We start from the raw sequence: 50360 nt of genomic DNA, 5'->3' as shown, positions 1-50360 counted from the left end.
TCCCATAACGTCCCTAGCACCCTTGATATTGGATTCTCTCGTCAGCAAGCCATACCAGGGTTCATCTATCTGTTTTACCCCTTCAGAGCCTGAAATAACTGTTAGATTTGGTTTCTTTCCTGGAAAGGGAAGGTCAGATTGCTTCATGGACCAGTCTAGCCATTCCTGGAACGAGTAGGTGTAGTCTGCATGGAAAAATTCGACGTTGTCCGTCCGTGGTATACGTGCAATACCAAAGTGGTTGCAGGTCATATCAACTGGCAAGGTTTGGTTAAAGTAGTTACGCAAATTTTGAGAGATAGCTTTTGCAACCTTGACCACTCTAAACTGGGAGTGTGCTGTAACGTAAGCTGGCTCTTCCAGGACAAAATAAGCTTGGAACCCTTTATCTGATTTTAAAATCAGAGTTGGCATGAAGCCTAAATCGATGGTAGTCGTTAAAATATCTCCAGCTGTCATTTCTTCAGCTGAAGAGGTAATATCGAAGTCAATATAGAAGGTGTTAATCTGCCTTAGATTGTCTTCAGAGTGCCCACGTGTAACCCGACGGTTAGCATCACTGTAAGCCCCAAAACGGTAGGCGTTCGGTGTCCAGTGAGTAAAGCTATCCTGGTTTTCTAAAATAGCCTCCATCGATGTTAAGACGACCCCACGTGCCTTGACCATATTCTCTTTAGAACGGTAGGCAAAGATAGCCCCACGTTTCCCTTCTTCAGCTGAAGGAACTGGCCACAAGTGACTGTTTCTATATTTGGTCTGTCTTAGTCCATCTCTTAGAATCAAACTGTAAATGTTCGTTAAGTTCATCTGTTTCCTTACTATCAACGATTTTATACGCCAACGTTAGCTTTGAGCAACTCATCTGGCATCAATATTGTTTCTTTTGCATGCTCAAGCCCCTCAGAATAGCCTTCAAAGTCAATCTCTTCTATAGGAACTTTAATAGCTCTTTCTCTGATTTCTCCTAGTTGTCTAGCTTGTTCCTCTAACACCTCTTGAGGCACTTGAACGACTAAGGCAAACTCATCTGAAGTTAAACATTGATCCTTGAAGCGTTGATCTAAACCATCCAAGAACCCAAGTAAGTACGATTTCTTGTACTCCCTATAGTTTGCGGTTACTGCGGTCTTATAAAGTCTGTCCAGACGATAGTCTAAATAAAGCAGCGCCGCCTCATAGACCTTTGTGCAAAACTCAGCATCCGAATCGTAACCAAAGAAAATGATTTGAGTAATTCCTTTGTCGACTCTTCTCCTTCTGACAACCTGGCATCTAAAATTTGCCCCGAGTATCGCAGCTAATCGCTCTTTCCACCAGACCAAGCGATATTGAGTAGTCGCCACTTTTTCTCCAATAATTTCTTTCAACTGGGAAACTGAGACATCAGCCATGGAAATGTTGTGTTTTACCATGAGTTTTTGAGCCATCAGAAGAGCTGTTTGCCCCTCCTCATCGTCTGGTGTATCATAAGCTAGCTCCAAAAGATTTTGTATCTTCCCGATAATTTTATTTTCCATGTCAATCCTCCAAGCGATATTTTCGGGGTAAGTGCCAAGCATAGTGCTTTGGTTCATTGACCGCTGCATTATAGAAAATCATATTATTGGCAATAATTTCTTGCCATTTTGGAATTTCCTCACGGTAAATATGACCAAGCCCGTAGAATTGCTTTGCGATAAACTGAACAGCCCCAATATGATCGCCCATCATAACGATACATAGTACATCATGCTCCATATCATAGACCCAGTGTCTTTTAGGATTGGCCAATATCTCCTGCGCAAACCCCTCATCTCTTTCTAGCCAATCATGCCCTGGTCTATAGTAAACTTTCATCTGAGAAGATTCTTCGTTCAGCCCATAAAAACAGTGGCTACATAATGTTTGACCCTTATCAATCCACCAGCACGGACCATATTTTTCATGAATGCAGGGTGTAACCCAGTTACAAGCGCAACGTCTGCATATCCCTGGATCTACATTTATTTCTTCATGCTTCATAGCAGCACCTCTAGTTAATCTTCATGCTTTTTGGAATACTGGAGCTACACGAACAAATGCCGTCCTGTAAGTCTCTCTTCAGATAAACTTCAGGAGTTGCAGTTGTGACATAATCGCTCCTCTTCCAATTTCTACGTAAGCGAGTGTTGAATAATGACACTCTTGCTTCAATTTCTTTAAACCTAAATCCCAACTTCAAATACGTTGTGACGATTTCATGAACATGTTCTTTGGATTCTTTATTTCTAACCCTATTATGAACTGCCTGCTCCTCGTCTTCGAGTTTCAAGCTTCTCTGGTATTGAATATATAGAACCCTCATCTCTTCAATCTTATTTTGCCAGTGGGCATTGTAAGGTTTCCCAGAGTACTTGTTTACCAAGCTTCTAACAGGTTGCTTGAACTTCATCTGAATAGAATCAAATTCCCCTAGATCAGTAAAAGGATCAATGAACCCTATTGGCTCACTATTGATTAGCTGCTCGTATAATTCGTTTCTAATCATTCTGGCCTCCTAACTCTGTCAAGCCCTCTATGCTCTGTTTACCGCAATCAACTGCTCCAAATCTAAACACATGGTAAAGCCCCTTTCCGTATAAGATTTTAAACGAACAAAAAGGAGAACAGACTTCTCCGTTCCCCTCATAAATACAGGTATATATTCAATTCTAAAAACTCTTACCACTTACCACTAGGATACACAGTATTCTTAGATAAAAACACAATAAAACAAACAAATCTGGAAAAATTTCTACACGAGGCTGGGCAAAAAGCCCAGCACCGCTTCTCAAAGTTAGTGTCAACATCTCAGCGCAGTGGTTGATTGGAAGATTTGTTCGTGTTTTACACTCCAAATCTAACCTAATCAACTGTGCGGGGGGTGGGAAAACGAACTCTTCTATGAATGGCTGAGTTCTTTCCCACTCCCAAAAAGAACATGATTAAGACACCAATTACTAAAATAAATACCAGGATACCATCCTCTATCTCTAGTAAAAATATACCATTTAAAATTTTAAAAAAATATGCACTATTGCCCCAAAAATGTGAACGATTTGGCATTTTTTTCTTTGTACAAGTAGTATAATATGATTGTGCAAATAAATATGCAAAAAGGAGAGGAAAATGTATACCAAGAAAATCGCTCTTAAACAACTAACCATATCTAGTACTTCAGTAGCCATAGTGAGTAGCCTATGGGGAAGCCAGCCTCCTATAGTTTACGCAAACGATGCATCGACGGTATCTGTTCAATATCAATATATTGCACAAGATGAACTAACAAGTTCAGAGAAGGATTCTGTCTTATCTAAGCTGAAAACTGTCTTACCTTCCAAAGAAATAGCTACGGAGAATCAAACAATCTATCTCATCTACAAGACCGAACCTAAAAAAATATTTGGGATTCTTCCAGCTACAGGGGAGACCGGGATCAATCTATTAACGATTGGAGGGGGACTTCTTCTAGTTCTAGGAATAAGTTTGGTCGGAAAAGGCAAAAAGAAAAGGATTATTTCATCCATCCTTCTTCTGACCGCCACTGGTTCTATTCTACCTATCCAGAGCATCCAGGCTCTAGAAAGCAATTTACTTGCAAGCTACAATCAGGTTCATCAGCTAAAAGTCGGAGACCAACTTCCTAATCCAAGTAACATAAAGCAATATCAGTATGTAGGCTATGTCACTGACAAGGATATAGGTCCGCAATCTACCGAAAATAAAGAGAGCTCTTCCACAACTGCATCATCTCAGCAGCAAGATAGTACCGATAGTGCTATAAATAATGAAACCTTGCTCTTCAATCTAAAAAAATTAGATCCAACAAGCGACAACCAGCAACTAAAAAAGGCTGAGGCTGGGCAGAAAGCCCAAAGCCACTTCTCAGAGTTCGTGTCAACATCTCAGCGCAGTGGTTGATTGGCAGATTTGTTCGTGTTTCACACTCCAAATCTGACCATTACGACTGATGCGAACAGAGTTCGCTTCATCTCCAACCTCCAACAGTCACTACTCTGACTGTTGAAGCTATGCGGGGGGGTGGGAGTGAAACAGTCTGGGAATAGACTGTTTCAGCTCAACAACTTAAAACGAAAAATTGTTGACGAACTCTTCTATGAATGGTCGAGTTCTTTCCCAACCCCGCAGACCACAAATTGGCTAGTAGTAAAATGATCAGCCTTGTCCCCATGACCGACAATACCATTATTTCTGACATACAGGGAAGAGAAGAAAACATCAATACACTCCTAGCTCACTTTGAAGATGGCAGCACCTTATTTTTCCCACTCCAATATACAGAAAACAAAGATAAACGTGCTTACTACCAAGTAGCGGATTGGGGAGTTACTTATTCACCTCTCCAAACATTACAGGACTACTCTGACATTCTAGACAAGGTAGTTCCAAGCCTACAAGCGGTTGAATTTCGTTCTGAAAATATGTATACTGCTCTCTCCATTACAGAAAATCAAGAGCCTGATTATAGAACTAGTATTTTTACAGAATAAGAAAAAAGTTAGGGATTATTTCTAGTCCCTAACTTTTTATGTTACTTTTCTGACACCTGTTTTGCCAAAGCAAAGTTCCCAAGAGTTGCAGAACCATTTTCAGCAACAGCTGGCGTTACGATATATTCTTTGACATCTGGTGTTGGGAGATAATCGTTCATCAAACCGACAAACTTCTCACGTACACGATTAAGCATGTGCTCTTGAGCCATAACTCCTCCACCAAATACAATTACTTGTGGACGATAAAGTAAGGTTGCCTGTACGGCTGCTTGAGCAATGTAGTAAGCCTGCACATCCCAAACGTCTGAATTTAACTCGATCAATTCACCACGAATACCTGTACGGCCTTCAAGAGAAGGACCTGCAGCTAAGCCTTCCAAACACCCATTGTGGAATGGACACATCCCTTTAAATTCATGTTTTACATCGTAAGGGTGTAGGGCAACGTAAGTATGACCCGCTTCGGTATGACCCAAGCCACCGATAAACTCACCATTTTGAATAGCACCTGCACCAATACCTGTACCAATTGTATAGTAAACTAAGCTCTTTACCCCTTTACGAACCAATGTTTCACCAAAAGCTGATGAATTCACATCTGTCGTGAAGTAGAATGGAATGTTAAATTCCTTAGCAATCAGACCAAGTAAATCAATATTTGACCAGTGTGGTTTTGGTGTCGAAGTGATATAACCATAAGTCTGTGAGTTTTGATCAACATCAATTGGACCGAAAGAACCAATCGCAATACCTGCCAAACGATCTTCATAGCGCTTGAAGAATTCAACCGTTCTCTCAATCGTTTCATAAGGAGTTGTCGTTGGAAATTGCGCTTTTTCAACAACTTGAAAGTTCTCATCGCCTACTGCACAAACAAACTTTGTACCACCAGCTTCTAAGCTACCATATAATTTTGTCATTTGATTGTCTCCAAAATTTTTATCACTTTTATTATAACATATAAGCAAACAGAAGAAAAAGGCTTTCAGCCTTTTTCCTGTTAATTATGTAGTAGAGGCAGACTCTACAAATCGATTTTATATAAGATTACTTAGCTACTTTCAAGAATTCTACACCGTGAGCGATTGTTCCCTCTGCAAGTGGAGTTACTTCTGTAAAGTCTGCAGTGTTTGTCACGATAATCATGGTTGTATCATCAAGACCAGCTTCAGCAATCTTAGCTGCATCGAATTTTGCAATTGCATCGCCAGCTTTAACCTTGTCGCCAGCTGCAACCAATTTCTCAAAACCGTTACCGTTCATTGATACTGTATCAATACCGATATGGATCAAGATTTCAGCACCTGAAGCTGTTTTCAAGCCATAAGCGTGACCTGTTTCAAAAGCAATAGTTACTTCTGCATCTGCTGGTGCGTAAACAACACCTTCAGTTGGCTTAACTGCCAAACCTTTACCCATAGCTCCTGATGAGAAGACCGGGTCATTTACATTTTCAAGAGCAACAACATCACCTGATAGTGGAGATACAAGAGTTTCTTCAGCTACAAGTCCTGTTTCTGCTTCTTCAAGCGTTTTTGCTGTTTCTTGTGCAGAAGCACTAGACTTTTTTACGTCTTTCTCCTCATCTTCATAACCGAAGAGGTAAGTCAAAGCGAAACCAAGAGCAAATGATACAGCAACCATAAGGATGTATGGAAGAATTTGACCATTACCTGCGTAAAGTGTCAAACCTGGGATGATAGTAACACCCATACCTGTACCGGCAAGACCAAGAAGAGATGCTACAGCACCACCGATGGCACCAGCAACCAATGAAAGAAGGAATGGTTTGCGGAAACGCAAGTTAACACCGAAGATAGCTGGCTCAGTAATACCGAGGAAGGCAGAAAGAGCTGCTGGGAAAGCAAGAGCTTTCAATTTAGGATTTTTAGTTTTCACACCAACCGCTACTGTAGCAGCACCTTGTGCTGTCATAGCTGCAGTGATGATAGCGTTGAATGGGTTAGCACCAGTGTTTGCTACCAATTGAGCTTCCAAGAAGTTGAAGATATGGTGAACACCTGATACAACGATGACTTGGTGAACACCACCGATAAGGAGACCACCAAGACCCATTGGCAAGTTCAAGATAGCTTGTGTACCAGCCAAGATGTAGTTTTCAACCACGTGGAAGACTGGACCAATGACAAACAAGCCAAGAATAGACATTACAAACAAGGTCACGAATGGCGTTACCAAGAGGTCAAGAACTTCTGGAACAACCTTGCGGACAGCCTTTTCAAATTTAGCACCAATCAAACCGATGATGAAGGCTGGCAATACTGAACCTTGCAAACCAACAACTGGGATGAAACCGAAGAAGATAGTTGGTTTCACATCGCCACCTGATGCTACAACCCAAGCGTTTGGCAACTGACCCGCAATGAGCATCATACCAAGAACGATACCAATTGTTTGGTTACCACCGAATACACGGAAGGTTGACCATACTACCAAGGCTGGCAATACGATGAATGCTGTATCTGTCAAGATTTGTGAGTAAACGTTCAAATCTTCTGGAAGAGTATAACCAAGAGCTCCAAGAAGACCACGAAGACCCATGAAAAGACCAGTTGCTACGATAGCAGGAATGATTGGAACGAATACGTCACCGAAAGTACGGATCGCACGTTGGAAAGCATTACCTTGTTTAGCAGCTTCAGCTTTTTGTTCACCAGTAGTCGCTGTTGGCAAACCAAGGGCAACCACTTCATCGTAGATTTTGTTTACTGTACCAGTACCAAAGATGATTTGGTATTGACCAGAGTTGAAGAAAGCACCTTGTACTTTTTCGATGTCTTCGACTGTATCCTTGTCGATTTTTCCTTCATCAACAACCATGACACGAAGGCGAGTCGCACAGTGGGCAACACTGCGTACGTTCTCACGTCCACCAAGGGCGTCAATGACTTTTTTTGCAATTTCTGTATTATTCATCTTGCAAAAATCTCCTTATTAAATATTTTTTGCTTTTTTGAAAGTGTTTTCAAACTTTCGATGGTTTTATTATATCACTTTTATAAAATATGTCAAACGTTTATCACATTTTTTTTTGAATTTCTTAAAAACATTGTTAAAACTTGATTTTTTTCAAGAAAACGTTTACTATATTAATGAAAAACTAGAAAATTTGGAGAAAATTATGGCATTTACAACAGAGGAGCGTTACAGAGCTTATGCTGACTGGACACCCGAATATATTGAAAAAATAAAGAAGAATACAGAGAGTTCTCCTTGGAGGACAAATTTCCATATTGAAACACCACATGGACTATTAAATGATCCAAATGGATTTTCTTATTTTAATGGAAAATGGACTCTTTTTTACCAATACTTCCCATTCGGTGCTGCGCACGGATTAAAATCTTGGGTCCATACAGAATCAACGGATTTGGTCCATTTTGAAGAAACTGGTACGGTTATGTACCCAGATACACCACTTGATAGCCACGGTGCCTACTCTGGTTCAGCTATGGAATTTGGCGACAAGCTCTTCCTCTTCTATACTGGAAATGTCCGCGATGAAAATTGGGTTCGCCATCCATACCAAATCGGTGCCTTGATGGATAAAGATGGTAAGATTGAAAAGATTGATAAAGTCTTGATTGAGCAACCAGGAGATACCACCGACCATTTCCGTGATCCACAAATTTTCAACTATAAAGGGCAATATTACGCTATCGTCGGTGGACAAAATCTGGATAAAAAGGGAATTGTCAAACTTTATAAAGCTGAAAATAACGACTACCTCAACTGGTCCTATATTGGTGACCTAGATTTTGCCAATGATATGACCGCTTATATGATGGAATGCCCGAATATTGCGTTCGTTGGCGAACAACCAATTCTCCTCTACTGTCCACAAGGCTTAGACAAAGAGGTATTGGACTATGACAATATCTATCCAAACATGTACAAGATTGGTCAGAGTTTCAATCCTGAAACAGCAAGCATTGTCGAACCGAGCGAATTGATCAATCTGGACTATGGTTTTGAGTGCTATGCAACCCAGGCCTTTAATGCACCAGACGGTCGAACTCTATCTGTTAGCTGGTTGGCTCTTCCAGATGTGGAATACCCAACCGATGCTTATGACTACCAAGGCTGTCTGTCATTGGTTAAAGAATTAACCATCAAGGACGGTAAACTCTACCAATATCCAGTCGATGCGATTACCAGTCTTCGTAAAGAAGCTCAGCCATTTTCAGCCCAAAAAGAAACCAATAATGTTTACGAATTGGAACTTGATTTTTCAGCGGGCACGAAGCATGAAATCGTATTGTTCGCAAATGAAGCGGAAAAAGGCTTGGTCTTGTCTGTAGACACTGAACAAGGCCAGATTACATTGGACCGCGGCAACTGTGGTCAGCCATTCGCACTCGATTTCGGCACAAGTCGCTCTTGCGAGATTTCTCCAGGAGCTCTCACAGCCAATATCTTCATCGACAAATCTGTCTTTGAAATCTTTATCAATAAAGGAGAGAAAGTATTTTCTGGTCGTGTCTTCCCTGATGCGGATCAGTCTGGTATCGTCATTACGACTGGTAATCCGACCGGAACCTACTACCATTTAGATTATGGTCGCAAAACTAACTGATGTCGCACAGTTAGCTGGGGTCAGCCCAACAACTGTCTCGCGCGTTATCAATAAAAAAGGATACCTATCTGAAAAAACCATTCGCAATGTCGAAGAGGCTATGCGTGAACTAGGCTACAAACCTAATAATGTAGCTCGTAGTTTACAAGGTAAATCTGCAAAATTAGTTGGTCTCATCTTCCCAACAATAAACAATATTTTTTATTCTGAATTGATTAGCCATTTAGAAAAAGAGCTTTTTGATCGAGGCTATAAAACCATTATTTGCAATAGCCAGCACGAGTCCGATAAGGAACGTGAGTATCTAGAAATGTTAGCAGCTAACCAAGTAGATGGGATTATCTCGGGCAGTCACAATCTCGGTATCCAAGACTACGACCGTGTCGTAGCTCCAATTATCGCTTTTGACCGCAACCTCTCTCCTTCCATTCCCATTGTCTCTTCCGATAATTTTGCTGGCGGGGTATTAGCTGCCCAAACCTTACAAAAAGCGGGATGTCACAATCCATTAATGATTACTGGAAACGATGATTCCAATTCACCTACCGGCCTTCGCCAAGTAGGTTTCACATCTATTTTGAACAAAGCCGAAGTTTTTCATATCTCCAGTGATTTCTCACCTGTGCGCAAGGAGATGGAAATCCGAGCCATTCTTGAAAAACAAAAACCAGATGGTATCTTTGTATCTGGCGATGCAACGGCTATGCTGGTATGGAACGTCATTCGTTCATTGAATCTGTCTATTCCAGAAGATATTAAATTGATTGGTTATGATGGAACAAGTTTCATCGAAAACTACTATCCTCAACTGACAACCATCAAGCAACCATTAACCGAAATAGCTCGCCTGCTGGTTGAACTATTAGTTGATAAAATCGAAGGAAAAAAACTGACAAAAACAGACTATATCCTACCGATTAGCCTACTAGCAGGAGCTAGTATATAAAAAAAGCTGTACCTAATAAAAAAATTAGGTACAGCTTTTTTGTGATACATTCTCTTGTTTCTCAAGTAAAAAAGAAGCTCATCAGGCTTCTTCTTTAATAAACTGGCTCAAAACTCCATTGACAAACTTAGCTGAAGATTCATCAGAAAATTCTTTAGCCAATTCAATAGCCTCGTTAACAGCAACACGGTCTGGCGTTTCTTCGAAATGTAAGATTTCAAATAGGCCTAGTCGCATGATATTCTTGTCAATCAAGGTTAAACGGTCTAAGGTCCATCCTGCTTTTAATCGGCTAGATAACTCCTTATCCAAGTCATCACGATAGTCTGCGACACCATTGACAAGGTTAAGGAGAAAGAGCGGAATTTCAACTCCTTCTTGCTCTTCCTCTCTATCATAAAGATAAGAAAACTGAGCTGCCTGAACAGGTTCTTGACCAAATTCAAGTGATACGATTGCCTGCAAAGCACACTTACGCAGGGCATGTCTGTTATTCTTCATCAAGGAAATCCTCTCCGAATAAATCTTTCAATGCTGGTTTTGGTGTTTTATCAGGAACAATACCGCTGACATGGATATTAACCGCAGCCACTTGAACTTCTGCATAGTTGTAAACTGCTGTCTTGACTGCACGCTGAATGTCCATTGATACGGCAGGAACATTTACACCATATTCTAGATAGACGTAAATATCCGCAGTCACTCGACCTTCCTCGTCAGTTTCAAGATAAACACCTTTATTTAACGATGTTTTTGACCAACTGTCTGCTACACGCTTATTTTGAAGGGAATGTACTCCATCAACTTTCGCTGCAGCAATGCCTGTAATTACTTCAAGGACGCGAGGTGCGATAACAATCTCGCCTTGATATTCTGTTGTCATAGGCTCTCCTTTCTTAAGAGGAAACGATTAAGCACGTGATACGTAAGTTCCTTCTGCTGTGTTGATAACGAGTTTTTGACCTGCTTCGATAAAGTCTGGTACGTTGACGACAAGACCTGTTTCCATCGTAGCTGGTTTACCTGAACCTGTAACAGTCGCACCTTTGATAGATGGTTGTGTTTCTGCAACGACCAATTCAACAGTTGTTGGTACAGTAACACCGATCACTTCTGTTCCGTAGAACTGGATCTTCACATCGGAATTCTCCAAGATATAGAGCAATTCTTCTTTGATGGTCGCTACTGGAATTTCATACTGATCGTAAGTCTCAGTATTCATGAAATAAGCTGTGTCATCCATTTGGTAAAGGTACTGTGCTGGAACTGTTTCGATAATAGCTTGTTCAAATTTTTCATCTGGACGGTAAGTTGTATCGAAGGTTGAACCTGTACGTACATCACGCAATTTCATACGCATGATGGTGTTTCCTTTACCTGGTTTGTGGTGGCTTGCATCCAAAACTTTAATCAATTTACCTTCAGCTTCGAAGGTCATACCTGCTCTAAGTTTACTTGCTTCAATCATTGTATTGAATACCTCTTCAAATTTTATTTATTCGTTTTATTTTACCACAAACTGTCAAATTTCTCAAATGACAATCAATTCCTTGGGTGCTAATGTCAAGACTTCACAACCGTTTTCCGTAATCAATAGGTCATCTTCGATACGGACACCATATTTGTCATCCAAATAGATACCAGGCTCATCCGTCAAGACCATACCTGCCTTGATAGTCTCGTCAGATTTTCCAAAATACGGATATTCATGAATATCCAAGCCGATTCCGTGGCCAATACCGTGTGTAAAGTTGGCTCCGTAACCCGCCGCATTGATAATCTCACGCGGAATTGCATCAAACTCGCGGTAGGTCACTCCCTCTTTGGCCTGCTCAATCAGGGCCTTATTGGCACGCAAGACCACATCGTAAATCTCCCGCTCTTGGTCTGTCACATGACCGATATGGATAGTCCGCGTCATATCGCTGACATAATGCTGATAGTAACAACCAAAGTCCAAGGTCAAGCTTTCACCAGTTTGGATAAGCTTTTCTGAGGCTCTTCCATGAGGCATGGCAGAGCGGTAACCAGACGCTACGATAAACTCAAACGATGCCCCTTCTGCACCGAGTTGACGCATGCGGTGATCCAGAAAATGATTGACGTCCATCTCAGTCGTCTGACCTGGTTTGATAAAGTCAAGAACATCAATAAAAGCCTGATCCGAAATTTGACAAGCACGACGAATGGTCGCAATTTCTTTCTCGTCCTTAATCATACGCAAGTCTTCAATAAAGTTTGACATAGCGACCAACTGATACCCCTCAAAAATGCTGGTCAGACTTTGATAGAAACCATAGGTCACCTCGCTATCAAAACCAATTTTTTCAAGTCCATCTTCCTTAATCACCTTGGCAATCTCTTCAAGGGCAAAACGGCTGTCGATAATATCAAAGCCTTGCACTGTCGCCTTGGCAATCAAGGTATAGCGTGCATCCGTTACAAACAAACGGCGTTTGCCACTGATGAATACAGTTGCCTCTGTTCCCCAAAAACCTGTCAGGTAGTAAATATTGTTCTGTCCTGTTACCAAAATCCCATCCACATCTGATTGGGCTAATTTTACTTCAAATTTTTCAAGTCTTTTTTGCATCCTATTCCTCCAATGATTTTTTAACTATTATAGCAGAAATACAGACAAATACCAATTCTTTCTAGCAGATAGAGAAAAAAGCCGCAGAGGCGACTTTTCAAAACAGCATTAAGAGTTTCTTCTCATTTCCCTTTAAATTCACGAATCCGTTGAGGAATACCCTCTAAAAATTGATTCATTTTTTGTTGCCATTCATTTTCAAGAGCTTTCCTTTCTTGAGAATCTAGGTCGTCAACAGCCTTACTATTTAGGCCGATTTCGCTTAAAACTGGACTGACATTAGAGATTGTCTTTTTGCCAAAATGAATTTTACTTTCTTCCATCCATAAATTAAGTGACGAGCTTAACTCAACTTGTTCCCAAGGGATTCTGACAAGTGCTGGTTTGCCGAATAATTTCTTCTTAAAGGTGTAGACAGCTTCCTCTGTAAAGATAAGATTTAAACTTAGAGTTCCTTCAAACATGGCAAAAATATGTTCTTCATGCAACTCCTTGTAGCTTGGATAATGATACCAAAATACTCTAGCCGAATAAAGACTTGCATACTCCTTTGGTAAAAGAATTGTATCTTGTTCTTGCAAGTTTTTTTCTGCAATCATCCATTCAAGATTATTCTCAATAAGGGGAGTCCAAAAAACGTAATCTGCAAGTTCGCTCAGGTACTGATAGCGTTCATAATCGATAAAAGTTGGGTCTATAGAGGTTCCTTCTAGGGAAGCAAGCAAATCATTTGAAGGCGCAGTAAGTCCTGGAATCTCACCCTTATAATCCTCACGATTTTGCCTTGGTTTTAACTCTTTAACAATTTCTTCAGGTAAGAAGTTTTCTAACAAAGCTGTCAAATTGGCTAACTCATGATTTGCCCAAAAAGTACCATAAGAAAAGACATTCGTCGGTGCAATACAAAAAGAATAAACATCTACCACATATTCCTCAACGCTTGTAATCGTTTCTGAGCTAGGAACAAATTGAAGTAATTTTCCCAGTACACAAGAGGCTAAATAGTGTTCCCAATTCTGATAACTATTTTTGATACGCTCTGTTTGCTTGGTAAACAGTTCCTCAAATTCTTCTTTAGTAATCAAGCGAGCAGCATACGATTTCGTCAAGACATCAATTATACGGCAGTCGTCAAAACCTTGAATGGTTCGAGAACCTGTTAATGAATTTAAAGAAAGGTAAAAGTCTTTTACATCAGGATTGGCTATTCCATCAATAAATGACGAAACATCTTCTAAAGCATGATAACGACCATCTTCCAGTTTATCAATTTCTTCTTTTAAACTTGAATAATCTGTAATTCCATAGTTTGTTTCTAACATGGTTCGCAACAGGCCTCTGGTCATCATATTAGCACCTGGCATGACGACACTCATTAGTTCTTTTTCGATAAATTGTCTATTGACTGAATTGGCAAAAACTGAACTGTATCTGTATGGACTACACAATAAAACGTATTCCGATTGCATGGTGGTCTCCTTGTTAAGAAACTTATTTTTTATATTCTATCAGATTTGTACTAGCTTATCAAGCGTAGAAAAAATCGGTGTAAGCTCCAAAAAAAGAGCCGATGGCTCTTTTTTACTTGCTTACTTCAACTTGGTTTTCAAATACTGGCCTGTAAAGCTGGCTGGGTTAGCTGCTACTTCTTCTGGCGTTCCTGTCGCAACAACGGTACCACCGCCGACACCGCCTTCTGGCCCCATATCGATAATGTGGTCGGCTGTCTTGATGACATCCAGATTGTGCTCGATGACAAGGACAGTATTGCCATCATCAACAAAGCGAGCCAAGACCTTGAGCAACTGGGCAATGTCCTCCGTATGCAGACCTGTCGTCGGCTCATCCAAGATATACAAGGATTTACCAGTTGACCGCTTGTGGAGTTCAGAAGCCAACTTCATCCGCTGGGCTTCCCCACCTGATAGAGTGGTTGCTGGCTGACCTAGAGTAACGTAGCCCAAGCCCACATCTTGAATGGTGCGAAGTTTCCGCTCAATCTTCGGAATGTGTTTGAAGAATTCGACCGCATCATTGACTGTCATATCAAGGACCTGAGCGATATTTTTCTCCTTGTAGTGTACTTCCAAGGTTTCAGAATTGTAACGGTGTCCATGACAGACTTCACAAGGTACAAAGACATCTGGCAAGAAATGCATTTCAATCTTGATGATACCATCACCAGAACAAGCTTCACACCGTCCACCTTTGACGTTAAAGGAGAAACGTCCCTTCTTGTAGCCACGGATTTTGGCTTCATTGGTCTGGGCAAAGAGGTCCCGAATATCGTCAAAGACACCTGTGTAGGTAGCTGGGTTAGAACGCGGCGTCCGTCCAATCGGACTTTGGTCAATGTCAACCAGGCGGTCCAAGTGTTCAATTCCTGAAATGGACTTGAACTTGCCCGGCTTGTCCGAATTGCGATTGAGTTTCTGAGCAATAGCTTTTTTCAGAATGGAATTGACCAGAGTTGACTTACCAGAGCCAGACACCCCTGTCACCGCCACAAATTTTCCGAGTGGGAAACGAACAGTCACATCTTGCAGGTTGTTTTCCTTGGCACCTGTTACCTCCAGGAATCGACCATTGCCAACACGACGTTCCAAAGGAACTGGAATTTCACGTTTGCCAGACAGGTACTGGCCTGTAATGGATTTTTTATTTTTAGCTACTTGGGCAGGCGTTCCAGAAGCCACGATTTCTCCACCGAAGACACCTGCACCTGGACCGATATCAATCAACCAGTCCGCCTCACGCATGGTGTCCTCATCATGCTCCACCACAATCAAGGTATTGCCTAAATCACGCATCTTTTTCAAGCTGGCAATGAGACGATCATTGTCCCGCTGGTGCAGACCAATCGACGGCTCGTCCAGAATATAGAGGACACCAGACAGGTTAGAGCCAATCTGAGTCGCCAAACGAATCCGCTGGCTCTCCCCACCAGACAGGGTTCCTGCTGCTCGAGACAAGGTTAGGTAATTTAGACCAACGTTATTAAGGAAGGACAGGCGATCCTTGATTTCCTTGACAATCGGTGTCGCAATCGTCGCTTCATTTTCAGACAAGGTCAGATGTTCAATGACTTCCAGATGATCCGCTACGGACAAGTCAGACAACTGCCCGATATGAAGTCCCTGCTCGCCACCAACTTTGACAGACAGGGCTTGGTCATTGAGGCGATAGCCGTGGCAGCTTCCACAGGTCAGCTCATTCATATAAGCCTTCATGACCGTCCGCGTATAGTCACTATTGGTTTCACGATAGCGGCGATTAATGTTGGTAATCAAGCCCTCGAATGGAATGTCAATGTCACGCACTCCACCGAACTCATTTTCATAATGGAAATGGAATTCTTTCCCATCAGAACCGTTGAAAATCAGGTTCTTCTCCTCTTCCGTCAATTCCTCAAAAGGCTTATCCATGTCCACACCAAAGTGGTTCATGGCCTGCTCCAACATCTGAGGATAGTAGTTGGATGAGATTGGATTCCAAGGAGCCAAGGCACCCTCACGCAAGGTCTTGCTGGCATCTGGGACAATCAAATCCGTATCCACTTCCAGCTTCATCCCCAAACCGTCACAATCGCTACAAGACCCAAAAGGCGCATTGAAAGAGAAAAGACGAGGCTCCAACTCTGGTACCGTAAAACCACAAACTGGGCAGGCATAGTACTCAGAGAAAAGCATTCCCTTCTCGTCCATGGTGTCGATGATGACATAGCCGTCCGCAATCCGCAGGGCCGCCTCAATGGAGTCAAAAAGCCGCGAACGAATGCCCTCTTTGATGACAATCCGATCGACCACGACCTCAATGTTGTGAGCCTTGCTCTTGGACAATTCTGGTACTTCCGATACATCATAGACATCACCATTGACCCGCACCCGAACGTAGCCGTCCTTCTGGATTTTCTCAAAAATAGTCTTGTGTTGCCCCTTTTTCTTCCGAACAATCGGAGCTAGAATCTGCAAACGCTGGCGCTCTGGCAATTCCAAGACCTCATCAACGATTTGTTCCACCGAAGAAGCCGCAATCGCTCCGTGGCCATTGATACAGTAAGGCACCCCAACTCGAGCATAGAGCAAACGGAGATAATCATTGATTTCCGTCGCTGTACCGACTGTCGAACGCGGATTCCGCGACGTCGTTTTTTGGTCGATGGAAATAGCAGGGCTGAGACCCTCTATGGAATCCACATCTGGCTTGTCCATGTTGCCCAAGAACTGACGAGCATAGGCAGACAAGGACTCTACGTAGCGCCGTTGGCCTTCGGCATACAGAGTATCAAAAGCCAAACTCGACTTACCAGACCCCGACAACCCAGTCACCACCACCAGCTTCTCACGCGGAATGGTCACATCAATATTTTTTAAATTATGGGCACGCGCCCCATGAATCACAATATTTTCTTGCATAATTTAAGATACAGAGCCCGTAAAACGCACGGTGAAAATAGGCGGTAAGTCCGAAATCTGTGATTTCGAAGACGCACCCACGTCAAGACAACTAGTGCTTTCACAGGCCGAAAACCGAAGAAAGCACAGATGTCTACGACGCAGAAGCCAGTTCCACACGCTTAAACATGAAGAAACCAGCAATTTTTCACACAACGTTTAGGGCGTGTTCAATTCCTTTCTAGATATAAGTGCGTTCACAAGATAACTGGTGACGGTCGATTAACTCCGCGTCACCAGACGAAACTGCCTATGGGCAATTTCTATATCTTGTATTAGCTCGATTTTCAAAAAATATCGTTTTGAAAATCTCACGTTAAGAAAACCGTACAAAAATAGGAAATCTGCAAAGTATGCCAAACACACGAGAAGATTTATCTTTTTTGCTAGGTTTTTAGCACGCATTCGAATCCTTTCTTAAGAGGCTCTAAGCTATGAGTTACGAAACAAGGAAAAGTCCGTACAACTCATTCGCTTAGATGTCTACATATTAGAACTTTCGGTCTACATATTATACCACATTTCTATATAAAACCTTTCCGAAACTGCACATTTTTTGGTATAATAGAGGTTGCGTTAACGCAACAAAGATAAAAGGAGGGTATCATATGAAACAAATTTTTCTATCAACCATGACTGATTTAGAAGAAATTCAAACCTTTGAACCAGGGGCTTGGATTAATTTGGTCAACCCCTCCCAGAGCGAGTCTATGGAAGTTGCTGAGCACTATAAGATTGACATCGCTGACCTGCGAGCACCGCTCGATGCGGAAGAATCCTCTCGTATCACCGTCGAAGATGATTATACGCTCATCCTGGTCGACGTCCCAATTCTTGAAGAACGAAACAACAAGACATATTATATTACTATTCCTTTGGGAATTATTCTAACAGATGATGCGATTATCACGACTTGTTTGGAACCATTGCCACTGTTTGAGCAGTTTATCCATCGTCGTCTACGGAATTTCTTCACTTTCATGAAGTCTCGTTTCGTTTTCCAAATTCTCTACCGCAATGCTCAACTCTACTTGTCAGCCCTACGGACCATTGACAGAAAGAGCGAAGAGATTGAGAAGCAACTCCATGAGGCCACTCGAAATGAAGAATTAATTGTACTCATGGAATTGGAAAAAACCATTGTCTATTTCAAGGCTTCCCTGAAAACCAACGAGCGGTTGGTCAAGAAACTGGCTTCTTCTTCTCGCCTATTACGAAAATACGAAGAAGACGAAGATTTGTTGGAAGACACCCTGGTTGAAACCCAACAGGCCATTGAGATGGCAGACATCTATGGTTCCATCCTGAACTCTATGACCCATGCCTTTGCATCTATCATTTCCAACAACCAAAATACCATCATGAAAACCTTGGCCTTGGTGACTATCGTTCTATCTATCCCAACCATGGTCTTCTCTGCATACGGTATGAACTTTAAGGACAACATTATTCCTTTTAACGATATTCCCTATGCATTTTGGTGGATTATTCTTTTCGCCTTTGCAATCAGCTTATCACTCACCTTCTACTTCATTCGTAAGAGATGGTTTTAACCTAAGGAGATTTACATGTCATTTACAGAAATTAATGGATTAACTAAAAAAAATCAAGAATTCATTCACATTGCTACCAACCAATTAATCAAAGATGGTAAGACTGATAGTGAAATCAAAGAACTCTTGGAAGAAATCTTGCCTACTATTATTGAAAAGCAAAAAACTGGCGTGACTGCGCGCAATCTCTATGGTGCACCAAGTGAATGGGCCGCTAGTAAGACAATTTCTGAACAGGAAAAGAAAGACCAAGTGGAATACAATGAAAATCCATGGTTGATGTGGCTGGATTCTAGTCTCTTTATGCTGGCTATCATCGCTGGTATCAATGGCTTGATGAACCTGTTAGGACAAGGTGCCCAATATGGATTCTTTACCCTCTTAGTTATCGGTTTCGGTGTTGGTGCAGGGATGTACTTGATGTACCATTTCGTTTACAGAGAACAAATTAAAACTGGACAACGTCCTAAATTGCTGAAAGCTATCGCTTTTCTTGGACTTGCTACGTTGGCATGGTCACTTGTTTTTCTCTTGGCAGCATTGATTCCAACAGCTCTAAACCCAGTTCTACCACCACTTGTTACAATTCTTATCGGAGCAGCAGCTTTCGGTGCACGCTATCTCTTGAAAAAGAAATATAACATTCGCAATGCCATGTCCCCAGTTCAATAATAAAACAAAGCGATTGGAATATTCCAGTCGCTTTTGTTTATCTATACGATAATCTGAATACTCAATATACTTTCGTATTCTAAGCAAGCCGTTGAAACAGTCTAGCCACAGACTGTAACTCGCTTTATTTTTTCTTGGCTCGGGTTGAAACAGTCTATCCCCAGACTGTTTCAATCCACCAGACAATTACTCGCTTTCTCATTTTCAAGCTCATGAAAAATAACCCGCTCTCGCTATTGCGCATTTCACATTTTCATAGCGCAAGCTAAAAAGACCCGTCAGGGTCTCAATTCACCTTCTAATTTCCGAGCTCATGAAAAAACAGTCCATACTCTTATTGCGCTTTTCACATTTCCAGAGCGCAAGAAAAAATCGCCACACAGGGCGATTGCGCCTTTCCAGCTTCTAGGTCGTAAGCTAAAAAGAGTCGTAAGCTAAAAAGAGTCGTAAGCTAAAAAGACCCGTCAGGGTCTTGATTCGCCTTCTAATTTCCGAGCTCATGAAAAAATGGTCCACTGGACCATTTTTTTAATCTTCGTTTACGAATGGTAGCAATGCCATTACGCGAGCACGTTTGATAGCTGTTGTTACTTTACGTTGGTTTTTAGCTGAAGTTCCAGTTACACGGCGTGGAAGGATTTTTCCACGTTCAGAAATGAAACGGCTAAGAAGCTCAGTATCTTTGTAATCAACATATTCAATTTTGTTAGCTGCGATATAGTCAACTTTTTTACGGCGTTTGAAACCGCCACGACGTTGTTGAGCCATGTGTGTTCTCCTTTATATTATTATTTTCAGACCTAGAATGGTAGGTCATCGTCTGATATATCCATTGGATTGCTTGCTCCAAATGGACTTTCTTCTCGAGCGAAGTTTGGTGTAGATTGTGCAGGTGCTTGATAAGGTGAGTTATAGTCATTTCCTCCAGCAAACGAGTTGCCAGCTGAATAGCCTCCACCTTGACCTTCACGGGCAGTACGGCTTTCCAATAGTTGGAAACTTTCTGCAACTACCTCAGTAACGTAGACACGCTGCCCTTGCTGATTATCATAGCTACGAGTCTGGATACGACCTGTAACACCAATCAGAGCACCTTTCTTAGCCCAATTCGCCAAATTCTCAGCTTGTTGACGCCAAATGACTACGTTGATAAAGTCCGCTTCACGCTCACCGTTTTGATTTTTAAAATTGCGGTTAACCGCCAAAGTAAAAGTCGCAACAGCTTGGTTAGACGGAGTATAACGAAGTTCTGCATCACGGGTCATACGACCAACCAATACTACATTATTAATCATAAGCTACCTTCTTACGCGTCAAGTTTGACAATCATGTGACGAAGAATGTCGCCGTTGATTTTTGACAAACGGTCAAACTCTTTAAGAGCTTCATCGTTGCTTGCTTCAACGTTAACGATGTGGTACAAACCTTCGCGGAAATCTTTGATTTCGTATGCAAGGCGACGTTTTTCCCATGCTTTTGATTCAACGATAGTTGCACCGTTGTCAGTCAAGATAGAGTCAAAGCGTGCTACCAAAGCGTTTTTAGCTTCTTCTTCAATGTTTGGACGAATAATATAAAGAATTTCGTATTTAGCCATTGATATGTTCCTCCTTTTGGTCTAATGACTCATGGTCTAGCCACGAGTAAGTGAGGGATACTCACAGAAAATAATTATACCATAATATAGAAAATGTGCAAGTGAAAAGGGCTTACTGAAAACAATTTCACGAAAAGAAAAGACTATCCAAGTTCATGGACAGCCTGATAGATTAAGCTACAATCGCTTTTGCCACTTCTTCTGTCGTCATGCGGGAGAAGTAGTGCGTAGTGTCAATTTCTTGCAATTTGGTAAGAACATCTGTGTATTCATAGCGGGTGCCGACCAACAAGTCTTCGATATCCGATACATCACCAATTCCGAAGAAATCTCCGTAAATCTTGATAGATTCGATGACTGATTTTTCAGCCTTGATGTAGGTTGTGATTTTACCAGCTTGGTAACGCACGCTACGCTCCACAGTGTATTCTGGTGTTTGACCGTAGGTCCAATCCCAAGTCGCAAACTGGGTATCACGGATTTCTTGGATACGAGTCAAATCATCTTCTGACAAGACATACTCATCCATGTCTGGGTATGCTTGCTTCATCTGGTTGAGGATAGCATCTTTGAACTCCAAGACTGTCATCTTCTCTGGCAATTCGTTGTTGATATTGGTCACGCGGGCACGGACTGACTTGACACCCTTGGACTCAATCTTGTCCTTGCTGACCTTGAGGGCACTAGCCAGGACAGACATATCCACATCAAAGAGCAGGCAACCGTGGTGCATCATACGGCCTTTAGCGTAAGCTTGGGCGTTACCACAGATTTTCTTTCCGTCGATTTCCAGGTCATTACGGCCGGTGAAATTGGCCTCTACACCCAGTGTGGCAAGGGTATCAATGACAGGCTTGGAGAAGGTTTTGAAGTCAAAAGCTCCCTCGTCTGCCTTATTTGAGATAATGGTGTAGTTGAGATTGTTGAGGTCATGATAGACAGCGCCACCACCTGACAGTCGGCGAACCACATGGATGCCCTTTTCGTCTGTGAATTCCTTGTTGATTTCTTCAATGGCATTCTGGTGCTTACCTATAATGATGGCAGGCTCATTGATCCAAAGGATAAAAATCTCGTCAATGTCTGTCAATTCCTTGAAGGCATAGGCTTCGAGGGCGATGTTGTAAGCTGGGTCGTTGCTGTTGTTTACGATGTATTTCATGCGAAACTCCTTTATTGTTAACTAATTTTTATTATAGTGGAAACGATAACAAAAGACAAGCCACAAGACTTGTCTTTCTACTTTATTCCACATCTGCTCCGTTTGTAGCGATGACTTTTTTATACCATTCAAATGATTTTTTCTTAGAGCGTTTGAGGGTTCCATTTCCTTCATTGTCACGGTCAACATAGATGAAGCCGTAGCGTTTTTTCATTTCGCCCGTTCCTGCAGACACCAGGTCAATACAGCCCCAAGTGGTGTAACCTAGAAGTTCAACACCGTCTTCGACAATGGCGTCACGCATAGCTAGGACATGTTGGCGGAGATAGTCGATACGGTAGTCGTCTTCCACATAGCCGTTTTCATCTGGCGTGTCGACTGCTCCCAGACCATTTTCAACCACAAAGAGTGGTTTTTGATAGCGATCCCATATGGAATTGATGGTAATGCGGAAACCGAGTGGGTCAATCTGCCAGCCCCATTCTGATGCGTCTAGGTAAGGATTTTTAATGGAAGCAAAGATATTGCCTGCTGTTTTTTCCTTCTCTACAGGATCTCCAGAAGCCACACGGCTAGAGTAGTAAGAGAAGGAAATAAAGTCCACCGTATGCTCTTTCAGGAGTGCTAGGTCTTGGTCGGTCATTTCAATCTCGATACCTTCACGTTCCCATTTCTTCTTGGCATAGTTTGGATAGTAGCCACGTGCCTGAACATCGATAAAGAAATAGTTCTCACGGTCTTCTTGCAGAGCTTCCCATACATCACGGGGGTGACAGGTGTGAGGGTAGTATTGACCTGCGGCCAACATACAGCCAACCTTGTTTTCTGGATCGATTTCATGGGCCAATTTTGTGGCAATGGCAGAAGCAACAAGCTCGTGGTGGGCTGCCTGGTATTTGACCTGTTCCACATGTTCGCCTTCTTCAAAGTAGAGACCAGCCCCCATAAATGGTGCGTGGAGAATCATGTTGATTTCGTTGAAGGTCAGCCAGTATTTGACCAAGCCCTTGTAGCGTGTGAAGAGGGTACGGCAAAGGCGTTCGTAAAATTCAAGCATTTTACGATTTCGCCAGCCACCGTAGGTCTCTATCAAGTGCATCGGGCAGTCAAAGTGGGTAATGGTCACCAAGGGCTCAATACCATACTTGTGGCATTCCTTAAACAAGTCCTCGTAGAATTGCAGGCCTTTTTCATTAGGCTCCAATTCATCTCCCTTAGGGAAAATACGGGACCAGGCGATTGAAAGACGATAGGTCTTAAAGCCCATTTCACCAAAGAGAGCAATATCCTCCTTGAAGTGATGATACATATCAATAGACTCCTTGGCTGGATAGAAATAACCGTCCTCAAAGTCAAACATCTTCTTACGACCAGTGATAATGGCAGCTCGGTCTTCGCCAATCGGCACAACATCGACGTTGGCAAGACCACGTCCGTCTACATCGTAAGCTCCTTCACATTGGTTGGCTGCTGTTGCACCACCCCATAAAAATCCTTTTGGAAATACTTTTGTTACTGTCATTTTTTCTCCATTTCCTTTCCTTCTTTTTGATAGAGAGTTTCTTTATTAACGGGATCCACAATGCTTTGCAAATCGTAGTGACCGTCTTCATAAGTAAAAGTCAGTATGGCACAATTCCGCATCCGCACTCGCGGAAAATCTGTCAATACCTGTCTGAAAAATTGGGCAATGGCGGCTCCATGGCTAACTACTAAAACGGATTGATTGTCCGCTTCTTCCATAATGCCTCCAATGGTTTCTTCCATACGTTTTCGGACATCTCGATAGGATTCGCCTCCAAAGGTGACAAAATAATCACCGTAGCCAATGTCTCCCTGTAAGGGAGGATTGAGGTATTCCTGTTGACCCTCGAAGGCTCCGAAATCCTGTTCTTTCAACCCTTTTAAGCGGATATAGTCCGTCCTCCCTGTTACCAATTCTGCCGTATCACAGGCCCGTTCTTGAGTAGAAGAATAAATCTTATCAAAAGAGATAGACTGCTCTTGAAAATACCGACCAGCAGCCCGTGCTTGTTCCTTTCCTTCTTCTGTCAGAGGAGAATCGCAAGCACCTTGAATCCGTCCTTGGAGGTTGAACCGTGTCTGTCCATGACGCATCAAGTAAAGATAGTTCATACTAAACCTCCCTACTTAAAGTCATAAACCTTAAAATCATGTGCGGAATCAATCAGTTTTTCAAATCTTATTTGCTCATTTTCAACAGTCAGCTGGCAAATGGCACAGTTGGGTAGGAAGACGCCTGGTGGGAAGGTGACCTCCAAAACCTGCACCAATCCCCAAATGGCTGCACCATGACTGACCATGAGGATTGGATCAGCTGGATCGCTTTCCGCGACAGAGAGAATCGCCTCTTTGACACGACTTCCAACTGCTCGAATGTCCTCGCCTCCAAATGGAACCAAGAGGTCTTCGAAAGAACGAGCTCCAGGACGAGGCTTGGGAAGTAATTCTTCCTCTCTAGCTTCAAAAATCCCGAAGTTCATCTCCTTGAGCCCCTTGAGCTGTTGGTAGGGAGCATCCGTGACTAATTTTAGTGTATCAGTAGCCCTCTCTTGCGTGGAAGAATAGGCACTGGTAAAGACGATTCCCTGCTCCTTAAAATACTGACCAACGGCTTGGGCCTGAGCGATACCACATTCTGTCAAGGGAGAATCCGACCAACCCTGCACTCGTTTTTGCGTATTAAAGAGGGTTTCACCGTGACGCATGAGATAAATCGTTTTTGTCATAAGACCTCCTATTTTTCTGTCAATACATTGGCTCCATTGCTGGCAATGACATCTTTATACCAGTAGAATGATGCCTTCCGTGATCGGTCAAAACTGCCCTTTCCTTGATCATCCGCATCCACATAGATAAAGCCGTAGCGTTTGGACATTTCGCTGGTTGAAGCAGAAACCAGATCGATACAGCCCCAAGGGGTATAACCCATGAGCTCCACACCATCTTCAATAGCTTCATACATTTGCTGGATGTGTTTTTCCAGGTAGGAAATACGGTAGCCATCCTCAATACTGCCGTCTGCCTCCACCTTATCCAAGGCTCCCAGACCATTTTCCACGATGAAGAGGGGAACTTGGTAACGGTCATAGAGCTTGTTGAGGGTGATACGAAGTCCGACAGGGTCAATTTGCCAGCCCCAGTCCGACGCTTCCAGATAAGGATTGGCCTCTCCTAGTATCAAATTACCTGCCGTTGCCTTGTCCTTGTCTGGAAGAGCACGGGTGATGGATGTCATATAGTAAGAAAAACTCATGAAATCAACAGGATATTGTTTCAAAATCGCTTCGTCTCCCGGCTCGAACACGACCTGGATATTGTTTTCTTTGAAGAAGCGTTTCATATAACTTGGGTAGGCTCCACGTACCTGCACATCTGTATAGAAGAGATTTTCCTGGTCTTTTTTCAAGGCCGCCAAGACATCGTCTGGATTGCAGGTGGCTGCATAGTTCTCCATCCGTGCCAGCATGCAACCAACCTTGTTTTCTGGGTCAATCTCATGGGCAGCTTTTGTTGCCAAACTAGAAGCGATAAACTGATGGTGAACTGCTTGGTACATGGCTTCTAGGTCATTCTTTCCGTCTTCAAAGAGAAGACCGCCTGATAGATAACCAACCATGCCCAAAATATTAATCTCATTAAAAGTCAACCAATACTTAACTTTACCCTGATAGCGTTTGAATACTGTCTCGGCATAGCGAACAAAGAACTCTATGACCTTACGGTTTTTCCAGCCGCCGTATTCCAGAGCAAGATGAAGAGGAAATTCATAGTGGGATAGGGTCACCAGTGGCTCGATACCATATTTATTCAGCTCATCGAAGACCGCATCATAAAAGGCCAGTCCTTCTTCATTCGGTTCTAACTCGTCTCCTTTTGGAAAAATACGAGACCAGGCAATCGACAAGCGGAAGGTCTTGAAGCCCATTTCTGCAAAGAGGGCGATGTCTTCCTTGTAGCGATGATAGAAATCAGAACCCCAACGTTTTGGGTAGAGCCCTTCTTGATCTGCCAAGGCAAATTCCACATCAGCCCGCGAGACAGGCTTACCAAAGTGACTCATATCCTTCCGCTTATCTGGATCGACCGCTATATAGGTATCGGAAGTGGCTGGACCACGACCTCCCAAATTCCAACCACCTTCATATTGGTTGGCCGCTGTCGCACCGCCCCAAAGAAATCCTTTTGGAAATTGTTTTGTCATAGCACAATACTCCTTCTGACTTTATTAGCTATATAATAGCAAAAGAACTCCATTCATTCCTACGTGATAATATGCCAAACTGATACTATTCTATGCTATTTCCAATTATCACTAATCTTAAAACATTAGATAATATCCCAATTAAAACTTGGAACAAGGGAGAGGTTTTCTCTCGATCAGTATTAGCAAAAGTAGTAGAGATTTTTTAAGCCTCCATCTGTATTGATAATCGCTTCATCAAGTCAGCTATAAAAAATCTTCTTCTCTTGCCCTACCTCAGCTCCTCTGATTTAGAAAGAAGAAAGCAAATATGATACTATCTTATGTTTATCTAACAATGTCTCCTGATATTCTCTTATAGAAAAACTCCTTGGACTTAGAAGAAGTCAAGGAGTTTCTCTAGTTTAAGCATTTGCCGCTTCTTCTTTTAGCAACTGTTTATCGTATGCACGAATGAATGGATAGTAAACAAGGAAGGCAACAACTGCACAAACAATTGAAACAACAATTGCACGCCAGTCAGCTGTACCAAGGAAGGCACCGATACCAACTGGAGTTGGCCATGGTACTTGAGCAACAACTGCATTGATAAGATTCAACTTCATAGAGAAGTAATACACTGTCATAGATGCAATTGGTGCAAGCATGAATGGGATTGCAAGTGCTGGATTATAGATGATTGGCAAACCAAAAATCAGTGGTTCATTGATGTTGAAAATACCCGGAACAATTGCTGCTTTACCAATCGCACTCAATTGTTCAGAACGAGCACGTGTTGCAAGCCAGATACAGAGACCGAGAGTTGCTCCAGAACCACCTGCAATGACGAACATGTTTGAAAATTCACCTGCAACAATCATTCGTTCACCAGCTGCATTAAGAGACATATTTGCAAGTGCAATTGGACTAACAAAAGCAAAGATGATATTTGCACCGTGAATACCTACTACCCAAAGTGCCTGAGTCAACAAGTAGATAATAACTAAACCAATCCAAGTATTTGTTAAATTTCCAACAAAGCTAAATGGAATTGCAATAACTTTAAATATATCAGTACCAAGCGCAACCAATACACCGTTCAAGAAAATTACAAAGAAGGCTACGACAAATGATGGAATCAAAGCAGTGAAACCACGAGACACACCCTCAGGAACAGATTCTGGCATTTTAATTACCCAGTTATTTTTTACACACATGCGGTACAAAAGAACTGCTGCAACCGCCATTAAGATAGCAGTGAAGATACCTGTTGTCCCAAAGCGTGTTACGCCACCACCCATTGCCCAACCATCAACAATTACTGCGCCTTCTTCAAGAGAGCTGACTGCCGACATCGCGCCTTCTTCAAAAATAATTTGAGGAACGGTCATGATGAAAGCAAAGAGGGATAAGAGCGCCCCATTAAGCGGAGTCAAATTAAGTTCTTCTTCCTCAGCGTAAATTTTTGTCAATTCATATCCAATAGCAAGTGCAAAATAAAGTGATAGCACCCCCATAGTAGCAGTATTGGCAACCATATAGAGTGGGGTAAATTTATCAAATGATGCCGCAAAAATATCTGCAACAACTGGCCAGAATGAAAATGCCTGTGGTAAGATACTGAAAACCAAGAACATCGAACCAACAATCGTAAATGGTACGGCAGCCATACCTGCAGCTGTGATGGCACGTACAACTTTGTAAGATGCCAGTTTACCCATTGGTCCCATCAGATATTTATCTAATAGTCCAAAGAACCCTTTTTGTTCTTCCATGAGAAGACCTCCTAAAATTTTAAAGATATTTTCTTATTATTTGAAAACGTAGGTAGTATTTATCGGTATTTTGCTTTACCTGCTCCAACCTTTTTATATTGAGAACAACTAAAGCAAGACCTAACACCTGCAAACCAATTACAAGTGTCTTGGCAGCTGGATGGTTTGTAAATGTTGGAAAGAGGGTTGAGATCTGACCCAAAATCACTAAAACCACAATTAGCCCTTGCAAGATTGCTTGTGCCCTTAATACAAATTCTGTCTTTGTCAATCGAGGCTCCTCAGCACTATACAACTTAAATTGTTCTGCCGTCGCAATGATTACTGCAATCAGCATAAGCGAGGGCAGGATAAGATACAAGCTTGGTTTAAATAATTGAACCAGAAGCCAGTATAGATTTGCAAAGAAGAATACTGCTAAACTATAACGAAACAGCATATAGCGATTAAAGAGCTGACTTTTGCGTTTAGACTCTTGTTTTAATTGTTCTGGTGTTTTCTGTAGCTTTTTACTTGCCATTCCCTTACTCATCCCATATCCTCTTTCTAGCCAACTTTACGATACAAAGCTAACATTTCAAGCGCTACCTCACGTAAAGTCATTGTTGTCATTAGGTGATCCTGCGCATGAACCATGATAATTTCAACGTTCACTTCAGTACCACTTGCATATTTCTGCAGAAGGCCAGTTTGTGCATGATGGGCTTCAAGCATATCAGCATTGGCTGCTTCCAATAACTCTTCTGCCTTATCATAATCACCTTCTCTCATAGCAGCAAAAGCTTCGTGAACAACGGTTCTCGCATTACCACTACTGAGGATGATCCCAAATGCAGCTATTTGTAATTCTTCTGTATTCATATGTCACCTTCTATTCTCTTTGTAAAAAAACGTGTTTGAATGTTTCAAAATCAGGAGAGTTTATTATGTCTTTCTTGACTTCTGGTAAATCTACCAAATCTACCAATCGATTGGTAATGGTTGATAGACCTTCATTTGTATATATAGATGGACTCACTAAGAAAACCAATCTAATCTGCCCATAGCCTTCTTCCCAATATAGACCATTTTTTATAACCGCAACAGAAATCATGTGCTTTTCGCTAGTGGGTTTTAGGGGATGAGGAACAGCTATATCTTTATCAAATACCAATGTACTCAAGCTTTCACGAACCTCAATTAATTTATAAAATTCCTGGTGATTTCCTAGACCTTCGCTCTCCAATTGTGAAATCATTTGCTTTAATAACATTTCTTTTTCAGCTGACTCAACAACTAAAAATCGTTGTTCTGAGAAGTACTGATCAAAGTATTTCTCCAAGTTACTTTCTCTTTCCACTACCTGTAGTTTTTGGAGACTAGGTCTCAAGTCCGCCAATCGTTGTTTAACTTCCTTAACTTCCTGATCCGTTAAAAAGACACTGACAGTTATAACAGGGACCTTAAACACCAAACCAGATAAGTCGATGGTTGACATTATCACATCTATCCCCTGCAACTTTTGATTATCTAAATCATAGTAACCGATGACATCTGATATGGATACCTGTTGCCCAAGTTCATTTTTAATCCTATTTTTCAGCATCTGAGCACTACCGTAGCCTGTTGCACAGATAACCAGAACATTTAGTTTGTATTTTTCTTTTTGACGCTCTATAGAAGCCATCAAATGTAGCGTTACATATGCTATTTCCGAATCAGATAAGATATAGGACTGAAAAGGAACCAATTCAGACATCATCATTCGTGTCAAATTAAAACTATCAAGATAGGTTGTTTTAATATCTTCAAGTAACGGATTATCAATATGAATACTGTGCTGAAGTCGTTCTAGAAGAACTGCCAAATGTGTCAGCAAACCATCTATTAAAGAATAATCATACGAAAACTTATAACCAAATTGATTATCATACCGTTCTAAAACTTCTAACAAGGCTTGGTGCAAACTATAACGTTCGTTTTCTCCCCCCCCCCCGTGTCATTTTTTGAAATTAAATGTACGGCAATATATGTAATTTCTTCCTCAGGAATCCTATCTTCTGCTCCCAGACGGCTGGACAAACGCCTTGCAATCTTTGTAGCTACATCCAATTCTTTAGCGTATTTCTCTTTATCAATATAAATAGGGGAAATCGTAAATCCTTTTTGGTAGCGTTGAATCGCTAACGCTAGATGAACCACTAAATTTTGAATAATATAATCTGAAAGTTTTAACTGATTGTCACGGCATTCATCTAATACTACGATAGTTAATTCTTCAAAAGGTAAGACTAGATCTATATGTTTATCACTAGCCATAAACTGGTGAATATTTTGATAAAAATGACCACTAAAAAAGTAATCCATGATAAAACGACGTTTTTGTCGCTCCTCACCAACTACATAAACACCTCTATAGGGTTTACTTTCAATACTCAGTCCATAGGGAATAAGTTGCTCTCGAATATACTTAAAATCATGAGATAAAGTTGAGCGACTAACAAAAAGTTGATCAGCTAAATCATCAAACAAGATAGTCTCTTCCTCGAATATAAGTTTATTCAAGATTTGTCTATAACGATTCTCAGCATCACTATAATCAATACTAACATTCAGTTGGTTCTCTGATAGAAAACGATGATATTTTTCCTCGTTACTAATCCGAAGCCGATAACCATATCCTTGTTTTGATAAAATAGTGAACCCTGAATCTTCCTCAGATATGTCAGATACTAATTTTTTGATATATGTTCGGATAGTACGATCTGTGTAAGAAAAATGCTCTGCTAATGCTTTACTGGTTGAAAAACTATTTTGGTGCTGGTAAAGATACTGCAATATCATTTTTTCTTTAGTATTTAGCATAAATAACTAGCCTCTTTTCAAATCAATATACCATCCATGATAGCAAAGAACTAGATATTATCCAAGACCAATTTAGCCATTTTTTCAATCCCCATCGGAATCGGAATATAGGCCTGAGGTGGAATTTGGACCACAGGTTTCCCAACTTTCTTCCCTGCTTCTTCAAATTGCTTAAAGTGCATTTTTGTCTGAGGGCTAATCAAGTATAAGTCATACTCTGCTGCATTAATTTTTTTACCACCTTCTGGAACACCGACAGCATTCATTTCCACTGTATGACCTTGTTCTTCCAAAAGAGTTTGTGTTTTTTTAGCAATAAGTGAAGAAGACATGCCTCCTGCACAGATAATCAAAGCTTTTACCATGGGATTTTCCTCCAACTATTTTATTATTTACTTTTGTTATGATTTTATTTTATATGAACACGCTTACATTTTCCATAGGAAGTATTTCCTTACCACTACGGAAATTTCGCTACTAAAATATACCGCTTTTCCGCTATTCTCCAGAAACAAAAAAATAGCAACTCCGAAGAGTTGCGACTATGATGCATAAAAGAAAAGACGAGGAGGATAGTAAACTACAACCTCAGAAGATTTGAGCTGAAATTCATCCATAATCAAATCTTTCAGTTTAGCATCACTAACTTTTGAACTAATTTGATAGGTATCCCCTTTAGTGCGTTGGATTTTGGCGACCCGATTAAAGACACTACTATTTGCTAAGTCTGGCGGATTTACCCCCTTAAATCTTACAAAGTATAGCGTAGTGTCATCCGTCTGACCAGCTGAAGTCGCTCTGATTTTCCACATATTAATCAATAAATAAACCAGAACAGCCATAACAACTACAATAACAATTATTCCAACTATAGATTCCATAATAAACCTCTTTTCCAAGATACGACTCACTTACAAACAACTAGAAAAAACGATTATCTTGGTGGTTTAAAAAGGTTAAACCTTAAAAAAAGTGGTACAAATAACATAGTAATCACACTTCCAATATTTATTTGTCATCATTATATTCCTTTTGCAAAAAAAGTCAAGCGTTTTCAATGTTTTTCACTGTTGCTAAAAATTCTTTTATCGATGGAATTGTGCATTATTTGTAGACTAATTTATAGACCAAAATAATACCTGCTAATGTTACAGATAGGCTATTAGCAATAATGAGGGCCGTATCTCCTTGAATAATACCATGGAACAACCATAAGGACATCCCTGTCACAGACATCATATACATTCCTAACGAAATCGACTCTGTATCCTTTGTCTTAACTACCTTGATAACCTGAGGTACAAATCCAAAGGTAGTTAAGCAAGCTGCGATAATACCAACCATATAATTTTCTCCTTTAACATACCAATACTAAAAAACATAAATGAAGACCCATGTAGCTATTACGCTACAGAGGTCTTCTCATTAAACTTCCTCACCATTTGTTGCGATGACATTTTTATACCATGCGAATGAGCGTTTAGGAGAGCGGGCATAGCTTCCATTGCCTTCATCATCTTTATCAACATAGATAAAGCCATAGCGTTTGCGCATTTCACCTGTCCCTGCTGATACCAGGTCAATACAGCCCCAAGGCGTATATCCCATCAAATCAACCCCATCCTCATCAACTGCTTTGATAAACTCCTTGATATGTGCTCCAAGGTAGTCAATGCGATAATCATCATGCACCATGCCATCTTCTTCAACTTGGTCAATCGCACCAAAGCCATTCTCTACGATAAAAAGTGGCAGATGATACATATCTGTAAACCAGTTTAATGCATAGCGCAATCCTTCGGGATCAATTTGCCATTCCCAATCAGAAGCCTTGACATAGGTATTTTTTACCAAGTCCTCTGTCTCAAGATAATCGTAATGAGGATTATTCTCGCGGTGAGAATCAATAGCAAAACTCATGTAGTATGAGAAACCGATGTAATCAACTGTTCCTTCTAGCAGAACTTCGCAATCTTCCTCTGTGAAATCAACGCTAATACCTTTTCTTTCCCAGTAGCGCAAGATATGCTCGGGGTAGAAACCATGCACATGAACATCTGCAAAGTAATAGCGTTTTTGCATCGCCTTTTGTGCCATCAAAATATCAGATGGTTTGCAAGTCGCAGGATAAATCGGACACATAGCAATCATACAGCCAATCTGGAAATCAGGGTTAATCTCATGCCCAATCTTAACGGCGCGTGCAGAGGCAACTAATTCATAATGGGCCGCTTGATACATAACTGCTTCACGATTTTCACCTTCTTGATAAACGATACCTGAGTTAGTAAACGGTGCAAAATCTTCCTGATAGTTTGCTTGGTTGTTAATCTCATTAAAGGTCATCCAGTATTTGACCTTATCCTTGTAACGACGGAAGCAGGTCTCTGCAAAACGCGCAAAAAACTCAATAGTTTTACGATTTCTAAAACCACCATACTCCGTTACCAAATGATAAGGTAATTCAAAGTGTGATAGGGTGACGACAGGTTCAATCCCATATTTTAAACACTCATCGAACAAGTCATCATAAAACTGCAAGCCAGCTTCATTTGGTTCCAGTTCGTCTCCCTTTGGAAAAATACGTGTCCATGCAATTGAAGTACGGAAACACTTGAAGCCCATCTCTGCAAAGAGTGCAATATCTTCTTTGTAGCGATGATAAAAATCAATGGCCTCATGATTAGGATAATATTTTCCTTCTAATACACCAGCTGTAATTTCTCTAGGTACCCCGTGTCTTCCTGCAGTCATCACATCTGCTACAGAAATCCCTTTTCCACCTTCTTGCCAGCCACCTTCAAGTTGGTGAGCAGCTACAGCGCCACCCCATAAAAAATTTTTAGGTAATTTAGACATAATTGCCTCCTGTATATTTTATAGTTATTAGTTTAGCAAACGGTTACAAAAATAACCACTGCAGTTTTTTCCGTAACAGTAAGGAAATAGCTGATGAACAAATCGCGCCTGCCTCCATTGAAAAAATTAGTCTGGTGGCATTATTAGTCGCCTGTACACTGTTAATTCAACTGGTAGACTGCTACAACTAGTACTCTATCAATTTATCCTCTGCTCTCTCCAAAGAAAAACGGCACTTCGCCGTCTCAGATTGAAGAAAAAGTCCATTTTGGACAATTTTTTTCAATCTTTTTTCTTTATGGTGAAAATAAAAAACTCTCAGAAACACTGAAATATCAACATTTCTAAGAGTTTAGTGAATTGCTATCTTTCGCAAACTTTTTCAATTTTTTATATTTTTTAGGAGTTTGTCTACGCTCTGAAACAACACTTCGCCGTCTTCCTTATTCTACATCCTCACCATTGCTGGCAATGACTTTCTTGTACCAGTAGAATGAATCTTTTGGTGTTCTAGCAAGTGTCCCATTTCCAGCGTCATCCATATCAACGTAGATAAAACCGTAGCGTTTTCGCATTTCACCTGTTCCTGCTGATACTAGGTCAATACAGCCCCAAGTCGTATAGCCGATCAAATCAACACCATTAGCAATGGCATCTGCCATCGCATTGACATGGGCACGATGGTAGTCGATACGGTATTCATCGTGAATAGAGCCATCTTCTTCAACTGTATCCAAAGCTCCCAAACCATTTTCTACAATCATCATCGGAATTTCATAGCGGTCGTAGATTTTCTCAAGATAGTATTGAAGACCAGTCGGATCCTGAGCCCAACCCCAATCTGAATAGGTCAAGTAAGGGTTCTTGGCACCGATTGAGAAGTTGCCTGAAACCGTGTCTTCCACTTTATGAGTAGTCACAACGGTTGACATGTAATAAGAGAAGGTATACATATCCACCTTACCTTCAGCAAGGATGTCAAGGTCTCCCTCTTCCATTTGCAATACAACATTGTGTTCCTTCCACAGTCTGTTTGCATAGGAACCATAACGACCTTTGGCTTGTGCATCACTACAATAGAAAATATTCTGTTCCCATTTGTGTTGATTTTCTAAAATATCCGCAGGGTCACAGGTTCCTGGGTAGAAAGTAATTCCACAAATCATGTTTCCGAATCGATAGTTCGGATCAATCTGATGGCCTAATTTTACAGCCTTGGCAGAGGCAACAAACTGGTGATGTAAGTGTTGGTAGGCATCTTGGTAATCAGAATCCGTTGGTTCACTAAACATATCCAAAAACATGATAGTGTTGTTAATCTCGTTGAAGGTAATCCAATATTTCACCAACCCCTTATATTCATTAAAAATTGTCTCAGCATAGCGGACATAGAAATCAATCAACTTACGATTGGTCCAACCACCATAGCGTTGCTCCAAGCTCAAAGGTGTATCGAAGTGCCAAATGGAAACCAATGGCTCAATGCCATATTTGCGGCATTCTTCAAAGACAGAACGATAGAAATCAAGACCTGCTTGGTTTGGCTCTGCATCATCACCATTTGGGAAAATCCGTGCCCATGAAATCGACAAGCGGAAAACGGAGTAACCCATTTCTGCGAAGAGCTTGATATCTTCTTTATAGCGGTGGTAGAAGTCCACAGCCTTGTGGTTTGGATAATAGTGGTCTTCTAGGACGGCATAGGTCGCCCCTTCTGGCAGATGACCGCCAGCATGCCCCATAGAAGCATATTTACCTGGCTTGCCGTCCTTATCAATGTAAGTCGTATAGCGGGGGCTGTTGACAGATCCTCCTGTTGTAACGTCTGTCTGGACTAAACCGCGTCCGTCCACATTATAGGCACCTTCTGCCTGGTTAGCTGCAATAGCTCCTCCCCAGAGGAAATTTTTTGGAAAACGTGACATGTTTCTTCTCCCTTATCTTTTTTCTAACAAATGTAGTATAAACAGATTTGAAACCCTTTTCTTCTCAAATAATATGCTATAATGATACTATCCTACGAAAAGGAGGAAAGTATGCAACCGCCATTAACGGATAAACAGTTTAAGCACACCATTGACTACGATAGTCGTTTGTTGCCCTACAAGTATTACCATACCTGTGTCATGGATGGCATTCCTGACATTCTCTTTCATTGGCACAATGAATTTGAAATCAACTATGTTTACGGAGGGACAGCCCGTTACCATATCGACTATGATTATTTCAATAGTCAGGCTGGTGATATTATCCTGATCCGACCCAATGCTGCGCATTCCATCCATCCGATTGAGCAACGGGGACATGAAACGGATACCCTTCTCTTTCACTTGGATATGCTAGGGGCATCTCACCTAGATCAGACCAGTATGCTCTACCTGCAACCCTTACAGACAGATGTTTTCAAGTGTATTCCACGCATCCAGCCCCAAGATCCTGGCTACGCAGAGATTAGACAATGCCTGCTCACCATTTTTGAGTTGGTCAGACACCAGCCACCTTACTTTGAGCTACCTCTCAAGAGCCGACTCTTTGACTTCTTCTACCTGCTCTACCGCTACCGCTACATCGTCCGAAAAAATACTGATGATATGTATCGGAAAAATGAAAAACTGCGGTTGTTGATTGAATACATCCAACAACATTATGCAGAAAATCTCACCATCGAGCAGCTAGCAGAGCAAATGGGCTATACAAAAACCCATTTTATGACAATCTTCAAGCAGCAAACAGGAACTTCCTGTATGGAATTTATCATCCAAGTCCGACTGCGGGCAGCTACCGAGCTCCTGACAAACACTCTCAAGCCTGTGCTTGAAATTGCGACCGAAGTTGGCTTCAATAATCTGTCCAATTTCAACCGCCAGTTCAAGCAATACTACCATACCACCCCTAGCAGCTATCGCAAGCAATTGCGGAAGAATAGGACCTATACCAATTTCAACAAATAAAAGGAGACAACTATGATTACCATGCACCTTTACTACACTGGACCAGCTGACAATGCACGTGCCTTCGCTCAGGAAATGGAAGCTAGAGGCATTGCCGACCGCATTCGCCAGCAGGCTGGTAACCAGCGTTACCAATACTTTGCACCGCTCGATGATCCCCATTCTATCTTACTGGTTGATAGCTGGACAGACCAAGCTGCTTTGGACATCCACCATGCTTCTCCAATGATGCAGGAAATCCTAGACTTGCGAAGTAAGTACCAGCTAACTGTCACCGCTGAACGCTATCAGAGTGATGAGGCGGGCATTCCTAAGCGAGATAAGGATTTTCTTCAACGCTAAACAAGATACAAAGATAAAGTGGTCGGCAATGCCAACCACTTTATTTTTTATTTCACCGTTGTCAACAGGTAATCACCACTGTTGATTTGGCTTTCTTGGGTTACCAAGATATCCTCATAGTCAGCTGTATTGGTCACGATAATTGGAGTGATGACCGGTAGGTCAGCTGCTTTGATTTGGTGGAGATCAAATTCCAGCAATTTTTGTCCTGCTTCAACTTGGTCACCTACTTGGACGAAGGATTCAAAGCCTTTACCAGCTAGAGAGACTGTGTCCATACCGATATGGATGAGAAGCTCTGCCCCATTTTCCGTCCGAAGCCCAATAGCATGTTTGGTTGGGAATACAAGAGTTACTTCAGCCTTAGCTGGAGAAACAAGGATACCATCTAGGGGATCGATAGCAATCCCTCTACCCATAGCTCCTGAAGCAAAGACTGCATCAGGAACATCTTCTAATTTAACTACTTTACCGATTAGTGGACTAGCAATGATCTCTTGCTTGATTTCTTTTAGCTCTGGGATAGACTCTTGCGGAGTTTCAACTGACTTTTTTTCAGTTGGCTCTCCGTACAAGTAAGGAACTGGAAGCGCCATTTGAATAGCGAAGGATGCGACGATTGCAACTACTGTCAAAATAATTGCAGCAATCATACCTGACATATCACCGTTTGCTGGATTAACTAGAGACGGATACAAGAAGACACCCATACCACCTACAGAGTAACCTGTTACATTGAAGAACATAGTGGCAGCACCAATCACACCTGAAACAGCACATGAGATAAAGAATGGTGTTTTCATTGGAAGGGTCACACCATAGATAGCTGGCTCAGTTACACCAAAAACAGATGAAACCAATGCAGGCATAGAAACTGTTTTAACCTTAGACTCCTTGGTCTTCAACATGATTGCCAAAAGAACCCCGGTCTGTGTAAAGTTTGGAAGTAAGGCTGGTACAAGAATTGAAGACATACCATTTGATGCTACTTGCATAATTGCCAATGGGACAACTGCCCAGTGCATTCCAAACATAACCAACACTTGCCAAGTCGCACCAAGAATCAAACCATAAAGCAATGGACTAAAGTTCATGATAGCTGTAAATGTATTTGACAAGACATCAGAGATGAAGTTTGCGACAGGACCAACCACCAAGAAGGTCAATGGAACTGCCACTAAAATGGTCACAAATGGAACAACAAAGAGTTTGACAACATCTGGTGTTACTTTACGGATGTTTTTCTCAATAATTGAAGCCACCCACGTTGCGAGAATAGCTGGGATAACCGTTGACAAGTAGCTACCTGCTGTTGGTAAAACAAATGGAATACCAAATACATTATCCAGTCCTGCCTCTTTCAATGCTGCAAGCGATCCTGGCAAAGTTGGGTAAATCAAGGCCATACCGATTGCTAGGGCTGTAAATTCATTCATCTTGAACTTACGAGCAGATGTCAGAGCCACTAACAATGGTAAGTATTGGAAGAAACCGTCACCCGCCGCATTTAAGATAGCATATATAGCACTATTATCACTCGTCAATCCTCGCGAAGCCATAATGGCAACAATACCTTTAATGATACCAGCAGCAGCCAAAGGACCCAAAAAGGCTTGGAAGATACCTGATAACAAATCAATAAAGCGTTCAAAGAGATTTCCTTTTGGACCATCACCTTCATCAATATCCAAACTTCCATCTCCTGCAATACCTGCTACTTTTTGCACCGCTGCATAAACATCTGGGACATGGTTACCGATAACCACTTGGTATTGACCACCTGCTTGAACTACTGTCACAACGCCATCACGCGCCTTCAAGTAGTCTGTATCAGCCTTGCTCTCATCCTTGAGACCAAAACGAAGACGAGTCACGCAGTGTTTCAAACTGCTGATGTTTTCTTTTCCACCAACATGAGCTACAATATCTGTAGCTAAATCTGTATAATCCTTAGCCATTTTTCGGCTCCTTTCTTTTCTGGAAAAACAGAAAAACCTAAATAATTACCAAACAGCATCTATCAGCCTACACTGAAAAATACTATCTTGTAACTATTTAGGTTTTGCCTGCTGACCAGTAACAATCCTTTTGATGAATTCATGATAACACATTGCAAATGATTTTGCAAGCGTTTTCTGAAGTTTTTTTGATTTTTTTCGCTAATTTTGTCTAGCTGACTTTCAATCGCTGAATATGGATAGTCAGGTAGACCTGTTCGTCTTTGGACATTTGAAAGTCATAAACCTGACTGATATGCTGACGAATCTTCTCCGTACAAGCAAAGGCATCTGGATAATTAGCCTTGACCTGCTCATAGAGAAAGGCATCATTGACTCCTTCTACCACACCATTTGCCACCCGTTGTGCAAAATACTGGACGTGCGTTACAAAGCGGTGGTAGCTAGTATCCTCCTCATAGGTCACACTACCAAAATGAAGGCGGACAATGTCTAAAATCTGAGTCACGATTTTACTAATGGTTTGGGTTTCCTTACCAAAAGCACCATTCTTCTGAGCATTGATCAGGTGGAGGGCAATGGAAGAAGCTTCCGCCACCTCCAATTCCAGACCTAATTTTTCTTTGACTAAATCAAGAGACCGCAAACCAATCTGGTATTCCTTGGGGTAAAATTTACGGATTTCCCAAGACAGCGGGTTCTCAATAAAGATACCTTCACGGCATCGCTGAAATACAAAATGTAAATGGTCTGCTAAGGCTAGATACAAAGACAAATCAAACTGAACTTCTAAAGTTTCTTCTGCCCTATTGATAATGGCATTGACTACTTCGACTTCACTGCTCTCCATTTGCAGGTACAGACTCGATAAATCTGATTGTTGGTAGTCATTTTGTAGCACAAAGGTTTTCTCGATTTTGCTGGTGTCTAATTCTTCCCCTGCTTTTTTCTGAAAACCTAGTCCCTTCCCCATGACAATCAGTTCACTTCCTTGATCATCAATCGCTTGAACAACGTTATTGTTGTAGACTTTATCTATCTGCATGTATTTTCACCACCTCATTACTCGACTGATAAAAAAGAACCCAAGCATATAGCAAATAAGGCTGTTCCCAGACCCTTTACTATCTGCTTAGGTTTTGCCTGCTTATCAGTAACAATCCTACACTTATCTTATCTTATCAGATTGTAAGCGTTTTCGCAAGAGGTTTAATGATTTATTCTGAGAGCTACTTGTCAAGTAGTCCCAATTTTTCAAAGGCATTGTAGAGGCCGTCTTCTTCTACATCGTCCGTTATCATATCTGCCATAGCCAAGATTTCTGCTCCGCCATTGCCCATAGCCACTCCAATAGCACAATAGTCCAGCATGGAAATATCAATTTTAGCGTCTCCAAAGGCGATGGTGTCTGCCTGACTAGCACCCAAATGGTCTAGCAATACAGAAATGGCATGGGCCTTGTCGATATCTTTCACCCCCAAGTCACCAAAGAGAGCTGACTCTCCGCGACCTCCCCAGGTGTTTGCGACCAGTTGCGGAAAGGCTTGCTTGGAATCCAAGTGGTCCTGGTAGGAATCGAGCACAAAACTGACTTTGTTGAGGTCATTGCGGTAGAGTTGACCGTCAAAAATCATACCGTGCATGACATCTTCTACTTCCTGAGTGGCCACCTCTTCTGCAGTTTTCCCCTTGTTCATGGAATAAATCCGCAGGGTTTCACGAGCACGTTCGCGGAAATTCTCACTGGCAAAGAGGCCATTGTTGCTCTCCAGATAAAATTCCAAGCCGCGTTCATGGAGCCAATCCACAATCGCTCTGCTATCCTCTTCTGATAGGAGCTGGTGCATGATGACCTGACCCTGATGCTCGACATAAGAGCCGTTGCCACCAATCATTCCGTCCAGGCCAATTTCCCACAATTCTGGCTGCATTTCTGCCCGACTGCGACCAGTACAGACATAGACCAAGTGCCCATTTTCTCTGGCCTGTCGAATAGCACGAATGGCAGATTCTGGAATCCGATTATGATAGTCAACCAAGGTTCCATCCACATCTAAAAAAATAATCTTGCGCATCTGTTTTCTCCTTGCCTTTTTCTACTACAAGTATAGTCTGTTTTTCTATCAAATAACAGTCAAAAACTGCGAAAGATTGATACTATCCTATGAACATACAAAAAGAAAGCCACATGGACTTTCTTTTAGATGTTAGCATTTCAGTTTGCATTTAGTACTAGGCAACGAGATGTAGGCTGTACTAGTGTACGGCAAATCGAGTTAACGAAGTAATAAAAGATAAACTGAATGCTATATTATTTCCGTTTTGGTGGGTTGTGAATCGCCACACCAAGAACATCAAGGAAGGCTTCGTACATTACTTCTGAGAAGGTTGGGTGACCGTGGATTGATGCTGCCACGTCGTCAACTGTCAATTCAGATTCCATGATGGTTGCTGCTTCGTTGATCATTTCAGCTGCAACTGGACCGATGATGTGAACACCAAGGATTTCATGGTATTTCTTCTCAGCGATAACTTTTACGAAACCATGTGCTTCGTTAGAAGCAATAGCACGACCGTTACCAGTGAAGCTGTTGCGACCGATAAGGATGTTTTCTTTACCGTATTTCTCGATAGCTTGGTCTTCAGTCAAACCAACCATAGCGATCTCTGGGTGTGTGTAAACCGCAGCTGGAGTGAAGTCCAATTTAGCCTTGTGGTGATTACCGTAGATGGCATTTTCAGCTGCCACCTCACCCATACGATAAGCAGCGTGTGCCAACATCTTAGTACCGTTGACATCACCTGGTGCGTAAATACCTGGGATAGACGTTTCTTGGTATTCGTTGACCTTGATACGACCGCGGTCTAGTTCAAGGTTAAGATTTTCAAGACCAGCCAATTGTGGTACACGACCGATTGAAAGAAGGGCTTTTTCAGACACAATTTCTGAACCGTCGTTCAACTTGATTGTCAATTGGTTGTTAGCTTCAACGATTTCAGATACACCAACAGATGTCAAGAATTTCATACCTTTCTTAGAAAGGACTTTTTGCAATTCAACAGACACTTCGCGGTCCATACCTGGAATGATACGATCAGCCATTTCAACAACGGTTACTTCTGTTCCGTATGATGCGTAAACCAGACCAAGTTCCACACCGACTACGCCACCACCCATAACAGTGAGTGACTTAGGAATTTCACGCAAATCAAGAATATCATCAGAAGTCAATACCAACTTAGAATCAATACCTGGGATGTTGATGCGTGATACTTTAGAACCTGTTGCAAGGATGATGCTACGACCTTTGATGACTTTATCGCCAATGACAACAGTCTTATCAGGATTTACTTGACCAAGACCGTTAAAGATTGTTACCTTGTTAGCTTTCAGGAGACCAGCTACTCCACCTGTCAAGGTCTTGACAACCTTGTTCTTGAAGTCAACTGTCTTATCCATGTCTACGGTGTAGTTAGTTGAAGCAAGATTAATACCACGCTCAGCCGCAATCTTCAAGCCGTCAAGGATTTCAGCGTTCTTAAGGTAGGTCTTAGTTGGGATACATCCCTTGTTCAAGCAGGTACCACCAAATTCTGATTTCTCAACGATAGCGATTTTACCGCCCAATTGAGCACCACGAATAGCAGCGTAGTAACCAGCAGGGCCACCACCGACAACAACCATGTCGTACTCATCAGCTGCCAATTCAGCCTTAGGAGCTTGTGGAGCTGCTGCAGGAGCTGCAGGCACTTCCAAACCAGCTGCTTTCAAGTCAGCAGTTGCTTGAGCAACTGCTGCTGGAGCAGGTGCAGCACCCACTTCAACAGTTTCACCTTCTGCACCAAGGTAAGCAATGACTTCAGTTACAGGAACTGTTGCACCGTTACCATGAACGATTTTCAAAAGAACACCTGATTCTTCTGCTTCCAATTCCATGCTTGTCTTGTCTGACATCATCTCCAAGATAACATCACCTTCGTTGACAAAATCACCTTCTTGTTTTTTCCACTCGATGATTTCGCCTTCTTGCATATCTACACCAAGTTTCGGCATAATAATTTCAATTGCCATGATTATGATACAAAGAACGTCAAATGCGACAGAATTTTAGGAGTCCAACGTAGGATGCTTGCATCCAAGGCGGACTATCTAAATTCCGAATCATTTAGTTCGTGTTCAAATGTCACGAACTCGTTCTACATCCTTTCTTTATTTTTTCTCTTTACCAAATTGAGCACAGACTAAAAACCTATTGAAAAAGATAAATCACCTCGTGTCTCAAGGCACATCGTTGATTTCCTATTTTCATACGGTTTTCTTAACGCCTTTTGCATCTTATCTTAAATCAACAATTCCAATGGGTTTTCCAACAAGTTCTTCAAGTCAACCATGAACTTAGCACCATTCATACCGTCAACGATACGGTGGTCAATGGTCAAGCAGAGCGCCATGATTGGACGGATCTTGATTTCTCCGTCGATGACAACTGGGGTTTGAACAGTTGCTGCTACACCAAGGATGGCTGAGTTTGGTTGGTTGATGATTGGGTTAAAGGTTTTAGTACCAAACATACCTAAGTTGGTGATAGAAAAGGTTGAGCCTGACATTTCAGCTCCCTTCAACTTACCAGATTGAGCTTTCTTGATGACATCTTTTGAAGCTACCACGAAGTCAGACAAGCTCATCTTATCTGCACCATGAACAACTGGCACCACCAAGCCTTCATCCAAACCTACTGCGATACCGAGGTTGACAAACTTGTGCAACTCGATTTCTTGGGCATCGTTAATCAAAGATGCGTTCATGTAACGGTGTTCTTCTTTCATCAAAGTACGAACAACCGCTAGACCAATCAAGTCTGTGAAGGTCACTTTCAAACCAGTCTTATTCATGATTGGCTCAAGGACTTGCTTACGAAGTGCCATGAGGTTGGTCATATCGATATCGTAGTTAAGCGTAAAGGTTGGAGCTGTCAAATAAGAGTTGACCATACCTTTTGAAATCGCCTTACGCATTGGGCTCATCTTGATGATTTCAACGCCTTCTGGCAATTCTTTAGCTGGTTTTTCTTCAGCTTTCGGTGCTGGAGCAACAGTTTCTACAGCTGCAGGAGCAAGTACTGCCAGAACGTCGTCCTTGACAATCTTACCATTGACACCTGAACCTGTAAGAGTTGACAGGTCAACACCTTGATCTGCTGCAATGCGAGCTGCAAGCGGAGTTGCTTTGGGAGCAGCTCCTTTGAAGTCTTCAACGTCAACCTTGTGGACACGGCCATTTGCACCAGTTCCTGACACAAGATCCAAGTCAATACCAAGCTCACGCGCCAACTTACGCGCAGCTGGAGTGGCACGCACCTTGCCGCCACCTTGTGGCTTAGCCGCCACTGCTGGAGCAACAATCACTGGTGTACGACCTGCAGGTACTTCTTCAATAGCCACTGCTGGTTCAACAGCAGGTGCAGATGAAGCGCCGGCTTCAACCGTCTCACCTTCAGCACCGATGTAGGCAATAACTTCTGTTACAGGAACGGTAGCACCGTTTCCGTGAACAATTTTCAATAGGACGCCTGACTCTTCTGCTTCCAGCTCCATGCTGGTCTTGTCAGACATCATTTCCAAGATGACATCGCCTTCATTGACGAAATCGCCCTCTTGTTTTTTCCACTCGATGATTTCACCTTCTTGCATGTCTACACCGAGCTTAGGCATAATGATTTCAATAGCCATAATTATGATACAAAGAACGTCCAAATGCGACGGATTTTTGCGGTAAGTCCGAAATCTTTGATTTCGTAGACGCACCCACGTCAAGACGACTAGAACTTTCAAAGACCTTGGTCAAAGAAAGTTCAGACGTCAACGACGCCGAGAGCCGTGCAACTTATCAGTATTATCCGAGCATTTAGTTCGTGTTCTAATCCTTTCTTTCAGTTTCTTACCTTGTCAAGAACCAAGCCAGACTTCGATAAGCGAAGTGGCTCAATTCTTTTCCAAGCATTCTTAGTCATGCTAGAATATTTTATTTCTAGCATAGCAGGGTTAGCGTCTTTCCGATTGTATTTCTGCCAAGGCGATTTGGTGCAGGCATAACTGACCTTAGGCAAGCCAAATCAACACAGTCAGAAAAGATAAGCGGATGACGATAATATTAGCCCTTGTTTACTTGCTTGTAGATTGCCGCTTTGATTTTCTCTACGTTTGGCAATACTGCGTTTTCAAGAATGTTTGCGTAAGGAACTGGTACATCGTCTGAAGCGATACGGATAATTGGTGCATCCAAGTAGTCAAAAGCTTCGCTTTCTGTGATGATTGATGCGATTTCACCGATGAAACCACCTGTTTTGTAAGCATCGTTAACCAAGATAACCTTACCAGTTTTCTTCACAGATTCGATGATCAATTCTTTGTCCAATGGGATAAGGGTACGTGGGTCAACCACTTCTACGCTGATGCCTTCTGCAGCTACTTCTTCAGCCGCTTTCAAGGCACGTTCCAACATACGACCGTATGAAATGATGGTTACATCTGTACCTTCACGTTTGATTTCACCCTTACCAAGTGGAATGTAGAAATCTGGGTCCAAGTTCACTTCTTCTTTTTTACCGTAAAGAGCTTTTGGCTCAAGGAAGATAACTGGGTTATTGTCAAGGATAGATGATTTCAAGAGACCTTTTGCATCGTTAGCTGTACCAGGTGCAACAACTTTGATACCTGGGATGTGAGTCAACCAAGCTTCAAGAGATTGTGAGTGCTGTGCTGCTGAACCGATACCAGAACCTGAAGCCACACGGAAGGTTACAGGTGTTTTCAAGCCACCACCAAACATGTAGTTTGTTTTGGCAGCCTGGTTAACAATTGCATCAAGGGCAATTGTGATGAAGTCCATGAAAGTCAAGTCAACGATTGGACGAAGGCCAGTTTGAGCCGCACCAACCGCAGAACCAGCGATTGCAGCCTCAGAAATAGGTGTGTCGCGAACGCGTTTTGGACCAAACTCGTCCAACATACCAACAGATGTACCGAAGTCTCCGCCGTAGATACCGACGTCTTCACCCATCAAGAATACTTTTTCATCCTTACGCATTTCTTCGCTTTGAGCCAAGTTAATCGCTTCACGCAAGGCCATTACTTTTGTTTCAGCCATTTTTTACTCCTAATTTATATCAATTTATCTTTACTGTAACAAGTAAAATGTAGAAAACTAATCAATTACTTCATTGTAATCAAGCGTCATAGCTGCTCGAGCTACCCTAGTTTGACTTGCTCTTTGGAGCTTAGTCAAACTGATCACATCACTTACGACACGGAGACTATTCAGCCGATATTGCTGAATAGGCGAAGTTAGTGAGGTAAGTAGGTAGTCCACCATAGTGGCTACCGTAGTTTGACTTGCTCTTTAGAGCTTAGTCAAACTTCTTACGTTAGTAGTTGGGTTCAGACTAGAGGCTTGGAAAAATAGATGAGCCATTAGTGATGTCCGCATCACTAGCTGACTCCCTAATTTTTCTGCGCCTCTTTAACGACCTCACAACTTAGAATTGTACTCGAACTAAGGACTGTGCGAAAAAGATAAATCAGCAGGAAATCCCAATTTCCTTGGCTGATTTCCTATTTTCGCTGTGTCCTTTTAACGTTCTCGTTACTTAGTCTACAAACACATCCTCATAAGCTACTGAGATGTCTGGATCTGGGCTTTCTTGTGCGAATTTCACAGATGCTTCTACTTGTTCTGCTACTTGTGCTTCGATGGCATCCAATTCTTCGTCTGTCGCAATCTTGTTCTCTGTCAAGTATTTGCGGTATTTCTTAAGTGGGTCTTTTGCTTTCCACTCGTTTACCTCTTCTTTTGTACGGTAAACACCTGCGTCAGCAGTTGAGTGACCAAACCAGCGGTATGATTCAACTTCGACCATGGCTGGACCGTTACCTGCACGAACGTACTCGATGACTTCTTGCATTTTCTCATAAACTGCAACAACATCATTTCCATCTTCTACATAGTGACCTGGAATACCGTATGCAGCAGCACGTTGGTAGAGGTGAGGAATCCTAGTAGAATAAGAAATGTCAGTTGAAATACCGTAACGGTTGTTTGTAATGAAGAAGATAACTGGCAAGTTCCAAACAGCTGCCAAGTTCATTGATTCGTGGAAGGAACCTTCGTTAGTAGCTGAATCACCTGAGAAGGCAATAACAATGTTATCTGTACCGAGGTATTGTTGCGTAAGGGCCGCACCCACCGCAAGGGCATAACCACCACCTACGATACCGTTTGAACCAAAGTTTCCTTTTTCAACGTTAGCCAAGTGCATAGAACCACCACGGCCTTTAGATGTACCTGTTGCCTTACCAGCAAGCTCAGCCATCATGCCATTGATGTCAATACCTTTTGCAATAACGTGACCGTGACCACGGTGGTGTGAGAAGATGATGTCCTCATCTGTCAATCCAGCAATAGGTCCAACAGCTGCAGCTTCTTCACCGACTGAGAAGTGAGTCATACCTTGTACGAAACCGCGACGCACTAATTTGTTTAATTTCATATCAACATCACGAATTTGTTGCATTTTCAAGAACATGTCCAAATGTTGTTCTTTTGTGATAGATACCATAATTTCCTCCAAAGTTTTTTCTCTTTCTGTACTATGATAGACCAATATTTCACAAATGGCAAATAATTGAACCGTTTTCTTTTTACAGAAATTTTCGTGAAAACCTTGATTTAGTGCGTTTTTTCACAAATCCTCAAAAGATTCACTTTACTTGTTTGAAACTTTTTTCACAAACTTTAAAACAAGCTTGCACGCCGTCTTTCTTTCTGTTAATATAGGTACGGAGGTTCTTATGGAATTCGATTTATTTCTTATGATTTGTAACTACATAGGCACTATCGCATTTGCTGTTTCGGGGGCCGTAAAAGGATTTAAGAAAAAGTTAGATATTTTTGGAATTAGCTTGCTCGGTATCATTACTGCCGTTGGTGGGGGAATTATTCGAGATACAATGGCCAATCGCATTCCTGCCGCCTTGACTGATCCTACAGCCATCTATTTATCTCTCGGAGTAGCGATTAGCATGTACTTGATTGTTATCAATCTAAAGCAGGACAAACCACTTGATAAGAAGATGATTCATTTCCTTTCCCAGACAAACCTTATCTTTGATGCAATCGGTCTAGCCATCTTCGCCCTCATTGGAGCCAGTACTGGTATCTCTCTCCAGCTAAACGCTCTAACCAGTGGTATTCTGGCAGCTTTAACAGGTGTCGGAGGCGGAATCGCCCGTGATTTACTCGTCAATGAAACACCCATTGTTCTTAAAGAAGATGTCTATGCTGTCCTTGCATTTTTCTCAGGAGTCCTCTATCATCTTTGCGTTGTAAATTGGAAATTACCACAAATTCCAACCTTCATCACTATTTTTACCATTTCTTTAATCATTCGATTATTGGTAATTAAATACAAAATCAATCTTCCCAATATGGAAAGCAAACGAAAGGTCTGAGTTCGTCAACTCAGACCTTTTTGTATTATTATTGATTACCAGCCACCGCGACCGCCTGGACCTGTATGAGTAATTTCTGTAATTTGTTCTCCATTTACAGTTACTGTGCCACCAGTGAATTCAACTGTACCGTCAAAGTCAAAGGCTGATGTTGGTGCTGTTACAGCAATAGTCCCCCCAGAAATGTAGAGATTACCATTGGCATCAAAGGCATCTGTATCCCCACTACCAACCGCAACTTTCAAGTCACCACCAGTTACCTTGATATAGATATCAGATGAAGTTGTACTTGACGCGTTGATGGCATCATCTGAACCATAGACATCAATTGTACCACCGTTGATAGTGATATTAGTTCCTTCCAAGGCTTCTACTGATTCTGATACTGTAATGGTACCTCCGTCAATTGTCAAAGCCGTCTCCGCTTTAATACCATCATCACCTGCTTTTACAGTAATTTCACCACCTGTGATAGTTGTATAACCTTTGGTCGTATCTGTATCGTTGGTTGACTTGATACCGTCACCACCTGCTGTTACATTGATTGTACCACCATTGATTGTCAATGAATCCTTACCACGGATACCATCATCCACTGCTGTTACAGTGATGTTTCCGCTACTGATAACCATGTCATCTGTCGATACGATGCCGTCTTGGAAGTTGCCTTCAACGGTCAGGCTACCATTTCCTGTAATGATCAAATCAGCTTCAACATGGATAGCCCCTTCAATATTGGTGTCTGTATGATTGCTGGTATCTTTCACTGTATTCGTCGTACCATCTTTGATTTCCAATTCAACATTGTCTGCCTTAATCACATTGATAGCCGCGTTATCAGAACTTGAAATCTCAGCACCTGCTAGAATGATGCGAACATTGGCATCTGTTTCAACCGTTACACCAGCTGTTGTTGAACCAGTCAAAATATAGGTTCCACCCTCAGTAATTTTCAAGCCATCATTTGAAAGCGTCACTTCTGTCGTTGGAAGGGCTGACCAGTCAATAGTTGACGAGCTTGAATCTGATGAAGTGCTATTATTTGAAGTTGTCGCTACACTTGTCTGACTAGTTGCTGCTGAGCTTGAAGTAGTCGTTGAACTTGAAGTAGATGAACATGCTGCTAAGACACCAAGGCTCATAAGAGTAACACCAGAGTAAAGTAATTTTTTAAGATTTGTTTTCATAATGTAGATTCCTTTTCTTTCTTTAGGAAGTCGTATCCCTTCCTGATATGCTCCTAGTTTACCTTTCCTTCCTAAAAGAAAGATTAAAGATTACCAAAAGAAAACTTAAAGTTCTTAGAAACTACAAAAGGCCGGGAAACCCAGCCGAGGAATAATCATTGATAAAATCTATAGCTTAACCCAATGCAAGCTTTTCAACTCAAGCAAGGGAGAAGTTTCAGGATTGGTATCTGATTCAGAAATCCGTTTTAAACCTGGAATCATCGCATTGTATTGATAAATGCGAAAAATACCAGCTCCTTCAAATAAGTATGTTCCATCCTGTAAAGGACGAAGTAGGGCGTTCGGTCCAATTTCAAATCCAAGATTGCGGAAATTATCCACCAAACGTAGACTCTCTTCGGCAAGCTGAGTATAGAGGTCAATTAAGACATATTCTCCCGACTTGTCCAAAGCTAGAAGCAGCTCCTCTGTACCATCATGGTTGACATCATACAAACTATAAAATATTCCACTGTATTCTTGCCCCTGGCTAGTTAATAAGCTCAGATAGCTACTGACCTCATCCTGATTGATTGCCTCAGCAGGCTGCCCCATATTCGCTTGATAACGATCAATAACTGATTGGTATACTTCACTTAGCTCAGG

At 41.8% G+C, this 50360-nt stretch carries 47 protein-coding genes and 1 pseudogene (1 of these 48 only partly in view); 9 read left to right on the top strand and 39 right to left on the bottom strand.

Going from position 1 to position 50360, the window contains the following annotated elements; translation table 11 throughout:
* The 4 genes and pseudogenes from P7J49_RS02790 to P7J49_RS02775 all read right to left on the bottom strand — a co-directional run.
* Positions 1 to 807, bottom strand: a pseudogene (locus P7J49_RS02790) (replication protein RepR); the annotation flags it as partial.
* Positions 808 to 830: 23 nt separating this feature from the next.
* Complete coding sequence (locus P7J49_RS02785; RefSeq protein ID WP_024389786.1) at positions 831 to 1517, bottom strand: DUF2786 domain-containing protein; 687 nt, start codon at positions 1515 to 1517, stop codon at positions 831 to 833.
* Position 1518: 1 nt separating this feature from the next.
* Positions 1519 to 1836 (bottom strand): hypothetical protein, encoded by a 318-nt coding sequence (locus tag P7J49_RS02780; protein ID WP_024389785.1) that lies wholly within the window; start codon positions 1834 to 1836, stop codon positions 1519 to 1521.
* 175 nt (positions 1837 to 2011) lie between these two features.
* Positions 2012 to 2506 carry a hypothetical protein gene (locus P7J49_RS02775; RefSeq protein ID WP_024389784.1) on the bottom strand — a complete coding sequence of 165 codons (495 nt, stop codon included), beginning with the start codon at positions 2504 to 2506 and terminating at the stop codon, positions 2012 to 2014.
* A gap of 620 nt (positions 2507 to 3126) precedes the next feature.
* Here P7J49_RS02775 and P7J49_RS02770 point away from each other — a divergent pair.
* Both P7J49_RS02770 and P7J49_RS02765 read left to right on the top strand, forming a co-directional pair.
* A complete protein-coding gene (locus tag P7J49_RS02770) occupies positions 3127 to 3918 on the top strand; it encodes an LPXTG cell wall anchor domain-containing protein (RefSeq protein ID WP_408569237.1) in 792 nt (263 codons plus the stop codon).
* A 200-nt stretch (positions 3919 to 4118) separates the two neighbouring features.
* Positions 4119 to 4508: a hypothetical protein gene (locus P7J49_RS02765; RefSeq protein ID WP_408569235.1), complete on the top strand. Its 390-nt coding sequence runs from the start codon at positions 4119 to 4121 to the stop codon at positions 4506 to 4508.
* A gap of 41 nt (positions 4509 to 4549) precedes the next feature.
* Here the strand turns inward: P7J49_RS02765 and scrK are convergent, their stop codons facing one another.
* Entirely contained in the window at positions 4550 to 5431 is an 882-nt protein-coding gene (gene scrK / locus P7J49_RS02760) for a fructokinase ScrK (RefSeq protein ID WP_408569233.1), read from the bottom strand.
* A gap of 127 nt (positions 5432 to 5558) precedes the next feature.
* Positions 5559 to 7448: a sucrose-specific PTS transporter subunit IIBC gene (locus P7J49_RS02755; RefSeq protein WP_408569231.1), complete on the bottom strand. Its 1890-nt coding sequence runs from the start codon at positions 7446 to 7448 to the stop codon at positions 5559 to 5561.
* Between the two features lie 205 nt (positions 7449 to 7653).
* Here P7J49_RS02755 and P7J49_RS02750 point away from each other — a divergent pair, with 205 nt between their 5' ends.
* Together P7J49_RS02750 and P7J49_RS02745 are read left to right on the top strand one after the other, a co-directional pair.
* The gene (locus P7J49_RS02750; protein ID WP_408569229.1) at positions 7654 to 9108 is read left to right on the top strand and encodes a sucrose-6-phosphate hydrolase; all 1455 of its coding nucleotides are present in this window, start codon (positions 7654 to 7656) and stop codon (positions 9106 to 9108) included.
* Complete coding sequence (locus P7J49_RS02745) at positions 9089 to 10054, top strand: LacI family DNA-binding transcriptional regulator (protein ID WP_029187412.1); 966 nt, start codon at positions 9089 to 9091, stop codon at positions 10052 to 10054. The genes P7J49_RS02750 and P7J49_RS02745 overlap by 20 nt, the downstream gene beginning before the upstream one ends.
* Positions 10055 to 10135: 81 nt before the next feature.
* Here P7J49_RS02745 and nusB read toward each other — a convergent pair whose 3' ends face one another.
* The 6 genes from nusB to uvrA all read right to left on the bottom strand — a co-directional run bounded on the left by nusB (position 10136) and on the right by uvrA (position 17062).
* The gene (gene nusB / locus P7J49_RS02740) at positions 10136 to 10555 is read right to left on the bottom strand and encodes a transcription antitermination factor NusB (RefSeq protein ID WP_002938276.1); all 420 of its coding nucleotides are present in this window, start codon (positions 10553 to 10555) and stop codon (positions 10136 to 10138) included.
* Positions 10545 to 10937: an Asp23/Gls24 family envelope stress response protein gene (locus tag P7J49_RS02735; RefSeq protein WP_002942446.1), complete on the bottom strand. Its 393-nt coding sequence runs from the start codon at positions 10935 to 10937 to the stop codon at positions 10545 to 10547. Before P7J49_RS02735 ends, nusB begins: the two co-directional genes overlap by 11 nt.
* Before the next feature lie 27 nt (positions 10938 to 10964).
* Positions 10965 to 11522, bottom strand: a complete 558-nt coding sequence (efp, locus tag P7J49_RS02730) for an elongation factor P (protein ID WP_002942436.1) — start codon at positions 11520 to 11522, stop codon at positions 10965 to 10967.
* 63 nt (positions 11523 to 11585) lie between these two features.
* Positions 11586 to 12647: a M24 family metallopeptidase gene (locus P7J49_RS02725; RefSeq protein WP_408564519.1), complete on the bottom strand. Its 1062-nt coding sequence runs from the start codon at positions 12645 to 12647 to the stop codon at positions 11586 to 11588.
* A gap of 122 nt (positions 12648 to 12769) precedes the next feature.
* Positions 12770 to 14116: a DUF1266 domain-containing protein gene (locus tag P7J49_RS02720; protein ID WP_408569226.1), complete on the bottom strand. Its 1347-nt coding sequence runs from the start codon at positions 14114 to 14116 to the stop codon at positions 12770 to 12772.
* Positions 14117 to 14236: 120 nt separating this feature from the next.
* Positions 14237 to 17062 carry an excinuclease ABC subunit UvrA gene (gene uvrA, locus P7J49_RS02715; protein ID WP_408569224.1) on the bottom strand — a complete coding sequence of 942 codons (2826 nt, stop codon included), beginning with the start codon at positions 17060 to 17062 and terminating at the stop codon, positions 14237 to 14239.
* Positions 17063 to 17709: 647 nt separating this feature from the next.
* On the opposite strand from uvrA, the gene P7J49_RS02710 reads away from it, so the two are divergent.
* Both P7J49_RS02710 and P7J49_RS02705 read left to right on the top strand, forming a co-directional pair.
* On the top strand, positions 17710 to 18654 hold the full coding sequence (locus P7J49_RS02710; protein WP_002939248.1) for a magnesium transporter CorA family protein: 945 nt from the start codon (positions 17710 to 17712) through the stop codon (positions 18652 to 18654).
* A 15-nt stretch (positions 18655 to 18669) separates the two neighbouring features.
* A complete protein-coding gene (locus P7J49_RS02705; RefSeq protein WP_408569222.1) occupies positions 18670 to 19326 on the top strand; it encodes a DUF1129 domain-containing protein in 657 nt (218 codons plus the stop codon).
* A gap of 528 nt (positions 19327 to 19854) precedes the next feature.
* Here the strand turns inward: P7J49_RS02705 and rpsR are convergent.
* The 18 genes from rpsR to P7J49_RS02615 all read right to left on the bottom strand — a co-directional run bounded on the left by rpsR (position 19855) and on the right by P7J49_RS02615 (position 35692).
* Positions 19855 to 20094 carry a 30S ribosomal protein S18 gene (gene rpsR / locus P7J49_RS02700; protein ID WP_002939250.1) on the bottom strand — a complete coding sequence of 80 codons (240 nt, stop codon included), beginning with the start codon at positions 20092 to 20094 and terminating at the stop codon, positions 19855 to 19857.
* 32 nt (positions 20095 to 20126) lie between these two features.
* On the bottom strand, positions 20127 to 20621 hold the full coding sequence (locus P7J49_RS02695) for a single-stranded DNA-binding protein (RefSeq protein WP_002942409.1): 495 nt from the start codon (positions 20619 to 20621) through the stop codon (positions 20127 to 20129).
* Between the two features lie 11 nt (positions 20622 to 20632).
* Entirely contained in the window at positions 20633 to 20923 is a 291-nt protein-coding gene (gene rpsF, locus P7J49_RS02690; RefSeq protein ID WP_024418487.1) for a 30S ribosomal protein S6, read from the bottom strand.
* 172 nt (positions 20924 to 21095) lie between these two features.
* On the bottom strand, positions 21096 to 22085 hold the full coding sequence (locus P7J49_RS02685) for a lipoate--protein ligase (RefSeq protein ID WP_029179305.1): 990 nt from the start codon (positions 22083 to 22085) through the stop codon (positions 21096 to 21098).
* A gap of 82 nt (positions 22086 to 22167) precedes the next feature.
* Positions 22168 to 23607, bottom strand: a complete 1440-nt coding sequence (locus tag P7J49_RS02680) for a 6-phospho-beta-glucosidase (protein ID WP_029179304.1) — start codon at positions 23605 to 23607, stop codon at positions 22168 to 22170.
* Positions 23604 to 24221: a histidine phosphatase family protein gene (locus P7J49_RS02675; RefSeq protein WP_029179303.1), complete on the bottom strand. Its 618-nt coding sequence runs from the start codon at positions 24219 to 24221 to the stop codon at positions 23604 to 23606. Before P7J49_RS02675 ends, P7J49_RS02680 begins: the two co-directional genes overlap by 4 nt.
* An 11-nt stretch (positions 24222 to 24232) precedes the next feature.
* On the bottom strand, positions 24233 to 24835 hold the full coding sequence (locus P7J49_RS02670; protein WP_029179302.1) for a histidine phosphatase family protein: 603 nt from the start codon (positions 24833 to 24835) through the stop codon (positions 24233 to 24235).
* An 8-nt stretch (positions 24836 to 24843) separates the two neighbouring features.
* The gene (locus P7J49_RS02665) at positions 24844 to 26310 is read right to left on the bottom strand and encodes a glycoside hydrolase family 1 protein (RefSeq protein ID WP_099832538.1); all 1467 of its coding nucleotides are present in this window, start codon (positions 26308 to 26310) and stop codon (positions 24844 to 24846) included.
* Positions 26311 to 26714: 404 nt separating this feature from the next.
* Positions 26715 to 28064, bottom strand: a complete 1350-nt coding sequence (gene celB, locus P7J49_RS02660) for a PTS cellobiose transporter subunit IIC (protein ID WP_029179300.1) — start codon at positions 28062 to 28064, stop codon at positions 26715 to 26717.
* A gap of 19 nt (positions 28065 to 28083) precedes the next feature.
* Positions 28084 to 28596: a hypothetical protein gene (locus tag P7J49_RS02655; RefSeq protein WP_050571934.1), complete on the bottom strand. Its 513-nt coding sequence runs from the start codon at positions 28594 to 28596 to the stop codon at positions 28084 to 28086.
* A 14-nt stretch (positions 28597 to 28610) separates the two neighbouring features.
* A complete protein-coding gene (locus tag P7J49_RS02650) occupies positions 28611 to 28925 on the bottom strand; it encodes a PTS cellobiose transporter subunit IIA (protein ID WP_029179298.1) in 315 nt (104 codons plus the stop codon).
* Between the two features lie 10 nt (positions 28926 to 28935).
* Positions 28936 to 29997 (bottom strand): BglG family transcription antiterminator, encoded by a 1062-nt coding sequence (locus tag P7J49_RS02645; RefSeq protein ID WP_336884654.1) that lies wholly within the window; start codon positions 29995 to 29997, stop codon positions 28936 to 28938.
* Positions 29991 to 30908: a BglG family transcription antiterminator gene (locus tag P7J49_RS02640; protein ID WP_408569218.1), complete on the bottom strand. Its 918-nt coding sequence runs from the start codon at positions 30906 to 30908 to the stop codon at positions 29991 to 29993. Before P7J49_RS02640 ends, P7J49_RS02645 begins: the two co-directional genes overlap by 7 nt.
* 50 nt (positions 30909 to 30958) lie before the next feature.
* Positions 30959 to 31273, bottom strand: coding sequence for a PTS cellobiose transporter subunit IIB (locus P7J49_RS02635; protein WP_029179297.1), 315 nt, complete (start codon positions 31271 to 31273; stop codon positions 30959 to 30961).
* A 177-nt stretch (positions 31274 to 31450) separates the two neighbouring features.
* Positions 31451 to 31789, bottom strand: coding sequence for a hypothetical protein (locus P7J49_RS02630; RefSeq protein ID WP_024380439.1), 339 nt, complete (start codon positions 31787 to 31789; stop codon positions 31451 to 31453).
* Between the two features lie 223 nt (positions 31790 to 32012).
* Positions 32013 to 32252 (bottom strand): SemiSWEET transporter, encoded by a 240-nt coding sequence (locus P7J49_RS02625; RefSeq protein WP_029179296.1) that lies wholly within the window; start codon positions 32250 to 32252, stop codon positions 32013 to 32015.
* Between the two features lie 81 nt (positions 32253 to 32333).
* Positions 32334 to 33767, bottom strand: coding sequence for a 6-phospho-beta-glucosidase (locus tag P7J49_RS02620; protein WP_408569215.1), 1434 nt, complete (start codon positions 33765 to 33767; stop codon positions 32334 to 32336).
* Between the two features lie 443 nt (positions 33768 to 34210).
* Positions 34211 to 35692: a family 1 glycosylhydrolase gene (locus P7J49_RS02615; RefSeq protein ID WP_029179294.1), complete on the bottom strand. Its 1482-nt coding sequence runs from the start codon at positions 35690 to 35692 to the stop codon at positions 34211 to 34213.
* Positions 35693 to 35803: 111 nt separating this feature from the next.
* Between P7J49_RS02615 and P7J49_RS02610 the strand changes: the two genes are divergently transcribed.
* Both P7J49_RS02610 and P7J49_RS02605 read left to right on the top strand, forming a co-directional pair.
* Positions 35804 to 36718, top strand: a complete 915-nt coding sequence (locus tag P7J49_RS02610; RefSeq protein WP_029179293.1) for an AraC family transcriptional regulator — start codon at positions 35804 to 35806, stop codon at positions 36716 to 36718.
* A gap of 12 nt (positions 36719 to 36730) precedes the next feature.
* Positions 36731 to 37060 carry a putative quinol monooxygenase gene (locus P7J49_RS02605; RefSeq protein WP_029179292.1) on the top strand — a complete coding sequence of 110 codons (330 nt, stop codon included), beginning with the start codon at positions 36731 to 36733 and terminating at the stop codon, positions 37058 to 37060.
* A 47-nt stretch (positions 37061 to 37107) separates the two neighbouring features.
* Here P7J49_RS02605 and P7J49_RS02600 read toward each other — a convergent pair whose 3' ends face one another.
* The 7 genes from P7J49_RS02600 to P7J49_RS02570 form a co-directional block, all read right to left on the bottom strand.
* A complete protein-coding gene (locus P7J49_RS02600) occupies positions 37108 to 39018 on the bottom strand; it encodes a beta-glucoside-specific PTS transporter subunit IIABC (protein WP_029179291.1) in 1911 nt (636 codons plus the stop codon).
* Positions 39019 to 39229: 211 nt separating this feature from the next.
* Complete coding sequence (gene licT, locus P7J49_RS02595) at positions 39230 to 40063, bottom strand: BglG family transcription antiterminator LicT (protein WP_029179290.1); 834 nt, start codon at positions 40061 to 40063, stop codon at positions 39230 to 39232.
* 184 nt (positions 40064 to 40247) lie between these two features.
* A complete protein-coding gene (locus P7J49_RS02590; protein WP_029179289.1) occupies positions 40248 to 41093 on the bottom strand; it encodes a Cof-type HAD-IIB family hydrolase in 846 nt (281 codons plus the stop codon).
* A gap of 236 nt (positions 41094 to 41329) precedes the next feature.
* Positions 41330 to 43090, bottom strand: coding sequence for a dihydrolipoyl dehydrogenase (lpdA, locus tag P7J49_RS02585; protein ID WP_408569212.1), 1761 nt, complete (start codon positions 43088 to 43090; stop codon positions 41330 to 41332).
* A 269-nt stretch (positions 43091 to 43359) separates the two neighbouring features.
* On the bottom strand, positions 43360 to 44748 hold the full coding sequence (locus tag P7J49_RS02580; protein WP_408569210.1) for a dihydrolipoamide acetyltransferase: 1389 nt from the start codon (positions 44746 to 44748) through the stop codon (positions 43360 to 43362).
* A 421-nt stretch (positions 44749 to 45169) separates the two neighbouring features.
* Positions 45170 to 46165: an alpha-ketoacid dehydrogenase subunit beta gene (locus tag P7J49_RS02575; RefSeq protein ID WP_002942393.1), complete on the bottom strand. Its 996-nt coding sequence runs from the start codon at positions 46163 to 46165 to the stop codon at positions 45170 to 45172.
* A 499-nt stretch (positions 46166 to 46664) separates the two neighbouring features.
* Positions 46665 to 47633 (bottom strand): thiamine pyrophosphate-dependent dehydrogenase E1 component subunit alpha, encoded by a 969-nt coding sequence (locus P7J49_RS02570; protein ID WP_029179286.1) that lies wholly within the window; start codon positions 47631 to 47633, stop codon positions 46665 to 46667.
* A gap of 232 nt (positions 47634 to 47865) precedes the next feature.
* Here P7J49_RS02570 and P7J49_RS02565 point away from each other — a divergent pair, with 232 nt between their 5' ends.
* Entirely contained in the window at positions 47866 to 48525 is a 660-nt protein-coding gene (locus P7J49_RS02565) for a trimeric intracellular cation channel family protein (RefSeq protein WP_002942388.1), read from the top strand.
* Positions 48526 to 48560: 35 nt separating this feature from the next.
* Here the strand turns inward: P7J49_RS02565 and P7J49_RS02560 are convergent, their stop codons facing one another.
* Both P7J49_RS02560 and P7J49_RS02555 read right to left on the bottom strand, forming a co-directional pair.
* Positions 48561 to 49712, bottom strand: a complete 1152-nt coding sequence (locus tag P7J49_RS02560; protein WP_408569207.1) for a carbohydrate-binding domain-containing protein — start codon at positions 49710 to 49712, stop codon at positions 48561 to 48563.
* 168 nt (positions 49713 to 49880) lie between these two features.
* On the bottom strand, positions 49881 to 50360 hold the 3' portion of the coding sequence (locus P7J49_RS02555) for a colicin lysis protein (protein WP_099810392.1). Its footprint extends 192 nt past the window's final position; only the last 480 of its 672 coding nucleotides appear in the window; its start codon lies off the right edge, out of view; it ends in the stop codon at positions 49881 to 49883.

It is taken from the genome of Streptococcus suis (assembly GCF_046032515.1).
Lineage (GTDB): Bacteria > Bacillota > Bacilli > Lactobacillales > Streptococcaceae > Streptococcus > Streptococcus suis_AL.
The sequence above is the reverse complement of the archived record's forward strand: the minus strand, read 5'-3'. Positions and strand labels throughout refer to the sequence as shown.

Bases quoted from the DNA above. Each gene is read 5' to 3' on its own strand.
- P7J49_RS02785 (WP_024389786.1), bottom strand. From the start codon at position 1,517: ATGGAAAATAAAATTATCGGGAAGATACAAAATCTTTTGGAGCTAGCT.
- P7J49_RS02780 (WP_024389785.1), bottom strand. From the start codon at position 1,836: ATGAAAGTTTACTATAGACCAGGGCATGATTGGCTAGAAAGAGATGAG.
- P7J49_RS02775 (WP_024389784.1), bottom strand. From the start codon at position 2,506: ATGATTAGAAACGAATTATACGAGCAGCTAATCAATAGTGAGCCAATA.
- P7J49_RS02770 (WP_408569237.1), top strand. From the start codon at position 3,127: ATGTATACCAAGAAAATCGCTCTTAAACAACTAACCATATCTAGTACT.
- P7J49_RS02765 (WP_408569235.1), top strand. From the start codon at position 4,119: ATGGTCGAGTTCTTTCCCAACCCCGCAGACCACAAATTGGCTAGTAGT.
- scrK (WP_408569233.1), bottom strand. From the start codon at position 5,431: ATGACAAAATTATATGGTAGCTTAGAAGCTGGTGGTACAAAGTTTGTT.
- P7J49_RS02755 (WP_408569231.1), bottom strand. From the start codon at position 7,448: ATGAATAATACAGAAATTGCAAAAAAAGTCATTGACGCCCTTGGTGGA.
- P7J49_RS02750 (WP_408569229.1), top strand. From the start codon at position 7,654: ATGGCATTTACAACAGAGGAGCGTTACAGAGCTTATGCTGACTGGACA.
- P7J49_RS02745 (WP_029187412.1), top strand. From the start codon at position 9,089: ATGGTCGCAAAACTAACTGATGTCGCACAGTTAGCTGGGGTCAGCCCA.
- nusB (WP_002938276.1), bottom strand. From the start codon at position 10,555: ATGAAGAATAACAGACATGCCCTGCGTAAGTGTGCTTTGCAGGCAATC.
- P7J49_RS02735 (WP_002942446.1), bottom strand. From the start codon at position 10,937: ATGACAACAGAATATCAAGGCGAGATTGTTATCGCACCTCGCGTCCTT.
- efp (WP_002942436.1), bottom strand. From the start codon at position 11,522: ATGATTGAAGCAAGTAAACTTAGAGCAGGTATGACCTTCGAAGCTGAA.
- P7J49_RS02725 (WP_408564519.1), bottom strand. From the start codon at position 12,647: ATGCAAAAAAGACTTGAAAAATTTGAAGTAAAATTAGCCCAATCAGAT.
- P7J49_RS02720 (WP_408569226.1), bottom strand. From the start codon at position 14,116: ATGCAATCGGAATACGTTTTATTGTGTAGTCCATACAGATACAGTTCA.
- uvrA (WP_408569224.1), bottom strand. From the start codon at position 17,062: ATGCAAGAAAATATTGTGATTCATGGGGCGCGTGCCCATAATTTAAAA.
- P7J49_RS02710 (WP_002939248.1), top strand. From the start codon at position 17,710: ATGAAACAAATTTTTCTATCAACCATGACTGATTTAGAAGAAATTCAA.
- P7J49_RS02705 (WP_408569222.1), top strand. From the start codon at position 18,670: ATGTCATTTACAGAAATTAATGGATTAACTAAAAAAAATCAAGAATTC.
- rpsR (WP_002939250.1), bottom strand. From the start codon at position 20,094: ATGGCTCAACAACGTCGTGGCGGTTTCAAACGCCGTAAAAAAGTTGAC.
- P7J49_RS02695 (WP_002942409.1), bottom strand. From the start codon at position 20,621: ATGATTAATAATGTAGTATTGGTTGGTCGTATGACCCGTGATGCAGAA.
- rpsF (WP_024418487.1), bottom strand. From the start codon at position 20,923: ATGGCTAAATACGAAATTCTTTATATTATTCGTCCAAACATTGAAGAA.
- P7J49_RS02685 (WP_029179305.1), bottom strand. From the start codon at position 22,085: ATGAAATACATCGTAAACAACAGCAACGACCCAGCTTACAACATCGCC.
- P7J49_RS02680 (WP_029179304.1), bottom strand. From the start codon at position 23,607: ATGACAGTAACAAAAGTATTTCCAAAAGGATTTTTATGGGGTGGTGCA.
- P7J49_RS02675 (WP_029179303.1), bottom strand. From the start codon at position 24,221: ATGAACTATCTTTACTTGATGCGTCATGGACAGACACGGTTCAACCTC.
- P7J49_RS02670 (WP_029179302.1), bottom strand. From the start codon at position 24,835: ATGACAAAAACGATTTATCTCATGCGTCACGGTGAAACCCTCTTTAAT.
- P7J49_RS02665 (WP_099832538.1), bottom strand. From the start codon at position 26,310: ATGACAAAACAATTTCCAAAAGGATTTCTTTGGGGCGGTGCGACAGCG.
- celB (WP_029179300.1), bottom strand. From the start codon at position 28,064: ATGGAAGAACAAAAAGGGTTCTTTGGACTATTAGATAAATATCTGATG.
- P7J49_RS02655 (WP_050571934.1), bottom strand. From the start codon at position 28,596: ATGAGTAAGGGAATGGCAAGTAAAAAGCTACAGAAAACACCAGAACAA.
- P7J49_RS02650 (WP_029179298.1), bottom strand. From the start codon at position 28,925: ATGAATACAGAAGAATTACAAATAGCTGCATTTGGGATCATCCTCAGT.
- P7J49_RS02640 (WP_408569218.1), bottom strand. From the start codon at position 30,908: ATGCTAAATACTAAAGAAAAAATGATATTGCAGTATCTTTACCAGCAC.
- P7J49_RS02635 (WP_029179297.1), bottom strand. From the start codon at position 31,273: ATGGTAAAAGCTTTGATTATCTGTGCAGGAGGCATGTCTTCTTCACTT.
- P7J49_RS02630 (WP_024380439.1), bottom strand. From the start codon at position 31,789: ATGGAATCTATAGTTGGAATAATTGTTATTGTAGTTGTTATGGCTGTT.
- P7J49_RS02625 (WP_029179296.1), bottom strand. From the start codon at position 32,252: ATGGTTGGTATTATCGCAGCTTGCTTAACTACCTTTGGATTTGTACCT.
- P7J49_RS02620 (WP_408569215.1), bottom strand. From the start codon at position 33,767: ATGTCTAAATTACCTAAAAATTTTTTATGGGGTGGCGCTGTAGCTGCT.
- P7J49_RS02615 (WP_029179294.1), bottom strand. From the start codon at position 35,692: ATGTCACGTTTTCCAAAAAATTTCCTCTGGGGAGGAGCTATTGCAGCT.
- P7J49_RS02610 (WP_029179293.1), top strand. From the start codon at position 35,804: ATGCAACCGCCATTAACGGATAAACAGTTTAAGCACACCATTGACTAC.
- P7J49_RS02605 (WP_029179292.1), top strand. From the start codon at position 36,731: ATGATTACCATGCACCTTTACTACACTGGACCAGCTGACAATGCACGT.
- P7J49_RS02600 (WP_029179291.1), bottom strand. From the start codon at position 39,018: ATGGCTAAGGATTATACAGATTTAGCTACAGATATTGTAGCTCATGTT.
- licT (WP_029179290.1), bottom strand. From the start codon at position 40,063: ATGCAGATAGATAAAGTCTACAACAATAACGTTGTTCAAGCGATTGAT.
- P7J49_RS02590 (WP_029179289.1), bottom strand. From the start codon at position 41,093: ATGCGCAAGATTATTTTTTTAGATGTGGATGGAACCTTGGTTGACTAT.
- lpdA (WP_408569212.1), bottom strand. From the start codon at position 43,090: ATGGCAATTGAAATTATTATGCCGAAACTTGGTGTAGATATGCAAGAA.
- P7J49_RS02580 (WP_408569210.1), bottom strand. From the start codon at position 44,748: ATGGCTATTGAAATCATTATGCCTAAGCTCGGTGTAGACATGCAAGAA.
- P7J49_RS02575 (WP_002942393.1), bottom strand. From the start codon at position 46,165: ATGGCTGAAACAAAAGTAATGGCCTTGCGTGAAGCGATTAACTTGGCT.
- P7J49_RS02570 (WP_029179286.1), bottom strand. From the start codon at position 47,633: ATGGTATCTATCACAAAAGAACAACATTTGGACATGTTCTTGAAAATG.
- P7J49_RS02565 (WP_002942388.1), top strand. From the start codon at position 47,866: ATGGAATTCGATTTATTTCTTATGATTTGTAACTACATAGGCACTATC.
- P7J49_RS02560 (WP_408569207.1), bottom strand. From the start codon at position 49,712: ATGAAAACAAATCTTAAAAAATTACTTTACTCTGGTGTTACTCTTATG.